General features: G+C 52.2%; 53 protein-coding genes (2 of these 53 running past the window's edge). 26 read left to right on the top strand and 27 right to left on the bottom strand.

Annotation, left to right across the window (positions count from 1 at the left end):
- Nucleotides 1-116 carry the beginning of an outer membrane protein assembly factor BamD gene (locus C4F51_RS04645; protein WP_193907609.1) on the bottom strand. The gene continues 790 nt to the left of window position 1, outside the view, so only the first 116 of its 906 coding nucleotides appear in the window; the start codon lies at nt 114-116; its stop codon lies off the left edge, out of view.
- Nucleotides 117-306: 190 nt separating this feature from the next.
- On the opposite strand from C4F51_RS04645, the gene rluD reads away from it, so the two are divergent.
- The 3 genes from rluD (at nt 307) to ppc (ending at nt 5,180) form a co-directional block, all read left to right on the top strand.
- On the top strand, nt 307-1,269 hold the full coding sequence (gene rluD / locus C4F51_RS04650) for a 23S rRNA pseudouridine(1911/1915/1917) synthase RluD (protein WP_193907611.1): 963 nt from the start codon (nt 307-309) through the stop codon (nt 1,267-1,269).
- A 10-nt stretch (nt 1,270-1,279) separates the two neighbouring features.
- On the top strand, nt 1,280-2,065 hold the full coding sequence (pgeF, locus tag C4F51_RS04655; protein WP_193907613.1) for a peptidoglycan editing factor PgeF: 786 nt from the start codon (nt 1,280-1,282) through the stop codon (nt 2,063-2,065).
- A 499-nt stretch (nt 2,066-2,564) separates the two neighbouring features.
- On the top strand, nt 2,565-5,180 hold the full coding sequence (gene ppc / locus C4F51_RS04660; RefSeq protein WP_193907615.1) for a phosphoenolpyruvate carboxylase: 2,616 nt from the start codon (nt 2,565-2,567) through the stop codon (nt 5,178-5,180).
- A gap of 214 nt (nt 5,181-5,394) precedes the next feature.
- On the opposite strand, the gene C4F51_RS04665 is transcribed toward ppc, so the two are convergent.
- Complete coding sequence (locus C4F51_RS04665; RefSeq protein ID WP_193907617.1) at nt 5,395-8,283, bottom strand: TonB-dependent receptor; 2,889 nt, start codon at nt 8,281-8,283, stop codon at nt 5,395-5,397.
- Between the two features lie 545 nt (nt 8,284-8,828).
- Between C4F51_RS04665 and C4F51_RS18300 the strand changes: the two genes are divergently transcribed.
- From C4F51_RS18300 to C4F51_RS04685, 4 genes are all read left to right on the top strand, one after another.
- A complete protein-coding gene (locus C4F51_RS18300; protein WP_193907619.1) occupies nt 8,829-11,486 on the top strand; it encodes an intermembrane phospholipid transport protein YdbH family protein in 2,658 nt (885 codons plus the stop codon).
- 185 nt (nt 11,487-11,671) lie between these two features.
- Nucleotides 11,672-11,821 carry a YnbE family lipoprotein gene (locus C4F51_RS04675; RefSeq protein ID WP_268905078.1) on the top strand — a complete coding sequence of 50 codons (150 nt, stop codon included), beginning with the start codon at nt 11,672-11,674 and terminating at the stop codon, nt 11,819-11,821.
- Nucleotides 11,822-11,830: 9 nt separating this feature from the next.
- Complete coding sequence (locus C4F51_RS04680; RefSeq protein ID WP_193907623.1) at nt 11,831-12,184, top strand: YdbL family protein; 354 nt, start codon at nt 11,831-11,833, stop codon at nt 12,182-12,184.
- 136 nt (nt 12,185-12,320) lie between these two features.
- Nucleotides 12,321-13,253, top strand: a complete 933-nt coding sequence (locus C4F51_RS04685; protein ID WP_193907625.1) for a hypothetical protein — start codon at nt 12,321-12,323, stop codon at nt 13,251-13,253.
- On the opposite strand, the gene C4F51_RS04690 is transcribed toward C4F51_RS04685, so the two are convergent.
- From C4F51_RS04690 to C4F51_RS04710, 5 genes are read right to left on the bottom strand one after another with little or no spacing between them, the layout of a single operon-like run.
- On the bottom strand, nt 13,240-14,208 hold the full coding sequence (locus tag C4F51_RS04690) for a spore coat protein U domain-containing protein (protein ID WP_193907627.1): 969 nt from the start codon (nt 14,206-14,208) through the stop codon (nt 13,240-13,242). The genes C4F51_RS04685 and C4F51_RS04690 overlap by 14 nt on opposite strands.
- Nucleotides 14,205-16,559, bottom strand: a complete 2,355-nt coding sequence (locus tag C4F51_RS04695; protein ID WP_193907629.1) for a fimbria/pilus outer membrane usher protein — start codon at nt 16,557-16,559, stop codon at nt 14,205-14,207. Before C4F51_RS04695 ends, C4F51_RS04690 begins: the two co-directional genes overlap by 4 nt.
- A complete protein-coding gene (locus tag C4F51_RS04700; RefSeq protein WP_193907631.1) occupies nt 16,540-17,298 on the bottom strand; it encodes a fimbrial biogenesis chaperone in 759 nt (252 codons plus the stop codon). The genes C4F51_RS04695 and C4F51_RS04700 overlap by 20 nt, the downstream gene beginning before the upstream one ends.
- Nucleotides 17,299-17,354: 56 nt before the next feature.
- Nucleotides 17,355-17,909 carry a Csu type fimbrial protein gene (locus tag C4F51_RS04705; RefSeq protein ID WP_193907633.1) on the bottom strand — a complete coding sequence of 185 codons (555 nt, stop codon included), beginning with the start codon at nt 17,907-17,909 and terminating at the stop codon, nt 17,355-17,357.
- Nucleotides 17,910-17,926: 17 nt separating this feature from the next.
- On the bottom strand, nt 17,927-18,472 hold the full coding sequence (locus tag C4F51_RS04710) for a Csu type fimbrial protein (protein ID WP_193907635.1): 546 nt from the start codon (nt 18,470-18,472) through the stop codon (nt 17,927-17,929).
- Nucleotides 18,473-18,887: 415 nt separating this feature from the next.
- Between C4F51_RS04710 and C4F51_RS04715 the strand changes: the two genes are divergently transcribed.
- Nucleotides 18,888-20,003: a transglutaminase domain-containing protein gene (locus C4F51_RS04715; RefSeq protein ID WP_193907637.1), complete on the top strand. Its 1,116-nt coding sequence runs from the start codon at nt 18,888-18,890 to the stop codon at nt 20,001-20,003.
- A 167-nt stretch (nt 20,004-20,170) separates the two neighbouring features.
- On the opposite strand, the gene C4F51_RS04720 is transcribed toward C4F51_RS04715, so the two are convergent.
- Nucleotides 20,171-21,199, bottom strand: a complete 1,029-nt coding sequence (locus C4F51_RS04720) for a LacI family DNA-binding transcriptional regulator (RefSeq protein ID WP_193907639.1) — start codon at nt 21,197-21,199, stop codon at nt 20,171-20,173.
- A 293-nt stretch (nt 21,200-21,492) separates the two neighbouring features.
- On the opposite strand from C4F51_RS04720, the gene C4F51_RS04725 reads away from it, so the two are divergent.
- The 3 genes from C4F51_RS04725 (at nt 21,493) to motB (ending at nt 24,334) form a co-directional block, all read left to right on the top strand.
- Nucleotides 21,493-22,341, top strand: a complete 849-nt coding sequence (locus C4F51_RS04725; RefSeq protein WP_193907641.1) for an SMP-30/gluconolactonase/LRE family protein — start codon at nt 21,493-21,495, stop codon at nt 22,339-22,341.
- A gap of 205 nt (nt 22,342-22,546) precedes the next feature.
- Entirely contained in the window at nt 22,547-23,401 is an 855-nt protein-coding gene (gene motA / locus C4F51_RS04730) for a flagellar motor stator protein MotA (RefSeq protein ID WP_193907643.1), read from the top strand.
- Between the two features lie 12 nt (nt 23,402-23,413).
- Nucleotides 23,414-24,334 (top strand): flagellar motor protein MotB, encoded by a 921-nt coding sequence (gene motB, locus C4F51_RS04735; RefSeq protein ID WP_193907645.1) that lies wholly within the window; start codon nt 23,414-23,416, stop codon nt 24,332-24,334.
- Nucleotides 24,335-24,364: 30 nt separating this feature from the next.
- Here motB and C4F51_RS04740 read toward each other — a convergent pair whose 3' ends face one another.
- The 3 genes from C4F51_RS04740 to C4F51_RS04750 all read right to left on the bottom strand — a co-directional run bounded on the left by C4F51_RS04740 (nt 24,365) and on the right by C4F51_RS04750 (nt 26,675).
- On the bottom strand, nt 24,365-25,342 hold the full coding sequence (locus tag C4F51_RS04740) for a GGDEF domain-containing protein (RefSeq protein WP_193907647.1): 978 nt from the start codon (nt 25,340-25,342) through the stop codon (nt 24,365-24,367).
- Nucleotides 25,343-25,604: 262 nt separating this feature from the next.
- Nucleotides 25,605-26,318 (bottom strand): DUF599 domain-containing protein, encoded by a 714-nt coding sequence (locus C4F51_RS04745; RefSeq protein WP_193907649.1) that lies wholly within the window; start codon nt 26,316-26,318, stop codon nt 25,605-25,607.
- Between the two features lie 150 nt (nt 26,319-26,468).
- On the bottom strand, nt 26,469-26,675 hold the full coding sequence (locus C4F51_RS04750; protein ID WP_193907651.1) for a hypothetical protein: 207 nt from the start codon (nt 26,673-26,675) through the stop codon (nt 26,469-26,471).
- Nucleotides 26,676-26,946: 271 nt separating this feature from the next.
- Here C4F51_RS04750 and C4F51_RS04755 point away from each other — a divergent pair, with 271 nt between their 5' ends.
- Both C4F51_RS04755 and C4F51_RS04760 read left to right on the top strand, forming a co-directional pair.
- Nucleotides 26,947-28,536 carry an enolase C-terminal domain-like protein gene (locus tag C4F51_RS04755; protein WP_193907653.1) on the top strand — a complete coding sequence of 530 codons (1,590 nt, stop codon included), beginning with the start codon at nt 26,947-26,949 and terminating at the stop codon, nt 28,534-28,536.
- Nucleotides 28,537-28,674: 138 nt separating this feature from the next.
- Nucleotides 28,675-29,151, top strand: a complete 477-nt coding sequence (locus C4F51_RS04760) for a DUF421 domain-containing protein (RefSeq protein ID WP_193907655.1) — start codon at nt 28,675-28,677, stop codon at nt 29,149-29,151.
- Between the two features lie 96 nt (nt 29,152-29,247).
- On the opposite strand, the gene C4F51_RS04765 is transcribed toward C4F51_RS04760, so the two are convergent.
- The 4 genes from C4F51_RS04765 to C4F51_RS04780 all read right to left on the bottom strand — a co-directional run bounded on the left by C4F51_RS04765 (nt 29,248) and on the right by C4F51_RS04780 (nt 32,739).
- On the bottom strand, nt 29,248-29,796 hold the full coding sequence (locus C4F51_RS04765; RefSeq protein ID WP_193907657.1) for an NADPH-dependent FMN reductase: 549 nt from the start codon (nt 29,794-29,796) through the stop codon (nt 29,248-29,250).
- A 62-nt stretch (nt 29,797-29,858) separates the two neighbouring features.
- A complete protein-coding gene (locus C4F51_RS04770) occupies nt 29,859-30,260 on the bottom strand; it encodes an OsmC family protein (RefSeq protein WP_193907659.1) in 402 nt (133 codons plus the stop codon).
- A 246-nt stretch (nt 30,261-30,506) separates the two neighbouring features.
- Nucleotides 30,507-31,622, bottom strand: coding sequence for a mechanosensitive ion channel family protein (locus C4F51_RS04775; RefSeq protein ID WP_193907661.1), 1,116 nt, complete (start codon nt 31,620-31,622; stop codon nt 30,507-30,509).
- Nucleotides 31,623-31,731: 109 nt separating this feature from the next.
- Nucleotides 31,732-32,739: an SDR family oxidoreductase gene (locus C4F51_RS04780; protein ID WP_193907663.1), complete on the bottom strand. Its 1,008-nt coding sequence runs from the start codon at nt 32,737-32,739 to the stop codon at nt 31,732-31,734.
- Nucleotides 32,740-33,090: 351 nt separating this feature from the next.
- On the opposite strand from C4F51_RS04780, the gene C4F51_RS04785 reads away from it, so the two are divergent.
- Together C4F51_RS04785 and C4F51_RS04790 are read left to right on the top strand one after the other, a co-directional pair.
- Nucleotides 33,091-33,867 (top strand): TatD family hydrolase, encoded by a 777-nt coding sequence (locus C4F51_RS04785; RefSeq protein WP_193907665.1) that lies wholly within the window; start codon nt 33,091-33,093, stop codon nt 33,865-33,867.
- A 141-nt stretch (nt 33,868-34,008) separates the two neighbouring features.
- Complete coding sequence (locus C4F51_RS04790) at nt 34,009-34,707, top strand: OmpW/AlkL family protein (protein WP_193907667.1); 699 nt, start codon at nt 34,009-34,011, stop codon at nt 34,705-34,707.
- A 172-nt stretch (nt 34,708-34,879) separates the two neighbouring features.
- Here the strand turns inward: C4F51_RS04790 and tcdA are convergent, their stop codons facing one another.
- Complete coding sequence (tcdA, locus tag C4F51_RS04795; RefSeq protein WP_193907669.1) at nt 34,880-35,680, bottom strand: tRNA cyclic N6-threonylcarbamoyladenosine(37) synthase TcdA; 801 nt, start codon at nt 35,678-35,680, stop codon at nt 34,880-34,882.
- Nucleotides 35,681-35,967: 287 nt separating this feature from the next.
- Between tcdA and C4F51_RS04800 the strand changes: the two genes are divergently transcribed.
- From C4F51_RS04800 to C4F51_RS04825, 6 genes are all read left to right on the top strand, one after another.
- Nucleotides 35,968-36,534 (top strand): YfiR family protein, encoded by a 567-nt coding sequence (locus tag C4F51_RS04800; protein WP_202987616.1) that lies wholly within the window; start codon nt 35,968-35,970, stop codon nt 36,532-36,534.
- Between the two features lie 15 nt (nt 36,535-36,549).
- Nucleotides 36,550-37,809 carry a diguanylate cyclase gene (locus C4F51_RS04805; protein WP_193907677.1) on the top strand — a complete coding sequence of 420 codons (1,260 nt, stop codon included), beginning with the start codon at nt 36,550-36,552 and terminating at the stop codon, nt 37,807-37,809.
- Complete coding sequence (locus C4F51_RS04810; RefSeq protein WP_202987617.1) at nt 37,806-38,291, top strand: OmpA family protein; 486 nt, start codon at nt 37,806-37,808, stop codon at nt 38,289-38,291. Before C4F51_RS04805 ends, C4F51_RS04810 begins: the two co-directional genes overlap by 4 nt.
- 404 nt (nt 38,292-38,695) lie before the next feature.
- Complete coding sequence (locus C4F51_RS04815) at nt 38,696-39,058, top strand: DUF883 family protein (RefSeq protein ID WP_193907679.1); 363 nt, start codon at nt 38,696-38,698, stop codon at nt 39,056-39,058.
- 30 nt (nt 39,059-39,088) lie between these two features.
- Nucleotides 39,089-39,535 (top strand): phage holin family protein, encoded by a 447-nt coding sequence (locus C4F51_RS04820; RefSeq protein WP_193907681.1) that lies wholly within the window; start codon nt 39,089-39,091, stop codon nt 39,533-39,535.
- Nucleotides 39,532-39,954: a hypothetical protein gene (locus C4F51_RS04825; RefSeq protein ID WP_193907683.1), complete on the top strand. Its 423-nt coding sequence runs from the start codon at nt 39,532-39,534 to the stop codon at nt 39,952-39,954. Before C4F51_RS04820 ends, C4F51_RS04825 begins: the two co-directional genes overlap by 4 nt.
- Before the next feature lie 101 nt (nt 39,955-40,055).
- Here the strand turns inward: C4F51_RS04825 and C4F51_RS04830 are convergent, their stop codons facing one another.
- Both C4F51_RS04830 and C4F51_RS04835 read right to left on the bottom strand, forming a co-directional pair.
- A complete protein-coding gene (locus C4F51_RS04830) occupies nt 40,056-40,838 on the bottom strand; it encodes a sulfite exporter TauE/SafE family protein (protein ID WP_193907685.1) in 783 nt (260 codons plus the stop codon).
- A gap of 265 nt (nt 40,839-41,103) precedes the next feature.
- Entirely contained in the window at nt 41,104-42,519 is a 1,416-nt protein-coding gene (locus C4F51_RS04835; RefSeq protein ID WP_193907687.1) for a dihydrolipoyl dehydrogenase, read from the bottom strand.
- A 403-nt stretch (nt 42,520-42,922) separates the two neighbouring features.
- Between C4F51_RS04835 and C4F51_RS04840 the strand changes: the two genes are divergently transcribed.
- Nucleotides 42,923-43,924 carry a cytochrome-c peroxidase gene (locus tag C4F51_RS04840; RefSeq protein WP_193907689.1) on the top strand — a complete coding sequence of 334 codons (1,002 nt, stop codon included), beginning with the start codon at nt 42,923-42,925 and terminating at the stop codon, nt 43,922-43,924.
- Nucleotides 43,925-43,963: 39 nt separating this feature from the next.
- Here C4F51_RS04840 and C4F51_RS04845 read toward each other — a convergent pair whose 3' ends face one another.
- The 8 genes from C4F51_RS04845 to C4F51_RS04880 all read right to left on the bottom strand — a co-directional run bounded on the left by C4F51_RS04845 (nt 43,964) and on the right by C4F51_RS04880 (nt 54,530).
- The gene (locus C4F51_RS04845; protein WP_193907691.1) at nt 43,964-44,479 is read right to left on the bottom strand and encodes a DUF892 family protein; all 516 of its coding nucleotides are present in this window, start codon (nt 44,477-44,479) and stop codon (nt 43,964-43,966) included.
- Nucleotides 44,480-44,597: 118 nt separating this feature from the next.
- Nucleotides 44,598-45,188: a DUF4142 domain-containing protein gene (locus C4F51_RS04850; RefSeq protein WP_193907692.1), complete on the bottom strand. Its 591-nt coding sequence runs from the start codon at nt 45,186-45,188 to the stop codon at nt 44,598-44,600.
- A gap of 291 nt (nt 45,189-45,479) precedes the next feature.
- The gene (locus C4F51_RS04855) at nt 45,480-47,885 is read right to left on the bottom strand and encodes a catalase (RefSeq protein WP_202987618.1); all 2,406 of its coding nucleotides are present in this window, start codon (nt 47,883-47,885) and stop codon (nt 45,480-45,482) included.
- A 575-nt stretch (nt 47,886-48,460) separates the two neighbouring features.
- The gene (locus C4F51_RS04860) at nt 48,461-49,651 is read right to left on the bottom strand and encodes an MFS transporter (protein WP_193907694.1); all 1,191 of its coding nucleotides are present in this window, start codon (nt 49,649-49,651) and stop codon (nt 48,461-48,463) included.
- A 207-nt stretch (nt 49,652-49,858) separates the two neighbouring features.
- Nucleotides 49,859-50,758, bottom strand: coding sequence for a response regulator (locus C4F51_RS04865; RefSeq protein ID WP_193907696.1), 900 nt, complete (start codon nt 50,756-50,758; stop codon nt 49,859-49,861).
- The gene (locus C4F51_RS18305; RefSeq protein ID WP_202987619.1) at nt 50,755-51,960 is read right to left on the bottom strand and encodes a sensor histidine kinase; all 1,206 of its coding nucleotides are present in this window, start codon (nt 51,958-51,960) and stop codon (nt 50,755-50,757) included. Before C4F51_RS18305 ends, C4F51_RS04865 begins: the two co-directional genes overlap by 4 nt.
- Before the next feature lie 230 nt (nt 51,961-52,190).
- Nucleotides 52,191-53,246: a zinc-binding metallopeptidase family protein gene (locus C4F51_RS04875; protein ID WP_193907697.1), complete on the bottom strand. Its 1,056-nt coding sequence runs from the start codon at nt 53,244-53,246 to the stop codon at nt 52,191-52,193.
- A gap of 114 nt (nt 53,247-53,360) precedes the next feature.
- Nucleotides 53,361-54,530 (bottom strand): GGDEF domain-containing protein, encoded by a 1,170-nt coding sequence (locus C4F51_RS04880; protein WP_193907699.1) that lies wholly within the window; start codon nt 54,528-54,530, stop codon nt 53,361-53,363.
- Between the two features lie 451 nt (nt 54,531-54,981).
- Here C4F51_RS04880 and C4F51_RS18005 point away from each other — a divergent pair, with 451 nt between their 5' ends.
- From C4F51_RS18005 to C4F51_RS18425, 4 genes are all read left to right on the top strand, one after another.
- Nucleotides 54,982-55,578, top strand: a complete 597-nt coding sequence (locus tag C4F51_RS18005; RefSeq protein ID WP_202987620.1) for a hypothetical protein — start codon at nt 54,982-54,984, stop codon at nt 55,576-55,578.
- The gene (locus C4F51_RS04890; RefSeq protein ID WP_193907701.1) at nt 55,575-56,486 is read left to right on the top strand and encodes a Kiwa anti-phage protein KwaB-like domain-containing protein; all 912 of its coding nucleotides are present in this window, start codon (nt 55,575-55,577) and stop codon (nt 56,484-56,486) included. Before C4F51_RS18005 ends, C4F51_RS04890 begins: the two co-directional genes overlap by 4 nt.
- A gap of 64 nt (nt 56,487-56,550) precedes the next feature.
- Nucleotides 56,551-56,907, top strand: coding sequence for a DUF2834 domain-containing protein (locus tag C4F51_RS04895; RefSeq protein ID WP_193907703.1), 357 nt, complete (start codon nt 56,551-56,553; stop codon nt 56,905-56,907).
- 17 nt (nt 56,908-56,924) lie between these two features.
- The gene (locus C4F51_RS18425) at nt 56,925-57,263 is read left to right on the top strand and encodes an immunity protein Imm33 domain-containing protein (RefSeq protein ID WP_456236945.1); all 339 of its coding nucleotides are present in this window, start codon (nt 56,925-56,927) and stop codon (nt 57,261-57,263) included.
- Between the two features lie 40 nt (nt 57,264-57,303).
- Here C4F51_RS18425 and C4F51_RS04900 read toward each other — a convergent pair whose 3' ends face one another.
- A protein-coding gene (locus C4F51_RS04900; RefSeq protein ID WP_193907705.1) for a tryptophan halogenase family protein crosses the window boundary here: on the bottom strand, nt 57,304-57,671 show its end. It continues 1,144 nt past the right edge of the window; only the last 368 of its 1,512 coding nucleotides appear in the window; its start codon lies beyond the right edge, outside the window; it ends in the stop codon at nt 57,304-57,306.

The following is a 57,671-nucleotide window of genomic DNA, read 5'->3' on the forward strand; positions in this document are numbered from 1 at the left end:
GACTCGGCAGCATGATAAAGATCCGCTTCACTGGTATATTTTGGCTCTTTGTTAGCAGAAGAGCAGCCAACCAGCAGCAACAGAGCGCTGAGAAGTAGTGGGTGCAGGACTCGCATAGGACGCTGGACTCGCAAAAAAGGAAATAATTGATTTGTTTATTCGTTAACGCCGTAACGTAATGGCGCAGTATTTAAACACAGTGAGTGACGTTGCCATAGGGGCAAACGGCTCAAAGCGAACTAATCCGGAGCAAACGCCATTCACGGCGAGGCTCCTATCACGCAAGACAGAGGTTATATCCAGCACATGAAAGAAGTCTTCGAGCTTAGCGCAGAGGTTCCGGTCAGTCTCTATGGCCAGCGTTTCGACCAGGTTGCGTCCGAGTTGTTCCCTGATTTTTCCCGCTCGCGTCTGCAATCCTGGATTCGTGATGGCCAGTTAACCCTGGACGGCCGCATCGCCAAGCCCAAAGACAAAGTCATTGGTGGTGAAATGCTGGAACTGAATGCCGAACTTGAGGCGCAAGGCACCTGGGAGCCGGAGCCGATTCAGCTGAATATCGTCCATGAGGACGATCACCTGATGGTGATTAACAAACCGGCCGGCCTTGTGGTTCACCCGGCGGCGGGCAACCATACCGGGACCCTGTTAAATGCCTTGTTAAACCATGCACCTGACCTGATCAACCTGCCGCGCGCCGGTATTGTGCACCGTCTGGACAAGGAAACGACCGGCTTGATGGTGGTCGCCAAAACCCTGCACGCTCATACCGATCTGGTAGAGCAGCTGGCGGATCGCACCGTTAGCCGCGAGTACGAAGCGGTTGCTGTAGGAGCGATGACGGGCGGCGGCACGGTCGATGCGCCCATGGGGCGTCACCCCACCCAGCGTAAATTGATGGCGGTGCTTAGCCATGGCGGCAAGCGCGCCGTTACCCATTACCGGGTGCAAACCCGCTTCCCGCATCACACCCATATTCGCGTCAAACTCGAAACCGGCAGAACCCACCAGATTCGGGTACACATGGCGCACATCGGCTTTCCGCTGATTGGTGATCCGGTGTACGGTAAGCGTTTTAAAATCCCCAAGGGTGCCAGCGAAAACTTGATAGAAACCCTGAAAAGTTTTCCGCGTCAGGCCTTGCATGCTGCCAACCTGGGGCTTGAACATCCGGAAACCGGTGAGTACACCGAATGGTCTGCACCTGTGCCAGCCGATATGCAGGAATTACTGCGTGCGCTTAAAGAAGGCTATCCTGAGCAGGATTAGGACCAGACTGATGACCCACAACCCGGAAAACACCCTGACTCTTCCTTCATTGATTGTGCCTGACTGGCCGGTATCGGCGCGCGTGCGCAGCTGTATTACCACGCGCGGCGAGCCGCAGCCCGGCGATGCCTACGCCAGCTTTAACCTGGCGCTACATGTGGGTGACAACCCCGAACGGGTAACGCAACGGCGCCACCAGCTCTGCCAGCAACTGGGGCTGGCGCGTGCACCTCAGTGGTTGGAGCAGGTGCATGGTATCCGGGTGGTAGAAGCACAAGATGATGACCTGGTACGCACCGCCGACGGTTGTTTTACCAGCGCCAGCGGGTTGGCTTGCACGGTAATGACCGCCGATTGTTTACCGGTGTTGTTGGTTAACAAAAAAGAAAACCGGGTTGCGGCGGTGCATGCCGGCTGGCGAGGCCTTGCTGATGGTGTGCTGGCCAGTGCCGTCGCCAGTTTTGACGATGCGCCGGGCGATTTGCTGGTGTACCTCGGCCCGGCAATCTCTGCTGCTGCCTTTGAAGTGGGCATCGATGTGCTGGAAACCTTTTTTGAAAACGCCCGTAACACTGACCACAGCGAAAAAATTGCCCGGGCATTCACCCCCGGGGCAAAGCCATTACACTTTTTCGGCGATCTCTATGCCCTGGCCCGTGCCGAATTGGAGAGCCTGGGGGTACAAGACATTTTCGGTGGCGATTTCTGCACCTTTACCGACACCGGGCGTTTTTATTCCTACCGTCGCGACGGCGTAACCGGCCGTATGGCCAGCCTGATCTGGTTACAGGAATAAGCTTTTGCGGCGTCGATATTTGCGCTGCTCACGAATTGAACAATTTCCCGCAAGACCGCTGCCTTAGGGTTGTTGTCCGGTTACCACAGGGTGATTAACAACGTTATCCACAGAAGCTGTGCATAACCGGCGCCGGGTAATGCCCGGCACTATGTCGTGGTAATTAACCCGTGCTTGACGTTATGTCGAAGCAAGGGTTTTGATTTTCGGCCGATGGTGTTTTTCAGGCGCAGGAAGTTACTCTTCGGGCTCTGAAAGGCGGCATTTTTCGCCGCTGCCAGCGTCGGATGGTGTCTTTTTTGCATTACAAGACTTGCCAAACATGGGTGTTTCTGTCGAAAATCGGCGCCCGTTACCTGACAGCATGCCGCTGTTTTTTTTGTCGTCAGATGCAAAATGCGCTCACAGCGACGATTTCATGACGTAGAATAGCCGCCCCGCTGCGCCTGGAGCAGCCGTTTTTCAGCGTTAATTACTTGGATTCACTGGGGGATACCCGATGTCAAAATTGCCAGATACCTTGCGTGATAATGTGCGCTTGCTGGGAGAGCTTCTCGGCGAGACGATTCACGCCCACGAAGGGTCAGAACTTTTCGAAAAGGTTGAGAGCATTCGAAAACTGGGCAAAGCCATTAACAGTGCCGAAAACGCTGACTCTGCGCCATTGGTAAAAATGTTGGGCGATCTGAACGATGCCGATGTTCTGCCAATCGTTCGCGCCTTCAGCCAATTTCTCAATTTGGCCAACATCGCTGACCTGGAATATTTTTCCAGCGCCGAATCCGAGCAGGAAGATGGCTTGAAAGCCATGCTGCTGGAGTTTGCCAGTGTGCACGGTAAGGAGAAACTGGCTCAGGTGATTCGTCAGCTGCGTATCGAACTGGTACTCACCGCGCACCCGACCGAAGTTACCCGCCGCACCCTGATTCGCAAATACGAAAATATTTCCCATGCGTTGTCTGAAGTTAAAAACGACAACCTGCTGACCTTTGAAAAAGACAAGGTTCGCCACCGCATTCACCGTCTGGTAGAAGAAATCTGGACCACTGACGAAATTCGCACCGAGCGCCCGACGGCGCAAGATGAAGCCAAGTGGGGCTTCGCGGTGATTGAAAACAGCCTGTGGCAGGCGGTTCCCGATTTTATTCGTCACCTCGACAACCTTTGCCGTGAACATCTGGGCCAGAGCCTGCCGGTCGATGTACAACCCTTCCGTTTCTATTCGTGGATGGGCGGCGACCGCGATGGCAACCCGAATGTCACCCACAAAGTCACGCGTGAAGTGCTGTTGCTGGGTCGCAAAATGGCGGCTGAGCTGTACGCCTCTGATGCGCTGGAGCTGGCCAACGATTTAAGTATGGCGGACGCCAACGACGAGCTGCGTGCCCGTTTCCCGAACAGCCGTGCCCCTTATCGCGATGCCATGTTTGCCCTGCGCAAGCGCTTGCTGGCAACAGCGGCCTGGGCCGATGCCCGTCTGCAAGGTCGCTTCACCGAAGCCCCGGAAGATTTGATTGTTGTTCGCGATGATATCCTCGAGCTGTTGATGCTCTGTTACAAGTCGCTGCACGATGTCGGTTTGCCGCACATTGCCAGCGGCCCGCTGGTCAACACTATCCGCCGTGTACATTGTTTCGGTATCAACCTGGTGCCACTGGATGTGCGTCAGGACGGTGACCGTCACGTAAAAGCGATGGACGAGCTGACCCAATACCTGGAATTGGGCAGCTACCGCGAATGGTCTGAAGAAGAGCGTCAGGCGTTCCTGCTGGAGCAACTCAGCAGCAAGCGGCCGTTACTGCCAGCGCAGTGGCCAAAGTCTGACGAAACCGCTGAAGTGCTCGACACCTGTAAAGTGGTAGCCAACGAGCCGCGCGAAGTTCTGTCGCACTACATTATTTCCATGGCACAGCAGCCTTCCGATGTATTGGTGGTGGCACTGTTGCTGAAAGAAAGCGGTATGCAGTGGAATATGCCCATTGTGCCCTTGTTTGAAACTCTGGATGACCTGGATCGTGCCCCGATTGTAATGGATCGTCTCTGGCAGTTGCCCTGGTATCAGCAGTATTGCCATAAAACCCAGACCGTGATGATTGGCTACTCCGACTCCGCCAAGGATGCCGGCAAGCTGTCTGCCACCTGGGCGCAATACAAAGCGCAGGAAAAACTGGTAGCGCTGGCCGAAAAATATGCCACGCAACTGGTACTTTTCCATGGCCGTGGCGGCACCATTGGCCGTGGCGGCGGCCCGGTAGAAAAAGCCATGAGCTCGCAGCCTCCGGGGTCGGTAAAAGGCCGTATTCGTGTTACAGAACAGGGCGAGATGATTCGCTACAAGTTCGGCGTACCGCGTCTCGCGTTCTCCAACTTCTCGGCCTACGTGTCCGCAACATTGCGTTCTACCTTGTCTCCGCACGCTGCGCCGGCACAGGAATGGCGTGACATGATGGAGCTGATGGCCTCGCAAAGTGTTGAAGCCTATCGTTCTGTTGTACGCGGTCATCCGTCTTTCGTGCCTTACTTCCGCAGTTTGACGCCGGAGCAGGAACTGGGTCTGCTTGCACTGGGTAGCCGCCCGGCCAAGCGTAAAGTCAGTGGCGGTGTAGAAAGCTTGCGAGCTATCCCGTGGATGTTTGCCTGGACGCAAGTGCGTTTGAACCTGCCGGCCTGGTTGGGCACCCGTCAGGCGCTGGAATACGGTTTGAAAAATCACCCGGCGATTCTGGAAGATATGATTGCCAACTGGCCGTTCTTCTCCAGCTTCCTGGATCTGCTGGAAATGGTTATCGGTAAAGCTGATCGTCAAATTTGCGCTTACTACGAACAGCAACTGGTGCCGGTGGAATACCACGGCCTGGGTGAGCAATTACGTGCTGATCTGGCTGCGCTGGAAGTGTTGATGAATCGCATCAAAAAGCAAACCGAATTGCTGAGCGATGAACCCATTCTGCGTCGCTCTCTGGCAGTACGTAAGCCTTATGTTGATCCGATCAACTATCTGCAAGCCGAACTGATGAAGCGCTACCGCAGTAGCGAAGATATCAGCCCGGATCTGGAGCGCGCCCTGAAAGTTACCATGATGGGTATTGCTGCCGGTATGCGCAATACGGGTTAATTTTCCCGAAATCGCATCAACAAAAACGCCACGCTTTGTCGTGGCGTTTTTGTTGGTGAAGTTCGTTGTTTTAAACTATGCAGTTGGTGCCATTTTGTCCGTTTGTCATCATTTCAGATATTCAGCCAACGTAAAAATAAAAAAGCCCCATCATAAGACGGGGCAAAGGTTACCGCGGGGTTTGCATGCGTCCCCGGGATCGGCCAGAGGAACGCTAGAACTTGCCGCGCAGCCCCAGCATGACGCTGAAGCCCGGGTCGTAGTATTCGTAGGTGGCGTTATCGTGCTGGAAGGTGTTGCGTGAAGATTCTCCGGTCAGGTTGATAACGTTTAAAGTAATTTGTGGTGAAGTCGGCAAGCTTTCCAGTGAATAGCTGGCTGATAAATCCCACTGGCCGCGCGCATCGGTTTTCAACTCGGCATCGGGCACGCTGTTCTGGTTGGGGCCGGAAATGGTTTGTTTATCATTCCAGGTATAAGACAAGCGGATGGACGCGCCGAAGTTTTCCCAGTAGCCGGTAAAGTTCCAGGTGACCGGTGCCACGCCTACTGCTTTCGCAGGTGCGCCACTGCCTTTGCCTTCCTGGCTGATATGCGTGTAGTTGGCGCTAAAGCCCAGGCCTTCCAGCACATTATTTAATGGCTGCACCAGTGTTAATTCCTGCCCGGTTAAATCCAGTTGGCCGCTATTAACCTGTTGCGCAACAGACACCATCGCCGAGCCTGGTCCACCGCGGCTGTTGAGCGCCGACTGTTGAATATCGGTCAGCGTGTCAAAAGGAATGCCCAGCGACTGGAAGGAAACGGTATTGGTGCCCAGTACGGTAAAACCGGTAATTTGTTTTTTAAACAGCGTTAAGCCTATGTAACCCTCTTCACCGGTATACCACTCGCCACCAATATCGAAGTTAGTAGAAAGGTAGGGCGCCAGGTTCGGGTTGCCTTGTACTGCTTCCTGCGCAGACGGGTCGCTGAAGGTGGTGTTTGGCAGCATGTTGCTCGGGTTGGCGCGGGTCATGGTGCGGGATGCCGACATTCTCAGGATGACATCTTCGGAGACATTGTAGGCCGAGTTGAATGACGGCAAAAACGCATCGTAATCAGAAAGAAAACTTTGATAGCTGCGTTCGCCGCCCAAGGTTACCGGGCCGTCAATGCGCTGGTCGGTGGTGACATAACGTACGCCGAAATTGGTGCGCAGAATGCGCTGTGCAATTTCCGATTCGGTATTTAATTCAATGTAAGCGCCGAGCGTTTCTTCCGAAATAAAGCCGGTTTTTGCACCGGTTGCGGCTGTGTCACTTTCCGGAGCATTTCTATTCAGCTCCGCGTAGTTGCTGGCTTTTTTAAGGCGGTCAAAATCGACGGTGATAAAACCGTGCGGGCCTGGTTTCAGGTAAGAACCCAGTTGGCTATCCGGAATGGCGGCCAGCTCGCCACCAACGCAGCCGGGGCGAGGGTCCGGCACGCTGCCATCAGGATTCAAACCGCGACAGGTAATGTCTTCCCAGGCAGGGCTGTTGTCGTATGAGGTAATGCGCCGGGAGATATCGTCAAAGGCGAGGCCGAATTTAATGTTTTGTACATCGTCACCAAAGCGCACATCAAAACGCGCACCTTCGGTTTCTACCACCCGTTTTTCATTGGAAATATTCAGGCGACCACCGTTCCAGCTCCAGCCGGCATCGGGATCATTCAAATCCACATTGGTAGAGACTGAAGGAAAGTTGCCGCCCTTGTTGTTGAAGTCAACGGTGATGCCCTGGCCCATTGGCGTGGCGACCAGAATACTGGGGGATTCGCGGAAAAATTCGCTGCGGCCTTTATTGATTTGCGCATCAATGCGCAGCTGATCGTTGATCGTCCAGGAGACGCCGGGGTTGATGTTGTAAAAATCCAGGTTTTCTTTATATGGGCGAGCTTCGAGAAAAAACTGCGCGTTGGCAAAAGTGCCGCTGGTAACGACGTTGTTGCTGTCCACTTCCATATTCATCGGAATGACCGCGCCGTTGCGACCCACCCAGTTCATCGCGAGGCGGTCAAAATCCCGCTCGGCATCGGCCCAGAGTGTATCCAGATAAAAATTCAAATCGTCGGTGGGGCGAAATTCCAGCGAGACCAGGCCGGAAATACGATCGCGGGTGCCGTCGATGTAGCTGGGGCGATTCAAGCGAGGCGTGAGGCCATTGGCAATCTGGTTAATATCCAGCCCGGGGTTTAACGATTGCAAATAAGCGGCATCAATCGGTGTGCCGGGTACCAGACCATTGCCTACGCCATTGGGAACCGTGTCAGGAATACGGTAGCCGTTACCACCGATCAAATTACAATTTGCAGCGGGGCCACCGCACTGTGCATCGGTCAGGGCCGGTGTGGTCCAGCCAATGGTTTCGTAGCCGGTAATGGTGGATTTGTTGTTAACCGCGGCAACGCCCACCAACACCCCAAAGGTGTCGTCGTCATTGGTCCAGCTGGCGGTGAGTGAGCCGCGCGGGCTTACTTTTTCATTAATTTCGCCGTAGCTGCCTTGCAGCTGGTAATTCACATGAGTGCCCGGATTATCAAACGGGCGAGCACTGCGCATATCCACGGTGCCCGACAGGCCGCCTTCGGACATACTGGCCACCGGCGATTTATTCACATCAAGCCGGGTAAATAATTCGGTGGGAAAAACGTCAAGGTCGACTTCCCGGTTCTGATTTTGTGAGCCGATACGGCCACTCGATGCCACGCCAATTTGTGCGCCGTTCAGGGTGATTTTGGTAAAGTTGGTGCCCAGCCCGCGAATCGCAATGTTCATGCCTTCGCCATTCATATCGCGGATCAATTGAATGCCGGGCATGCGGTTAATGGATTCTGCGATGTTCAAATCGGGAAACTTGCCGATATCTTCAGCAAACACCGATTCACTGACATTCACCGATTGCCGTTTGGCAGAAGCCGCATCGGTCAAACTTTTCCGATAACCGGTAATCAAAACTTCTTCAATATCTGCACGGGGTTGGTCGGTGGAGGATTCCTGTGCAAAAGCCGGCAGTGCCAACGCGTGAATAACAAGGCTCAGCGCGCTGTACTTGAACAACGAATGGCGTGGTTTATCCATGATCAGATTCCTGAATTATTATTAGCGGTTCTGACAAACGGGCGTTTGTCCTGACACCTTGCAAGCGGGCGATATTGTTTTTGTTGTGCACTTGTATACAAGATGGTCGTCCTGACTATATATCTGGTGCACTAGTGTGTCAAATGAGTTTGGCGGTGATTCGATAACATTCACGATTTGTGCAGCCAGTGGCGCATTTATCTTTTCGGTTTGAGCGGCGTGTTACTTATTTGACTCGATCCGGTTTGACTCGACCCGGCGATGGGGTTGGCATTATGAATGTCTGCCAGTGGCGATGCCATGCGGGATACTGCCTTTCAGAGCGCAAACTGCTACGCTTGAAACAGGGTTAATAAATCCCGGCGGCCTTCCGGTTCCAGGGGCGCGCGTCAAGCGGTGAGGTGTGATCAGTTTGTCCGCGGTAAGCCGGTCGGCTGGTTGCGCAGAAAACTCGCCGGGTTACAGCCCGGCCGAAAACCGAGTGAGAGAAACAGATTGAGAACAACCCGATTAAGCAAAAAACCGGTGAGAAAAAGGATCGCGGTGTGAAGGTATCCCTGTTGTGGCGTCGCATTACTATCGGATTATTCATTGCCCTGATGGTGATCATATTAGTGCCTGCCATCCTGCTGTGGCAGTTGCCCCGCATTATGGAGCGCTACGGGGTGTTTGATGCCCGCTGGCAGCTCACGTCATTCAGCCCGCGTCAGCTGGTTATCGAGCATGCGTCTTTTCGTGTGCAGCAACCGGGCTTTGCCGCTTTGGTAGAGATGCGCAATTTCTCGGTGAGTTGGCAGTGGGCGGGTTTGGCTATGCCGAAGATTTTGCAGGTCAATATAGCCGCCGGGCGGTTGCGATGGCTGCCGGTTGCTGACCAGCCGGTTCCCGAGGTGGCGGACGACGCCGGGCCTTTCACGCTGCCGGCGTCCTGGCAATTGCCGCAATGGCTGCCGCAGCAAATTCATGTGGATCACTGGCGTTGGCAGCTTCCCTGCACCCGAGCGGGTGGCTGCGAACTGGCATCCGGGCTGCAAGTGCTGCGTCAGGGGCAAATGCTGGACGCCCGGCTGATGGTACATAACACCCCGGAGCCTCTGGAGCTGAGCCTGCAATGGAACTCGGGTGAAGGCGGCACAAAGTACAGTCTGCCCGCGGCGCAATTCACCCTGGCGGGCGGCCGCTTTATCAATGCCGAATTTATTACCTCACTGGTTGGCGATGCTGCTGGTGATTCGCCCCGCTGGGACGGTAACCTCGGGCTCACGGCTATGGCGCCCGATGCGGCCTGGCTGGAATTTTTAGGCGAGTGGGTTTCCGTTGAGCAATGGCCGTCGCTGGACGCCTTTACCAACCCGGTCACCCTGTCGCTGGTCTGGCAGGCGGACGCGGAACCTCTGCTGGCCGCCAGCGATTCCTCTGACAGCTCTCTGAATTATCAATACTTTCTCAATGAAATCCACCAGCGTTTACACGGCAAGGTGGAATTGTCGGCGTTATTGCTCTCCGCGATACCGGTACCGGCGGTGGGTGATCTGAGCGGGCAAATTCGACTGTCTCTTGCGGCTCGTGATGGTGTGCTGTTGCAACACGCACTGGCGGTAGAAAGTCAGGTAGACGCGTTGGTATTGCCCGACGCGCTGGCAACGCTGGATACCGGCTGGCAATCGTTAACCCTCAAGGCACACTCTGCCTCGGCTGAAACGCCAACGGCGTTGGAGGCTTTGCCGCTGGCACTGGATATAGCCCTGGCCGGCAAGGTAAACACCCGGTTAGTGGTGGCGGCCACCGTTGCCGATGATTTGCAGACGCTGAACATTGAAGATGGCCGGCTTACGCTGGATGCCGCGCAATGGCAGCCTCTGGAAGGCTGGCAATTATCCGCTGTGGCACTGGACAGCCACTTCAGCCTGGCTTGGCAGCAACCGGAGCTGCGTTTCTCGCTCTTGTCTCCGCTCAGCCTGGCGGGCAGCGTGAAAATGGAGGGTTTGGGGGTGCAAGGCGCGCAGCTTGCCTTGTCGCAGCTGGAGCTACAGGGCAACCCGCAATTATGGCAGCAAGTGCAATTGGCGCTGACTGGCGATCTGGCCGTTGCGGCTATCGAGCAGGAGATGTTGCAAGCCCATCCCTGGCGCTGGCAGGGCAGTGTAAAAGCCAATGCGCCTGGTGATACTGTGCCGCTCGCCCACGTCGATGGCTCTCTGGTATTTGATGATCGCCTGACGGTAACCCACAAAGCGATATTGCAGGAAAGCGGCTGGCAGGCTGAGGTAGAAATGCCGGATGTCTTCCTGTTAGCGGGGAACCCTTTCGCCCTGCTAACACCTTTATGGCCGGAATTGCTGACCCTGGCCGCCGGGCGCACCGGCGGCAAAGGCAAGTTTTCCGGGGACTGGCAAATGGAAAAGCTGCGCGGCTCGCTGGCCTGGCGGCTGGCTGATGTAGGCGGTGTGTATGACACCACGGCGTTTCGCCGAGCCACGGGTACACTCAACCTCACTCTGGGTGAGCGGCTATCGCTGGCAACCGACAATCTGGTGGTGGGCGAGGTGGTGCAGGGGTTCACCTTCGCGCCCATCACTATGTCTGCCCGCTACAACGCGCCGCTTGGCGATCTTATGCAAGGGCAGGTGACGCTGGGTAAGGTGGAAGCCGGTCTGCTGGATGGGCTGGTCAGTGTAGTGCCTGCCACGATGGACTTCAGTAAAGCGTCGCAGCCGCTGGAAATTGAACTGACCAACGTCGATCTCGGCCGCTTGCTGGCGGAGCATCCGTCCAGTGATCTGACCGGTACCGGCAAAATTTCCGGCCGTGTGCCGGTGGAACTCACCAAAACCGGCTTTATTGTGCGTGAAGGCCGTCTTGCCGCCCAGCAGCCTGGCGGTCGCTTGCAGTACCGCTCGGCGCGGGTCAACGATATTGCCAAAACCTCCGAAGGCATGAAAGTCATCACTGATGCGCTGGATGACTTTCACTATACTGTGTTGGATAGCGGCGTCAGCTATGATGAAAATGGCAAGCTGATGCTGGCGGTGCGCTTGCAAGGCAGCAATCCGGCTTTGGAAGGCGGGCGGGCGATTAATTTTAATATTACGCTGGAAGAGGATTTGCCTGCTATGATCGCCAGCCTGCAACTCGGCAACCAGCTGGGAGATGACATTAAAAAGCGGGTGCAACAGCGTATTCAACGCCGTTCAACTCCCTGATTTGTTCATCACCGGTTAAGTTTGGCAAACGTATACTGGTGTTAACCGATCAAAGGTAACAGGTGCGGAATTCGGGTTCGGTCATGTCATTGTGGCGCTGGCTTCCGGTTCCGAGTGGCGATACATAAGATTAACCGGGAGAATTGGGTATGCTTCGTCTTCTGTGCATTCCGGCAATGATAGTGATGGTTTCAGCCTGTACACCCACTGTAAAAGTGGCCGTGCCCAGTGAGCCCATTAACATTAATTTGAATGTTAAAATACAACATGAAATTTACATCAGGGTTGATAAACAACTTGATGAACTGTTCAGTGATTCCAGTGGATTATTCTAGGAGCCATGCATGAAACTGTTAGCCCGTATCAAAACATTTGCTCTTCTGGCGTTGTTAACACTGACCTTACCGGTAATGGCTATGAACTTGCAGCAGGCAATGAGTGCGCTGAGCGGTGCCAAAGAGCAGGGCCTTGTGGGTGAACAGCCCAACGGTTACCTCGGCGTGGTATCGGCCAGTGGCGATGCTAACGAAATTGTGAAACTGGTGAACCAGGCGCGCAAGGAGCAGTACCAGAAAATGGCGCAAGACAATGGTATTGCGCTGAAAGATGTTGAAACCATGGCCGGACAAAAGGCTATTGAAAAAACATCCAGAAATCATTTTGTACAAGTAGACGGCAAGTGGGTTAAAAAATCCTGATGCCTGCTCGTTGAAAAACAGCCGCTATTAGCGGCTGTTTTTGTTTGCGGGGCTCGCTCCCGTTTGTGCGGTATGCGAAAATCCGGTCGCTATTGTTTTTCATAATATTGGTGACTGTTTTTTCAGGGAAAGTTGCATGACGCTCACGCACAAAAAATCCATCCTGCTCTATGGCAGGCCTGCCCGGTTTATCCCCCACTTGAAACAACTTGTCGCCATGCTGGTGCTTTGCATGCTGTCTGTCGCCGTGCCGGCAGCCGATGTGATGTTTGCTTTTTCCGATGCGCATTCACGTTCTACCTCATTGGATGCCAATGCCCGAATTCAATTAATCACTGGCCAGCTAAAGCGCATGGATATTCCGCCCGGCATCGTGCTGGTGAAAACGGGCGATATTCAGCGGCGCAATCAACAGGCATTTGGCAACTGGTTGAAAGCCGGTTATTTGCCGGTAAATTACGGCCACCGCTATCACCTGCTGGCTCGTCCGGATGACGCTTATCCGGAGCGTGATTTTTTGCGCGCACACCGTCATCTGCGCAATTTTTCCGAATACCGTCATCATATTTATTTTCCCGCTGCTGATGCCGAAACACCCTGGGTGCAGGCGCGCGGCTGGACGCCGGTGGCCATTGCTTTACGGCTGGAAACCGGCCTGCTGGATTTTCACTACCAACAAAACAGCACCCGCCACCGTCAATTGAATATGCAGCTGTTGCAGGATGAAGTGGCCGCTGCGGTATTGAAGCAGGCGCGCAGTCAGATGCTGGTGCAACAGGGAATAGCGCCAGCCGCACCGCTGGTGATAGAACTTTCTGCCGACGACATCACCGCCTATGTACTGCCCGCTATTGTGGATGCTTTGGTAGACGGCGGTTTTCGTTTTGTTGCGCCGGACACTTCTTTTCTGCCACCTTATGCTCGTGCGGGAACTGGCAACCTTGCTGACTCATCCCGCTATGTCGCAACGCTGTTGCAGTTGCCGGTTAAACAGCCCGGTTATCCGGGATTGGTCAATACTGCCAGCCTGATGTCAGACCCCGCACGTTTCGGTTTCAATACTCGATAACCAGCCGCACGGTATCCTGATAATTACCCATCGCCGGTGTGGTTTGCCCGGCGATTACCCGCACCGGAAATACGATATCTTCCGCCAGGCCGGTGCCGGCTTTATTGTAGCCGTTGGCCTGGGTAAGAATATTGGTGGTAGAGCCGGGGTGATAAATATCGTAAGCAATTTTTTGCACACCGGCGCGATCCATTTGTCGATGGGTGCCATTGTGGTAGGCACCGGCGTTGGCATAAATTTTAAAGGTGTCGCCATGGGTGCATTGCACACGAGCGGTCAGCGTTTGCGGTGCAACCTGATCCATAAACGCAGAGCCGCCAAAGGATACATCCGACGTTACGCTGATAAATTCACAGAGCTTGCTGACTTCCAGTTGAATCGGCATGGTTACGTTGTTACTGAAAGGATAGGTCACGCCAATACAAGCGCTTAACAGACTGACTGTGCAAATTGAGCCGCTGACATGCAAAATCTGATTGCTGTTATAAGTTCCCGAACGTGGCCAGCGGCTTGTCGCACCACTTCTTACATACACAGGAATGCGCATATTTTGCGAGGCCAATAAGGCCAGTGAAAGCAGCGAAAAAGAGCTGCCACCGATGCTGCCACCCTGGGTAGTAATGGTCGGATTGAACGTGGTGTTGGATGCAATTTCGTAAGCAATCTGCTCGCCTGGCACCGTAGAGTGGGTTAAAAGCAGCGGGTTATTAACCGTATAGCTCAAGGTACTGGCACCTCCCAACAGGGCTACCCCCAAGGTAACGGTGCATTGCACCAGAAAGGTTATTTGACCGCTGGTAATACCGCCGGTGCTTACTACCTTGGTGCTGTGGGTTCCCAATAAAACGGATGCCGGCGTCGTTGTGGAGGCAACGGTACAATTGGCATAGGCAGCGTTACAGAAAAAACCGGTAGCCAGCAGGCCGATCAACCGCAGATTAAACAGGCTTGTCATGGTGATGTAACTCCCGGCGAGTTGCTGCGACAGGTATGTGCACCGGCAAATACCAGATTGTCATCGGTGGGTACAGGAATAGTGAAAACACAATTTTCGTCCTCTGCCACCAGTTCCCATTGTCTTTTTACCGGTGACTCGAGATAAACGTCACCGTCCCAACCCACGATGACTTCTTCCAGGGTGTTGCGGTCGCGCAAATAAGTACCGGCGGGCAAAAAATTTCCTGCGTTGTCTTTCAGTTTGGCGCTGATTGCAAAGCGTTGCTCAATAGGAAAACGGATAACCACACCCGCCTGACGAGCCGGAACAACTTCCTGTTCGGTCATGGGAATAAAAGCGGTAGCGGGTAACTCCAGCGGGTTGATGGCGATGCGGTTGTTGGCATAACCCACCAGATCACTGATCAGGAAATAGCCCCGGGGATTGGTTTTTCCAATCGGTTGATAACCAATATAAACCGGCACCCGGCCAATGCCATCGGTATCTACCAGCGCATAGGCATCAGTGACTTCCCGCGCTGCAAACCATTGCCGCTCCATATAGACCAGACTGCCGGAAACTTCGGCAGACCAGGAGCGCTGGTGCTTGTCTCCCCAAATGCCGCTGCGCGCCGCCAGCGTGTCAGAGCGCCAGTCAACAAACGCATGAAGATACGACCGGTCATCGGCTGCCACACTCCAGCCCCAGCCGCCGGCATAAGGTGCTTGTTGCATGGCCTGAAGATAATTACTGGACTCGCCTTGTGCATCGCGCTGTGTGCTGGCATTGGCCTGGGTTCTGCGCCCCAGGGGAAAACTTACCCCCAGATGAAAACCGGCTTCCTCATCGCCGTCCAGTCGCCGGCTCACCGATAACATAGCGGTGATGTCATCAAAGAAACTCTTGCTCCAGGAAATATTAAAAAAGCGCGGGTTGCCCATATCCCTTTGTACCAGCTCAAAATAGCTGGCGCCGATGGTCCCCACCCGACCCGTAAATGAAACACCGGCCTGGGATTCCTGCTGCGGAATTTGATATTGCTCGGGCGCACCGGCGTCACGAAAATATTCAGAGCGGCGAATATGACGGAGGTTAAACCCGTAACGGTTATTGTGGTAACGGTAACCCACCGTGTATTGGTTGCCTTGCAGTGCTTTATAGCGGCTTTCGGCATAGGAAATTTCTGCCGAGCCCCAATAGCCGATGGCGGTAGTCAAACCGATGCCGGCCATATTCAAGTCCCGGGTGCTTTGCGCGAAAACTTCCGGGGTTAAATAAGAAGTAACCCCGTAGCGATAAAGCCCGCTAAATAATAATTCATCATGGTAATTATCCGAGTGCAGGCCAAAGTCTTCACGCAGGTAGCCCAGCGTAACGTCATAGTCGCTGTAACCCGGCTTCAACAATTCATTTACAATGTAGAAATTAATATTTTGTTGTGTTTGTCGGCCCTGAATATCGGTTGTAATAATGGACGCTGTGCCAGCGCCGGTCATCCATGATGGCGAGCTGATAACAAAGGGACCAGGATTGACTTCACTGCTAAAACGTTGCTGTTCATTAATTAACAATTCGACGCTGCCCGGCAGCGCCGCCTGACCTAAAAAATCCGGTACCGGAAAGCGTATCAAATCCGGGTTGAGGGAAAAGTCCCGCGCAAAACGAATGCCACCTACGCGAAAATTTCTGCCCCAGGTGGGCGCCCCGCTAATAGTGTCCCCCAGGGTGAATGTCCATAGATTTTCCGGGTTGTCGTATTGCAGGCGGCTGTCGAGGCGTAAATAGCCATTACGTTCGCTGGTATCTCCCTGGGTATAAAGGCCATCGCTAATCAGGGTTACCAGCGGGGTGGAATAATTCACCGAGTGCGCCAGAGATTGCTGGCTGAGGCTGCCATCACCACCCACGGCATAGAATGAGTAATTGATCAGTAGCCCTGTATCTCTTTGTGCCGCAGTGTGTTGCCCAGGGTAAATACCCTGGCGGAGTTGCTGCGCCGGAAAAAATGCCACAGGTACCTCAATTTCCAGACGTTGGTTGGCTTGATCATAATGCCAGGCGTGCGCACTGTCGGGTGTCAGCAGTAACAGGTCATCATTAATCATCTCTGGCCGTAGTCCGGCGGCAATTAAATCCGCATCTTTAAGTGACCAATTGTTATCCTGTTGTATCACTTCGGCGATAACTCCACTGTTACGGCCATTAATTACCAGCTCAAGAAAAAAAGAAACGGGTTCTGCATGACTGAAGGTGCTGCAACACAATAAAAAAATAACGCCCCACCGGCCGAAGGTTTTTCCGGTGCGTATTATCAATACCAGACCGCCGCAAAAAAAATCGGCTTTTTGATCACGGCGCAACCTTCGCAATGTAAATCTCCGTCTGTTCCTGGGTAAATTGAATCTGTGCATCGGTGCCGTGAATAAAACGGGCTTGTTGATCACTCAGCTCCCAGCGCATTTGCTGGCCGGGTAATACATAGCCGAGCAAGCCATCACTTAGCATCAAGGTTTCCCCGGAGGGGCGAATCGCTTTTACCTGGCTCAGGCGGGCGTGAAAACCGGTTTTATTATCGACTTCCAGATATTTTTCTTCGTCGCCGGTAATGCGGTAAGTCAATTGCGGCGTGTTGCTTTTCAAAAATTTGGGAATGTTTCTTCCTTTGTTGCCAACGCCACTGAACAAGGGTAACGAGTAGCGCATTTGCAGTTTCAAACTGGCATCTTCGCTACCTTCCAGGCGGCTGTCGGGTACTTCATCAACAAAAATACGGTGGCTGCGCTCGGTGGTGTTTTCGGGAATATTGCCGTGGCGGTGCACAATGCGAATCATCTGTTGCTCACCCGGGTTTACCCTCACCATGGGCGGGCTGGCAATCACACTCTGCTGCTCCAGGGTTTCGTCCTGGCCGTTATTCTGGTGCCAATCCATCACGCGAATTTGCAGCATGACGGGGCGGCGATCGTTATTTTTAATCCAGATGGCCGTGGCACTTTCATTAACATCAATTCTTGGATTGATCGGCCAAATGCCCAGGCTGGCAGCGTTAACCGGCATGGCGTTGAGCAGCAGGGTTAACATTAAAATGGCGGATAATTTGGATTTCACGTTCATCTCCATTGAATAAAATTTTTATCGTAGGGTAACTGTCTGGTAAAACGGCGCTACCAGGTAATAGTCACCGTTACTGTGTCTGTGTAAGTACCCGGTAAAACGCCGCTTTGTGGTGGCAGGCGTCCATAAACGGTCATGGTTTGCAGGGTGTCATTGCTAAACGCCAGCGAGCGCCCGGTGGTTGCGTCCCAAATTACGTTGCGGTTGGCGGTGGTGTACAGCTGGTAGGAGAGGTAGTTGGTGGTGTTGGTATGGCGCATACGGCGGTTGTTTACCGTTGCGCTATATAAACCGGCGTTCATCGTTACCCGGGCGGTGACGCCGGGCGTACAACGAAATTGAATGGAACCCTGACCGGGAGCACTGTTGGCTTCTACCGGCCCTCCGGCGTGATAAACCGATCCAAAATTCATGGTGCCAATCATTGCTGTCGAATTTTGCACGGGCGCATTGCTGAACTCGCAGCCACCCACAATGCTCATGCGAATCGTCGTGGTGGTAGGTGCATTAAGCACCACCGCTAACGATGAAGCAGGAAAGATAAAGGCGATAATTAAAAAAAGTTTCATCACGGTGCAGTGATGAAACTTTTGCAACCTCTCCATGGTGACCTTCTGTCACGCTACCAGTTTACGACAACAGCAACCTGGTCGGTGTAGGTGCCGGGCTGCACACTGCCTTGTCCTCCGGGGATTCGTCCATACACGTGATGTACGGTGGGTGCGGTTGATGCAGCGGTAAATGGAATAGCGCTATTGGGCGTCCATTCCAATTGTCGTTGCGGGTCCTGAAACAGCCCGTAGTTTAGCAAGGTGGCACCGCCGGATGACATGGCTCGGGTAGCGCTTTGAAAGTGCTGGCCTGGCCCAAGCATAATGTTGTAGCTGGTGCCAGCGGAGCATTCCACGGTGATAGAACCCTGGTTGGCGCCGGTGGTTTCTGCATCCACATGCTGCGCGCCCAGCGAATAAATGGAACCGAAGTTCAGGGTGCCGTAATTGATGGCGCCGTTAGTAACATTGGTGGCATTTACCTGACAACCTGAACCAACTACGGCTTGCACGTTAAGAATACCGTTGACGGTAGCGGCGGAGGCGAAGGAGGGGAGTAGTGCCGCGGTGAGGATCGAAAAACCCAATAATGAAAAAATATTTTTGCGCATGTTCATGAAGTAACTCCTTGCTGTAGCGATATCCGATAGGCGTTAAAAAAACCGCTTTCGAGCTAACGCTAGATGAGGAGAAATTTAAAGTCAAAGGGGTGGCGCAGGAATACTCCGCTTTTGGCGGTTTCAAAAAAATTATTCTGGATGGTGAATTTTTTATTTCTTTTTTATCTGTTCTATAGCTCGGAAAGGCGGGTTTCCGGATCAGATTATGATGCAATGTTATATAACTTTTTGATCATAGGACTAAATAAAAGGTTCTATACTGAACGGGTCAGCGAACCAGTTTCGGCTGACCGGGTTCGGGTTGCGCCTCTCTCGCATCGTCGCTAAAGCGCTTTGATTTTATTATCTATTCACCGCGATTCGTTATGGCGCTTCATGAAGAGTACTTCTGAAACACTGACAGGAGGCTCCAATGATCAGATGGCTATTTATCTTATCGCTGGCTTTTATTTCTCTCGCCGGTTGCTCTCACCAACCGGTGGCAAACATTGATGCGGCAGATCCTGACAAACTGAAACGGGCGTTGTCTGGCGAAGCTATGGCCTTGCAGTGGACGGCCAGCAGTTTGCCCGATTACGACCTTTTTTCACTGACACCGGAAATGAAAACCTTTGCCGAGCAAGCGGTTAAAAGCCAGCGTACGCCTTACTTGCGCGCGCAGGCATTGCACGCCGCTTTATTGAAGCCCAAGGCACGAGGCGGTGCCGGTTTGCGCTATCAGGGTTATGTGACCGGCACGCCGGTAGAGGCGTTTGCCAGCGGCGATGTGAATTGCGTAAGTTTTACCTTGTTATACGTGGCCATGGCGCGCCATGTGGGTATCAACGCCGCGGTTAATGAAGTGGATTTGCCGATGAGTTGGGATATGCGCAATAACAACACCTTTTTATTGTTGCGTCATGTCAACGCCAAGGTGCGTTTGGGCCGTGATGATGCGCTGGTGGTGGATCTGGATATGGCGCGCTACAACCCCACTTACCCGCAACGCACTATTTCCGACGATCTCGCCGCGGCGCAGTTTTACAACAACCGCGCCATGGAACAGGTAACCCGTGAGGACCTGGCTGATGGCTTTTTCCATCTCCGCAAAGCCCTGTTGCTCGAAGAAGACCAGAGTTATATCTGGAATAACTTTGGCACCTTGTTGCGTCGCGCCAATCTGCTGGATGAGGCCGAAGCAGCCTACCTGCATGGGTTGGCATTAAATTCCCGCGACATGACCATCATTAACAATCTGATGATTTTGTACCGCTATACCGGTGTGCCGGAAAAGGCCGAACAATATGTTCGTCTGGCGGAAAATTATCATCGCAACAATCCCTTTTACCGCTATAGCATGGCGATGGAGTCGATGGAGAATGGCGATTTAAGCAGCGCCCGCTCCCGGATTCTTGAAGCGATCAATATGCGTAAAAATGAACCGATGTTTTACGATCTGGCAGCGGCCATTTACCTGGCGCTGGATGATGCGGACGAGGCTGATCGCATGCAGGCGAAAAGCCGTCACTTTAAAAATAGCGGAGTATAGTTTTTAGAAGCCATCTCAAAAATCAGCCGGCGAGATTCCGGCAAGGTAAAAAGCTGATGAGGAGCGGAGTTTACTCAAGTAAATGAGCACCGGAGTCGGCTTTTTTACCAAAAGTAGGTGCCTTAGGCACGCAGCATCAAGCCGTTGGATGATTTTTGAGGTGATTTCTACTTGCGCCCAGGCGCCGGGCAAGTAGAGTCGCGCACAATCAATTGCGGATAAAAACCTTCGCTATCAATTTTTTGTGCGGGGTTGCGAATCGATTCAACCAACAGCTCGGTAGCGCGGCTGGCAATGGTGGCATTGGGCTGCTGGGCAGTGGTCAGGTTGGGCCAGGCCTGGCGGGAGAAAGGGCTGTCTTCAAAGCCGACGATAGATAATTGTTGTGGCACATCAATACCCAGAATGCGCGCAGCGAAAAGCGTACCGGCAGCAATTTCATCGTTACAGGCAAAGATTGCTGTGGGTGTGCCGCTCATGGAAAGCAACTGCCGGGTTCTTTTCACCCCGGACTCAAATGAATACTCGCCGTTTACCACCAGCTTGCGATCCAGGGTAATTTTATTTTCCTTGAGTGCGGCTTTGTAACCTTCGTAACGTTCGCCGCTGGATTTATGCGCCTCTTCACCACCAAGAAATGCGATAGCGCGATGTCCCAGATCAATCAGATATTGGGTAATGCGAAAAGCGGCGGTGCGGTCATCAATATAAACGCAGGGTGATTTTTCGTCAGGCGGTTGTACGCCGGAAAGAATCCTTACAAAACGGATTTTTCGTTTACTCAGCGCAGCCAGCACTTCCGGTGTTTCTGACATGGGCGGGGTTAAAATCAAACCGCCGACGCGACTGCGATCTACCATCCCGACAATTTCTTCAATCAGGTTATCTGCCCGCGAATCGCACGGGTGAATCACCAGCTCATAGCCCTGGCGGCGACACTCACCGAGAATACCTTTTTGCATCTCGATCACGTAGTTGCTGTTGGGGTTATCGTAGATAAATCCGATAGAGGACGCGGCACCCCGCAACAGGCGAGCCGATAAGTTGGGCTGATAATTTAATTCCTTGACCGCCTTCCAGACTTTGTCCTGCAACTCCTGGCCAACCGTCGCTTCCTTATTAATGACGCGTGAAACGGTTTTGAAAGAAACACCGGCCAGTTTGGCCACATCTTTAATAGTTGGTTTTGCTGCCACGAGGGTTGAGTCCGTTACTGGAAATGAAAGGCCAGCCAGGCGCCGGGGGCACCGGTTGGTGATCACTGAGGATGCCGTTAAACGCGCCACAGCATCGTCAAGGGCGTCGGGTATTATCGTCTCGCGCCGGTGGGATAGATTAGAGATTCCGGCCATTAACCGCAATCTATAATGCGAGCCTGCTACAATCCGGTTGCCTCTGCTACAAGAGACGGGACCGGATATCCGGTCAACTGATAACTGTGTTGAATCATGACAGGCCGCCAGGGCCTGACGGGACAGGAGAAACGATAATGAAAAAGTGGTTATCCGGCATTGCGCTGATGACAGCAATATCTGCTCACGCTGCAACGGAAGCTTCACATCAACTGGAACAGGTCTGGTTTACCGAAGGTCTGCGCACACCGGAATCGGTGCTGGTGCATGGCAGCGGTGATGCCAAAATACTGTTTGTCTCTGAAATTGAAGGACAGGGCGCTGACGCGGACGGTAAAGGCGGCGTGGCCAAAATGAGCCCGGACGGAAAAATCCTTAATCAGGATTGGGTTCGCGGGCTGAATGCGCCTAAAGGTCTGGGTATTTTCAACGATAAACTCTATGTGGCCGATTTAACCGAAGTGGTAGAAATCGCACTGGATTCCGGCAAAATTCTGCGCAAGATTGCGGTGGCTGATTCGGTATTTCTGAATGACATCGCGATCAGCACCCAGGGCGAAGTTTTTGTTTCTGACACCCGCACCAATAAGGTTCATCGCATTGTTGATGGCAAGGCAGAGTTGTGGCTCGACAATGTCACCTCCGCTAACGGCCTTAAAGTGATTGATGACCAATTGATCATCGGTGCCGGTGAGCAATTGTTGAGCGTTGACCGTGAAAAAAATATCACTGTGCTGGCGAAAGGTTTTGCCTCGGGCATTGATGGTGTTGAACCGGTAGCCGACGGTGAATTCGTGGTGACCTGCTGGGTGGGGCTGGTGTATTACGTCCATGCTGATGGCCGCCTTGAACAGTTGATTGACAGCCGCGAGGAAAAAATCAACACCGCGGATCTCGGTTACGATCCCGACACCGGTATTGTTTACATCCCGAATTTCTTCAAGGATTCGGTAACCGCCTACCGCCTGGTAAAATCCGGCTCATAAAAAATGCATGGCATCCGGGTGCGATCTGCAGGTGATGATTGATCATGAGCAGATTGTCACCCCAGGCGTCACAGTGGTATTGTGACGCCTATCGCTTGCCGGCTTCTAACGCTGGCGCCGGCATCAGCGCCGCTTCCGGCCTCAAGCCAATCCTTCGCAAACACAGGGCAGAGTTCCCCCACCGGTTTCAAACGGAGAAGAACGAGTGAATATTCTTATTGGTATTGTGGTGGTGATTGCCTCGATTGTGGTCGGCTATTTATGGCACGGCGGCAATCTGCTGGCGCTGTACCAGCCGGCTGAAGTGGTGATTATTTGTGGTGCGGCTTTTGGTGCCATGATCATTTCCAACCCGCTTTCTGTAACCGGCGGCGTTTTCAAATCTGCCGGCGCACTGCTCACCGGCTCCCGCTACGACAAAGGCTACTATCTCGAACTGCTCAGCATGATTTACGACATCTTCAACAAAGCCCGCCGCGAAGGCATGATGGCCATTGAAGGTGATATTGAAGAGCCTGAGAGCAGCCCCATTTTCAGTAACTATCCGGAAATGTTGAAAGACAAACACCTGATGGATTTTCTCTGTGATTATCTGCGGATGATGATCATGGGCAGCATGGCACCCCACGAACTGGATGCGCTGATTGATCAGGAGCTGGAAGCCCACCACGAAGAATCCCATCTGGTGCCATCTGCCATTGGTAAAGTAGCCGACGGTTTGCCCGGCTTTGGTATCGTGGCTGCGGTACTGGGTATTGTTATCACCATGGGCAAACTCGGTGGCCCAGCGGAAGAATTGGGTGTATCTGTAGCAGCTGCGCTGGTAGGAACCTTGTTGGGTATTCTGCTCGCCTACGGGTTTGTTGGCCCTTTCTCTGCTTACCTTGAACACAAAAACCGCGGTGAAGCTCACTGCTACACCTGCATCAAAGCCTGCATCATGGCCGCTGCCAACGGCATGCCACCGCAAGTCGCGGTGGAATGTGGTCGTAAAGTCTTGTACCACAGTGTTCGCCCTGGCTTCCGCGAGTTGGAAGAACAATACCGGACCAAGAAATAAAGGCGCATCATCATGGAAAAGGGCGCGCGTCAGGTCGTTATTATCAACCGCAAAAAGAAGGGCGGCCATGGTCATCATGGCGGTTCCTGGAAGGTCGCCTTTGCGGATTTTATGACCGCGATGATGGCCTTCTTTCTGTTGATGTGGGTGCTGGAAACCACCACTAAAGATCAGCAAAAAGCGATTGCCGGTTACTTTACCGACCCGGGCAGCCGCTACGTCATTGGCCCTGGCGGCTCCAATCCTACTGTGATTCAAATGAATCCGGCCCCGTCTCCCAACCCCAGTACCGACGATGCGCCGGTTCAGGTTGACCCGACCATGACGCCGTCATTGGCGGCTGCCGAAGAAGCCATTCGCCGTCAGGAGCTGGAGCAATTGGAAGATTTGCGCCAGCAGCTGCTGGACGAAATGGCGCGGATTGATTCGGCACTCAATGTGTTGAAAGACCAGATTCTGATCGATTTCACTGCGCTCGGGTTGCGCATTCAGATTGTGGATTCCGAAGGGCGGCCGATGTTTGATGTGGGCAGCACCCATTTGAAATCCTACTCTGCCGATGTGCTGAGGGTGCTGGGCGGTATTCTCAACAAAGTACCGAACAAAATCAGCGTGACCGGCCATACCGATTCTACCCCTTACAGCGCCGGTGCGGCCTACGGTAACTGGGAGCTTTCCAGCGATCGGGCGAATAGTGCTCGCCGTGCCTTGCAGGTGGGTGGTTATCCGGAAGAGAAAGTAGCAACAGTACAGGGAATGGGCGCTGTGGCGCCGTTAAAAGCGGATGACCCGGCAGCACCGATTAACCGCCGTATTGCCATTATCGTACTGAAAAAAGCCGTGGCCGATGCTCTGGCAACGGGTGATGGTGGTGTGCCGAGTAGCGACATTCTCGGCAATCCGGATCAGGTTCTGCCGCAGCTCGACCCCTGATATCTCCCAAACAAATTGCCTATGGCCGGTTTAGTAACCGGCCACTTCCACACGATTTTTCCCCTGTTTCTTCGCTACATACATCGCCTGGTCGGCGCGGTCGAACCAGTTGCGTGCAGTTTCGTTGGTTTGCAATTGGGCGCAACCGAAAGATGCGGTAATTTCCTGGTCATTATGGTGCAGGTGCGCAGCGATCTGTTCACGCAACTCTTCTGCTACTTTTCGGGCGCCATCCAGTGTGGTGCTGCGGGCAATAATCACAAACTCCTCACCGCCAAAGCGAAAAATACGGTCGGTCTTGCGGGTTCGTGCAGACAGCACCCGGGAGATATTAATCAACAACTCATCGCCGTGCTGGTGCCCCCACAGATCGTTTACCGTCTTGAAGTTATCAATATCCAGCACGATAACCGATGCCGGTACACCGCTGCGGTTAAAGTCCTGAATACAGCGGCGCATTTCGATATCCAGCATGCGACGGTTGGCGAGGCCGGTTAAGGCATCTTCCGAGGCAAAGCGCTCCAGCAAGGCTTGCTGCTTTTCGGTAAGGCGGGCAAAAACATAGGTCATGCAACCGGCGAAGGTTGCCGAAACAATCATGCCGGCGCCGGCAATACTGTCGTCCAGCCGCATCGCCAGCGGAAGGCTCGCCACAATCAGCAGCGCATTCACGGCAATAGCCGGGCCTGCGCGCAGCAGAAAAAAGTTGGCGCTGATGGCGGGAAAAAGCCAGAAGAAGTACATCGGCGAATTAAGGTAAAGCACCGCCAATGTGCCACCACTGTAGAGAATGGCGGCAAAAAATGAGGCTTCTGCAATACGGTGCGTGCGCCAGGCAAAAAAGGCATTCATGGCTGCGGCACATACAATCAGCACATCAATAACTGCCTTCAGGTACTCGCCATCGAGGTAGCGCAAAATGGCAAAAGGCAAAACGCCGAAGGTGGCCATGGCGGCAAACAAATACACCAGTCGCGTTTGAAAACGTTGTTTTGAACCATCAAGCATGGGCCGGTATCTCCTTCCCGTTACGGGTAATCGTGCCCCTGGTAAAGCTATTACCGAGCATAGCGGCAATTGGATGATTTCGACGAATTATTTCAGGAAAAGCCAAGACAAATATGTACTGGAAGAGTAGTCGATTAATCGTTTTTCATTCTAATCCGGGTTGCTTTTTGCTTGCGATGTGCAAGAGTTCAAGCTAATTTTTTTATGGATAAAAAATTGTTGTTATATCAATTCGCCAGTAGTTTCCAACGGGGTTTGGACGCTATTCCTGGCGGTTCATTTCGATGTCGCGAATCAGGGTGCGTAAGGTACCTGAGAAAAACTCCCGGCGATAGAGCACCACCACGACGAAACTGGCAGTAAACATAAATAACCAGGTATTAAAAAACCACGGCAATATCGACATCGAAAAATAATAGGCGCGCAAACCATAGTTGTAACTGTGACCGGCATGGTCAATCACTTTGGCGGTGCTGTAGGCGTAGCGTTCACGCTGAGCGTTATTGATGCTGGCATCGTTATGCAGGGGAGCTGCGCCCAGTAACAGGGCGGCGAAACCGTACTGGCGAATAGCCCAGGTCAGCGTGAAAAAAGCATACACATAAACCGACAACAAGAGAAAAATTTTGAACTGCAGTTGTAACGCGGTCATGTCGGTATTAACAAATGGTAGCGTTGTCAGTGTCTGATGCACCTTGTCGGTGGACGCCATAATAGTGACCAGACCGGCGATCACAAAAATGGTGGTGGATGCTAAAAAAGTAGTCTGGCGTTCCAGCCCGGCAATCAGGGCGGTGTCGCTGATGCGGTTTTCGCGGCGCATCATATTGAGCATCCAGTTCTTGCGGTAAATCTGTAAAACCGAGGACAGGCTATAGCGGGATTTTGCCTTGCGGCGGGCAAAGCTGGCGTAACCGATCCAGCAAACGAAAAACCATACCGCAGCACCAATATTGATTAAAACCTGAGCGTCCAAAAAAGACTCCGTAAGCTGAAAGCGTGCCCACGGGCACGAGAAAAAATCACCGGACGTTATTAGCGACCGGTTGGGTAGCGGTGCTCTGCAATTTTCATTCTGTTTTTAACAAGGGTCAATCGCCAGACGGCAAAGACCGGTAATTTACGGTCATAACGCCTGATTAACCGTCCGATTCGTGGCTTCACCACGGGTTATGGCTTGCAACTGCACAGTTTTCAGGCTGTCACTTTTGAAGATGCCCTGTGCAGCGGCGCTGTTTGAGTGCATTTGCCGGGCAGGCGGCTGGCTATGGTGCAGCTTTTCCGGGAATGAATAAAAGCAGGTGCGTTGCCCGCCGGCTACTCTCGCCAGCATAGTTTCTTTTCTTGTCCGACCATCCCTTGATTATTGCATCTCCGTAACCCGGCCTTCCTGGCTCATTTTGTTGTTATTGCCCATCGCTGTGAATTTGCGGTAGCTGGCAGTCTTTTTGGTATTTTGCGTTTACACTGGATCGGTAAAACAATAATAACCCTTCCATCAACCCGTGGTTAAACAACGGAAATACACCCGTCGCCTGTGTAGCCGATGCCGTTCGTGGCAGACCGCTATGGCACAGGTTTTATGCTAAATCCGAGGTTTTGTTATGACACGTATTGTTGACATTAATGTCTTCCCGGTTGCCGCCCCGCCAACCGGTTTTGGTGGTGATGCCCGTAATATCGCCCAGGGCGGCCCCACCTACGCCAATGTAGTCCTCGAAGTCATTACCGACCAGCCCGGCCTTAAAGGTACCGCCGTCATTTTTACCAACGGCCACGGGCTGCTGGAATCCTGCGACTTTACCCGCAGTGTTGCCCGTCGCTATCTGCTGGATCGGCAGAAACCCTTGCAGGTTGATGAACTGCATCGCGATGGCAACCTCGGCAAGCTGGCGAAAACGTTTTTACTGGATTCCGACTACAGCTGGCTGGGTAGCGTTGGTGTATCGCGCATGGCGATTGGTGCGGTAATCAATGCCTTGTGGGATCTTACTGCGAAACTACAGGGCGTTCCGGCATGGCAATTGATTGCTGATATGTCACCGGAAGAACTGCTGGCGTTTATCGACTTTGAACAAATTGGCGATGTGGTGTCGCAGCAAGAGGCGCTGGACATTTTCCGCCAGGCACAGCACGGCAAACAGGCGCGCATTGAAGCCATTTATGAAAAAGGTTTACTCGCCTACAACACCGCTGGCTGGAGCGGTATCAGCCTTGAAGGGTTGGTCGATCAAACGATCAAAATGATTCACGCCGGTTGGCCGCAAATTAAAATCAAAGTTGGCGCAAGCTGGTCCGGCATGCGCGTCAAAGCCGATGAAGAAGGCCGCATTCTGTCGCGGGATGATCTGGATCGCATGGCATTGCAAGCGGCCAATGACGATGCGGAACGTATGATTCTGGTGTACAAAACCATTGATCAGCATGACACACGAAACCGCAAAATGACCGTGGCGGTAGACAGCAATCAGGTGTTTGATCCGCGCTCGGCATTTATTTTTATGAAGTCGCTGGCTGAGCAAATTTATGCCAACAACCCGGCGCACACCATTCAATGGTTTGAAGAACCCACCAACCAACACAGCGCGATCGGCCACGTGTGGATTCAGCAGCAATTGGATAACGCCTTCCGTGATTACAACCCGCCGCTGCATGTGCCTATTTCTACCGGGGAGCAAGGTGCATCGCCGGTGACCTTCAAGGACTTGATGCACGCGCCGGTTTTCGGCAGCGACGGTGAAAAGCGTTCCATTGATGTTATTCAAATGGACTACGCCCGCGTTGCCGGTATTGGCGATAACCTCGCTATTTTATTGCTGGCTAAAAAAGCGCGCCTTGAAGGTCGCGACGTGCGCATTTGTCCGCATACCGGTGGTATCGGTTTGTGCGAAGGCATGCGTAATGTGCAAGCCATCAAACAGGCTTTGTTTGGCAGCACCAATAATGCCGGGGTGGAAGATATTCTGGAGTTTGTCGCCGAAGAAGTGCGCAGTGTGCACGAAGGGGTTTTTATCAACCCGGCCATTGTCATCGACGGTTATTATCAAATGAGTCGCACGCCGGGTGTGGGTGTAGATTATACCGATGAGGGCATTCTTAATTATCGGCTGCCGGATGGAAAAGCTTGGCAGGCGACTGAAAAATTTCGGGAACTGGCCGAGCGCTTTACGCTCTCGGAAAATTTCTATAGCTGAATTTATACTATTCTGAAGCGGCGGTTGTTGACTCGGGTCGGCAGCCGCTGTTTTTTTGCGACAGGTGTAACAATTTTTTAAAAATCCATAGAAAATTGAATTTTTCATTAACCGTATGTTGTGTGTGGAGGATATTTCATGCAGGACATGTTTGCGCTGACACATTCCATTCCTGTTACGATTTTGCGGTCTACCATTGTTTATCTGATTTTGCTGGTAATTATCCGTTATCTGCCAAAACGCAATATTGGTAGTATTGCACCTCACGATATTTTAATTCTGGTTGTTATTGGCGGACTGGCCAATGATGGTATCCTGGGTGGCGCCGATTCTGTGGGCGATTTCCTGTTAATGACCTCTGTTATCATCGGCTGGGCGCTGGTGGTGGACTGGCTGGATTACCGATTCTCAATTCTCGGCTGGCTTTTTAAAGCCAAACAAACACCGCTGATTGATCATGGGCGGATACTTCGTAAAAACCTTCATGAAGAAATGATTACCGAAGACGAATTGTGGGCTGCGCTGCGTAAACACGGTGTGGATAATCTTGAAGCCGTCAAATCTGCTTACGTGGAGGCAGACGGTAGAATCAGCGTGATTCAGCACGAGAAGTGAACGGATAGAATGTTGTCTGTCGTATAACCGCGAAAAGGCAGACGTGTCTCCCGAAAAAAATCCTCCACTGCTGCGGAGGATTTTTCCTTGGGTATTTTATTGCAAAGACTGTGAAAAACCGGCGAGAAATTTCTGCAAACGGTTTTCAATAGCCGCGTCGGTTAATTTACCTTGTGCATCAAAAACCTCATGCGCTTTTGGTACCAATAATGAACCACCGGTCCAAAGATGGGTGCCGAGTGTTTTCAACACCGGCAGCCAGGCGGTTTGTGACAGCAGCGTCCCAAACGCGCCCGGTGATGCGCCTGCCAAGGCAAAGGGTTTGCCACCGAATACACCGGGTATGTCGCTGGCAGGGCGAGACAGCCAATCAATCGCATTTTTTACCACGCCGGGAATACTGTTGTTGTATTCCGGTGTGGCAATAATCACCCCGTCAGCCTTGCGCAATTTTTCTTTCAGCGTTGCTACCGCTGCGGGAATGCCTTCTTTGGCTTCCAGGTCGCCGTCATACAGCGGAATGCCATGCAGCGTAGCAATCTCCAGTGTTGTGCCTTCGGGCAGCAGATTTTTTGCGGCGTGCAATAACGCGGTATTAAATGATTGCTGGCGCAGACTTCCGGAAATGCCGAGGATATGCGTCATGGTGCGCTCCTGTGTGGGTAGAAAGTGATCCTGACAGTATGGCTCATCGCAGACGCTGCTGCTTAACCCGCGAGCGCAGAATGAATACGCACGTCACCGCTCAACAATTTGTGTATCGGGCAGGCGTTGGCAATTTGTAGCAAACGCTCTTTCTGGTCGTCATTCAATGCACCGTGCAGTGTCAAACGGCGTTGAATATCGGTGCCCGACGTTGGCTTGCCATCCGGGTTCAGGATCAATTCTATATCCACTTTTTCCAGCGGCCATTCCTTGCGGTTGGCGTACATTTTCAGCGTAATGGCAGTGCAAGCACCCAGGCTGGAAAGTAATAATTGGCCGGGGGTAGGGCCGGCGTTGGCACCACCGAGATCAGCAGGCTCGTCGGCCAGCCATTGATGTTCGCCACCGAGCAAGGTAACGGTGTAGGGCAGGTTATCAATGGCAGCGTGTACGGTGGTAGGCATCAACAGAACTCCGGGTGTTTAAATACGGCAGTATCTGTGGCTTTGGCACATCTGACAAGCGGCCAAAGGCATCCGCAACGTGGGCCGCCCTGGTGTGCTGGGCGGCCCGGGAGCCTTACAGTTTTGCACAGGTTAACCAACCGTAAACTCCCCATTCTGTCGTCGAGTAACAATGGCACCGCCAGGGCGGGGATCGGTCCGGGCAGAGCACCGGCGCTTGCTGAATAAAGCCGCGCCGGTGCAGGCTTATACCGGCGGTTGCCGTTCGGTGGTGTGGATTTCCGGGGTAGCATCAAAGTCTTTCGCTTCCGCCTCGGAGCTGAATTCAGTGCGCAATTTGGGCAAGGCATCCGGGTAGTTTCTACCGAGGAAAGCGACCATGTTCTCGCGCAGGTAGCAGCGCAAGTCGAAGCTTTTGGAGGAGTCGCCGGAGCTTGCGAGAATACGGATTTGCAGGCATCTGTCGGTCGCATCTGTTACCTGCAGCACTTTCACCCGGCCGTCCCATAGCGAGGGCGGAGCTTCCTCCAGTAAACGATCCAGTTCTTTGCGCAAGGCGTCGGCAGGAACCTGATAATCGACCCAGAAGAAAACGGAACCCAGAATACTTGAGGTGCGACGCGTCCAGTTTTGAAAGGGATTTTCAATAAACCATTGCAGCGGCACAATCAAACGGCGTTCATCCCAAATACGCACCACCACGTAGGTGCCGGTAATTTCTTCAACGCGCCCCCATTCCCCTTCAACAATCACCACGTCGTCAAGGCGGATCGGTTGGGTGAGCGCGATTTGCAAACCGGCGATAATATTGCCGAGCACCGGTTTTGCGGCAAAACCTACCGCCAGGCCGGCCAGACCGGCGGATGCCAGCAAGCTGGTACCAAATTGCCGCGCGCCCGGAAAGGTCATCAGCATCGCCGATAAGCCAAATAAAATGACAAAAACGCTCAGCGTTTGTACCAGCACCCGCGTTTGAGTTTGTACGCGCCGCGCCGACAGATTGTCGGCGGTGTTCATGGGGTGCTGCCGCGCAATAATGGTTTGAATGGAGCCCGCCACTCGCAAGCCCAGCCAGGTGAACACACCAATCATGGCCAGCGTATTAAGGTGGCGCAGGGCAGAGATCATAAAAATATCGTCTGCGGCATTTGCCCACACGGTTTGCAAACCGATTAACGGCACCAGGTATTGCAACGGGGTACGCGTGCAATTCAGCACATCGCGTATAAACGGGAAGGGTTTCGACAAACGATACAGCAGCTTCCACACCAGCCGGGCGACCACAAAAAGAATCGCCGCCACCACCGCAGCGACAGACAATAAAACCAGCTCCGGCAAAATACTATTCCAGTCGATATTCATCAGGCCGACTCCTCACCACATTAATACTTTTTATAAAACCTGCGCCGATAATTGTTAAAGGCGCTGACTAACGTGTCAGCACCTTTAACCGCGCACAACACTGCTGAAATTAATTGCGTTTGCGGGCGCAGGCAAAAAGGGCGCCTGCCGCCAGTAGCCCCACCCCCAGAGAGATTGCTGGGTGGAGTCTGGCTTGTGTATAAGGGCTCACCGGAATTCCCTGACGTTTTCCTTCAAAATACACTTCACCATCTTTCACCGGTGCAAAGAGATTATCGTGGGGTAATTTCGGCTTACCGCTCGATTGGGCTTTAGGCAAGGTGCGGCTGATAACATGATCCATAACGGTAGGCAGCAGGCTCCATGCCAGCATCGACAAGCGACCTGTTTCGCCTACGGTGATGTTTCTCACGGGGCGTATCGCTGCTTTTAAAATGGTTGAGGCTACCAATTCAACGTCGTACATCGGTGGCAGTACTTTGCCCTGATCTTTCATGTGACTGCGGGCGTGTTCTGAAATCGGTGTGGAGATGCCTGATGGCATAACGATTGAAACTTTTACGGGGGCTTTTTCATTCATCAGCTCCATTCGCAATACTTCCGAAAAAGCTTTTACTGCCGCTTTACTCGCTGAGTAAGCCCCGAGGATGGGAACCGGCATCTCGGAGTTGATGGAGGCAACGTTAATCAAGGTGCCACCCCCGATCCGCTGTTTGAAATGCTCCACTGCAACTCGTGAACCATGCACTACGCCCCAGTAATTGGTTTGGAACAAACGTTGATGTTCGTCCACCGGCAGATCTTTCAATTCGGAAAATACCACGACCCCGGCATTGTTAACCCAGGTATCGAAACCGCCATAAGTTTTTACCGCCGTGTCGGCTATACGTTGCATATCGGCCTGGTCGCCTACATCGGCGACGACGTAGACGACTTCTCCACCGGATTTTCTCAAATCCTTACAAATATCCCTCAGTGCCTCTTCATGGCGTGATGCAAGCACCACCCTGGCGCCTGCCCTGACAGCGCGGCGGGCGGTAGCCAGCCCAATGCCGGATGACGCGCCGGTGATGACGATGACTTGCTGTTTCAAGGGTTTGAAGTCATGTTTATTCATAGTGGTCTCCTGTTCTCTGTCGATAAAAGGATTCCAAACTGCCACCCCGAGCAGGGTGCACAGTGATAAAATCCAGGCAGCATTATTTAATCAATCATTTTGAGTCTGGTCGTGGCTTTGCAGTATGGTCAAATAAGAGATCCCGCTTTTCGGGACTTCTTCAAAGTTTTGGGCTTTTATTTCAGCATCGAGCCGCTGTGGCCATCGTGGTGTTTATTTGGATGCCGTTCTATGTAATGAGTCACCGCTAATGGTTTTCGCCGGGGATTTGAGCCAATAGACGTCGTGCAGTGGCGTGTGAATCTATAAGAGATGATGTTTTATCAATGCGGTTAAGCGGATTTTATCAGTATGTTATTTTTTACAGATTCTCATTGCCATCTGGATTTTTCTGCATTTGACGCGGACCGCACAGCGCTTTGGGAATATTGCAATCAGCAGGGCATTCATCGTCTTATTATCCCTGGTATACACCCTGAGCAGTGGCAAAAACTGCCAACATTAAGCCAGCAATATCAAGGCATTTTTTATGCGGCGGGCTTGCACCCCTGGTGGATTGCTGACGCGCTGCCGCTGGATGAACAAACGTTTAAAGCCACTCTTGCCGCGCATTACAACAACGACGCCTGCATTGCTATGGGTGAGTGCGGGCTGGATAAAAATATTGCCTTGCCGCTTGATGAGCAATTAAAAATTTTTCACTGGCATTGTCAAATTGCTGAAGCGTTGAATGCACCATTAATGATGCATTGCCTGAAATTTCATGGCGAGCTTCTTTCCGTTTTAAAACATTATAAAGTGCGCGGTGTGATACATGCTTTCAGTGGCAGCCGTGAACTCGCCAGGCAATATACCGATAAAGGTCTTTTGCTCGGCGTGGGCGGAGTCATCACCTGGGCGCGCGCGGCCAAAACCCGCGATGCCATTCACCACACGCCGCTGGAATTTTTATTGTTGGAGACGGACGCACCGGATATGCCGCTGGCCGGCCAACAGGGGCAACGCAATTCCCCCTTGCACATTATTGAGGTGGCCACACAGCTGGCGCAATTGAAAGACATATCATTGCAGGCAGTGGCTGAGCAGTGTGAGCGCAATCTCGATCGGCTGTTTTTTCAGAAAGAGTGAACGCGGGCGGGCTGAATAACCGCATCGTACAAAATTCAGGCAGCGCAGGCTTTTTTCAATTTATGGCAATTGCTTGATATAGATTAACTTTCGCTTTTGTCGCGAAAATATAATGACAGCAGGTTGTTGAAGGAGACCTGCATGAAAACGTCTTTATCTGTAGTAGCCCTGGTTGTCTCATTGGCCGCAGTTCCTGCCAGTGCAGATTTTGCAGTAAATATTGGTGCTATTGGTGTCATCCCGAATGACAGTAGCAGTTCATTATCGACGATTGAACAGGTGGCCGGTTTACCCACCGGATCAACCAGCGTAGCGGTTGACAATAACGTTCAGCTGGGCATCACACTGGATTACATTATCAACAAAAACTGGACGGTTGAATTGATCGCCGCCACGCCCTTTTCGCACGATATTTCGGTGAAAGGTTCCGCCATTAACGGGTTGGATATCGGTAAAACCAAACAATTACCACCGACCTTGTTACTGCAATATCACTTCGATACCGGCAACGATGCCATCTCCCCCTTCCTCGGATTGGGCGTTAACTACACGCGCTTTTTTAACACCGAAGTTTCCGGTGAGTTAAACGATGCGCTGGGTGCGTTGAATGTGATTACCGCACAGGATAAAACCCGGCTGGACCTTACCGACTCCTGGGGCGTTGCCCTGCAGGCCGGTATCAATATCGACTTTAATGACCGTTTCGGTTTGCACGCCATGGTGAGCAAGATGGATATCGACACCACCGGTCGCGTAAAAGTTAACGGCAATACCATCCAGAAAGTTGATGTAAAAATTGATCCGCTGGTGGCCATGGTTGGTCTGCGCATCAAACTGTAAATAGTGATGGGTGTGGTAGCGGGCGCTGACGATTGGCACCGTGAAATACCGACAAAGAAAATTTATAGCAGGGACGTATAAAAGCAGGGATAACAACAAAATATCGGGAAACGATGACGGGATACTCCACTGGCCATAGGCCGGATCATGGATATCCCGTATTTTTTGTGGGTCAATCGCGAGATTTTTCCAGGTAGCGTTCTATAGCGCGGGTGGCCGCAAGAAAACCGAAGCTGCCGGTCACCATCACTGATGAACCAAAGCCACCGGCACAGTCAAGCTTGATGCCGGATTGCAAAATTTGCTTTTCCTGACACACAGAACCATCCGGTTTCGGGTACACCATTTGCTCGGTAGAATACACCGCATCGACGCGAAATTTTCTGCCCGGGTCCTGGGAAAAATTATGGTGACGAAATAAATGATTACGCACTTTTGCCAGCATCGGGTCGGCGATGGTTCTACCCAGGTCGGATACTGCCAGCAGGCGCGGGTCGGTTTTTCCGCCTGATGAACCAACGGTAATCAACCGCACTTTTATCGCCAGGCAGTAAGCAATCAGGGCTGCTTTCACATGTGCCGAGTCCATCGCATCAATCACCACATGGTGCTGTTTACCAATTAGCGCGGTGAGGTTTTTTCGGTCCAGAAAATCTTCTACGGTGTGAACCACCATCTCCGGATTAATGTCCCGGAGGCGGTCGCTGATCACCTGGTTTTTTGACTTGCCAATGGTCGATTGGGTGGCGTGCAGCTGCCGGTTGGTGTTGGTAACACAGACCTCGTCCAGCTCGATCAGGGTCAGCTCACCTACGCCTGTGCGCGCCAGCGCTTCTGCCGCCCAGGTGCCAACGCCGCCCAAACCTATGACGACAAAGTGGGCATTGGCCAGCAGGGCCACCGCATCGGCGCCGTACAAGCGCGCGGTGCCGCCAAAGCGGTCGAGCCAGGCCTGGGAGAGAGGTGAGGGCATGAATAAATCTCCGGGAGCAGTGAATGCGGCCGCGTTTTATCCTGATTAAGCCGCAGATGCAAGCTTTCTGTGGTCAGAACACCGTGTTGTAACCGGTTTGACCGCTCTCGCTGTGAGCACGAAGGTATTCAGCAGATGTGATAGATAACGTCAGATGAGGTTGGGCAATGGATCAAATGGGGGCACCGTCCATCGGGTTTACTGCGGTTTTTTTGCGAATCACATCACAGAGTGCTATAAATCGCCTTATTCGATTCGGCGCAATCGTCCCTGAAAGGAATTCGCGTGTGAGGTCTGCCTGGTTTTTAAGCGTTTATCGCGTCAAGGTTTACAGATACCTGCTGACGGTGTGGCTTTTGGCGCTTTCCGGCCTGTCGGCTGCCGTCGAAAGCGATATTGCGCAGCAGCGACTGGAAAATGTCACCCAGGTCACCCTCGGCATCCTCAGTTACACCCGCTGGCCCGATCATCCCGAACAATTACAGCTGTGCATCACCGGCCCCACCGAATACGCCGATCATTTGCTGATGCAACCCATGGCCATCGCCAATCGCCCGGTAGTTACCCGCCGTGTGCCTTTGGACGACAAGGCGCTGGAGGATGAATGCCATGCGGTGTATATCGGATTTATTCCCGACGCCGAAAACAAAGCCTTGTTTGCCCGCCTGAAAGATAAAGCCATCCTCAGTATTGCCGAGCAAAATGATTCCTGTTCTACAGGCAGTATGTTCTGTCTGCAATTTGGCCGTAATGGCGAAGTTACTTTTCTGGTTAATCTGGATTCCATTGCGCGCAGCGCGGTACGGGTTCATCCCAATGTATTGTTGCTGGGTAAAAGGCGCAATGAAGGTTAATTGAGGTTCAGTTCTTTGTTGAAATCCTTGTCGAAAAATTCTCTGGCTGCTGTGTTTGACCGGATGAATCTCACCATTGCGCTACTGGCAACTGCTCTGGTCGCCAGTTTTGTTACCACGCTGGGTGTATCCACCCTGCGTATCTACGCGGAAGATAACCTGCTGCTGATTGCCCGCTCCACCAGCTATGCAGTAGAGGCGGCGGTATTTTTTCGGGACAGCGAAGCGACCCGCGAAGGCCTTGCCGTCATTATGCAAAGTGAGCAGGTGGCTATAGCTACTATTACCGATATCGACGGCAAGCTGCTGGCGCAATGGGAAAAGCCGGCCAACCATAGGTTGGACAATTTCAAACGCTACCTCTCGACATTTTTACAGGGCTCGGTAGAACAACCGATTGAAAGCCAGGGGCGCGTTATCGGTTATTTAAGCCTGCGAGCCGACGGTGAAAAACTCTTCAGTTTTATCCTGCGCGGTTTGCTGGGCACGCTGGGTTGTTTATTAATTGTGGTAGCAGGCACTCTGTATCTATCCCGCCGGGTGCAGCGCCGGGTTTCGCTGCCGCTGGACGCGCTGGGACTGGTCGCTCGCTCCGCCTTGCGCGACAGGGATTTTTCGGTGCGTTTGCCGCCGTCCAGCATCCAGGAACTGGACGAGCTGGGGCAAAACTTTAATGGCCTGCTCGATGAAATGCAGACCTGGCATGCGAGCATTCAGAATGAAAATTTGCAATTAAGCCAAAAAGCCAGTCACGACGGTCTGACCGGATTGTTGAATCGCAGCGCTTTTGAAGCCTGTTTGCAGCAGGCTTGTATTGATGCCGCGCAGCAGAATTACCGGTTCGCGGTTTTCTTTATCGACAGCGATGGTTTCAAACACATTAATGACCACCACGGTCACGCCGCCGGTGATCAGGTGTTACAAATTATTGCTCGCCGCATTCGCGCCCAGGTGCGCGAGTCGGATGTTTCCAGCCGATTGGGGGGCGATGAATTTGCCGTGCTGATTTCGCCGCTCAATGAAACTGGCGATTCCATTGTGGTAGCGGAAAAAATTATCGCTGCCATGCAACAACCTGTTTTATTGGAAGAGGGAGAGGTATTACATACATCGCTCAGTATCGGGATTGCCATTTTCCCGGAGCACGGATGCACAGCAGCAGAGCTGTTAATGCATGCAGATACTGCCATGTATGAAGTGAAAAAAAATGGTAAGGAAGGGTGGCAACTTGCCGGTAGCCATCAAAGCGATTTACAAACAGGATCAAACACATGATGACACAAAAAATTATCTCTCTTTTTGTCACTTGTCTTCTGGCATTAACGCTGGTTGCCTGCCAAAGCGTACCAGGCGCCTTGACCAAACAACAAATTCGCGTGCTTCAGGCAGAGGGTTTTGAATACACCGAGGACGGCTGGGCCTTCAACTTGTCGGGCAAGGTTCTCTTTCAATTTGACGAAGACAGCTTAAGTGATGACAGCCGCACATTGATTGATCATCTGTCGCACACGCTGAAAGAAATCGGCATTTACAAAATTCGTATTGAAGGGCATACAGACGCGTTAGGTTCGGAAAGTTACAACAAAGCGCTTTCATTGCGCAGAGCGGAAGAAGCCGCTGCCGAATTTATTAAAGCGGGTATGCTGGAGCACAACCTGGTGGTTATTGCACACGGGTCTTCCCGGCCGGTCGCTGATAACGCAACAGAGGACGGCCGGCAACAAAACCGCCGGGTAGCGATTATTGTTATCCCCTGAGCTTGAGGGTTTTGGCCTGGAAAAGAACGCCCGGGATGGCGGTTTTTTATTCAGTCTGCACGGCTAGTCGCCGACCGTCGAAATGCAGCACAAGAATCACTTAAGTCAAGAAAAGGGCCGCTTCTTTTCAGAAAATTTTCCCAATCCGTGTACCGATCAAACTTTCTTAACATGATTCCCCCTTCAGGTTGACTAAACCCCGACTATGGCAAATGCTTAAGGAGAACGAAATCTGCTGCCACGTCAAAACCAAAGCCGCCTGACAAGGCGTTTCGATGAAGACCGGCAACAGTTTCTCTCTTGAGCCATACATTATCGGTATCACCTGTTATTTGCATAATGCGGTAAACGGATAATCTGGCAGTTAATCAGGAATTTTTCTTAAGTAAACAAAGGGGCTGTATATGAGTACCACTGCTAAAGTTGAAGCTGGTGTTAATTCTGCTAAAAAAGCTACACGTAATGTTGTGGATGACACATCCTCTGTTGTGTCCCGCGAGTACCACAACTTCGTTGCTGACATTGAAGACCTGATCAAGTCGAGCACCACCCTGACCGGCGAAGAGTTGGAAAAGGCGCGTGAAAAAATTGGTGCGCGCATTGCCGAGGCAAAAGAGTCTTTGACCGAAGCTGGCGAAACTATTGTGGAACGCGCTCGCAAAACCGCAGAAGTAACCGACCAATATGTCCACGAGCAGCCATGGTCTGCAGTGGGTGCCGGTGCCGCGTTAGGTCTGCTGGTAGGTTTTCTGATTGCGCGCCGTTAAGGCGCCTCATGATAGAAAAAGGATTGTCTTATGCTCCTGAAGCTTCTTACTGAAGCCTGGCGCACCTTCGGTGCGTCCAACCAATCGAACGAGGATTCGCTCAGCGCGTTGGATGCATTGCGGATATTACGTTCTGCCGGCAACACTATGGTGTTGCAGGCGAACCTCTATTCGCAGCTGGCAAAATTGGAGTGGGCACAGGAAAAAGAGCGGCTGACCCGTATGGCTTTGGCTATTGTGGTGGCGCTGGTCTGTTTCGTCGGGACGTTGTTGTTTGCCGGGGTTTTGTTACTGGCGGTAGTTTGGGATACCGAATACCGCATTCCGACGCTGGTCGGTCTGGTGGTAGCTTATGCTTCGGGTGTGGCGATAGCACTATGGCGACTGAAAGTTCTTGCACAGCAAGGGGCCAATGCCTTTAAAGCACTGCGCCTGGAATTGGCAGCTGATATCGCGATAATCAAGAGTCAATTATGAATCCAGCAGAAAATCTTTCTCCGGAAGAGCAAAAGGAGGCCTTGCGCCTTCGCTTGCAAGCCCAGCGCAAGCGGCTGGTGCGTCAGCTCACTCCGACCGATGAGTCGTCCCATCACCACCACGCTTACCCGCGTAGTATGACCATGCGCTTTTTAACCCGCGGGCAGGGCGCACAGTGGATGGCGACCGCAGCGGCAAGTCTGTTTGGCAAAAACGCCTCCAAAACCCTGACCACAGCATTGGTGGTTTCAAAGGCGGTGAGTACCATGCTGGCCGGACAGCGCAATCGGCGCACACGGGCGGCAGCCATTGATGAGTTGAGTGCATTGTTCACCTCAACCATTTTTACGGACAAATCGGCTCCGAAAGATGTGACGGTAACGCTGGAGCGGCCACCTTCAGAGACGCGCAAGCCCTGAGGTTTTACCCAGGCGATATGCAGGCAGAAAGGTGATCTGCACGATGCAAAAAGGCTTCCCGAGGGAAGCCTTTTTATTATCTGTATCCACACCGTTTGGCTTTAGAACAGCAACTTGCAACCTACCAGCAACAACATGAATGCCAGTGCCGGGCGCAGGTAGTTGTCAGCCACTTTGTGGGCGAGGCTGCTGCCGATGTAGATGCCTGGCATGGAGCCGATCAGCAGGTTTGCCAGCAATCCCCAATCGACATTGCCCAATCCCGCGTGCCCCATACCGGCCACCAGCGTTAAAGGGACGGCGTGAGCAATCTCGGTACCGATCAAACGGACGGTGGGCAGCAGCGGATAGAGTAAAAACAACGCCACTGTACCAATAGCACCGGCACCAATCGAGGTGATGGTGACGACCGCACCCAGCAACCAGCCCACCAGCATAGTGGCGATAATTTGCTGGCGACCTTCAAGACGGGTTAACCAGCCATTGTTGCGCTGGCTGTAATCCATCAACTGGCCTTTAAAAAGAATGGCCAGCGAGGTGAGTATCAGCGCTACGCCGAGCGCAGTTTTGATAAAGCTGTCGATAAGGTGAGTATCAAAGCCGCCGTATTGCAACACCGCCAGGGTTACCAGGGCGGCCGGTACGCTGCCCGCTGCCAGCCAACCGGTAATACGCCAGTCAATATTGCCTCTGCGGTGGTGCACGTGAATGCCGCCCGCTTTGGTGATGGCGGCGTAGAGCAAATCAGTGCCGACTGCACTGGAAGGAGAGATGCCGAAGTGAAGCAGAATAGGCGTCATTAACGAGCCGCCACCTACACCGGTCATACCTACAATAAAGCCCACTGCCAGACCGGCAACTACATAAATCAGTTGGAAATCCATAAACGCCTTGTCGTGTTGTCACGTAGAAGGAAAAACGTGCGCAGCCTAACAGCGTCTTTTCGGGGTCAGAAATAACCAATAGTTGTTAGTTTATTCCTAAAAAGAATAATGAGCGGTGGCGCTGTTTTTCGCGGCTGCTGGCTATAGGCAGCAATATATTTTTAACAACAGCGCAGAAAGAGAAGGAAGAAAACGCAGGGATAGGGAGAAACAGCAGCAGCAAGAGGGCGCTTCGCAGGGAAGCGCCCGGGTAAGCCCGTCAGTATTATTCCAAGGCGGGGATATCAAGACCGGAGCAATCAGCAAGCTCGGAAACCTTGCCATGGGGAACCTTGGCGACAATCTCCCGCAAGGCGGTGCGCAAACCTTCTTCAAGTACCGGGTGATAAAACGGCAGGCGCAGCAGCTCATGGGCGGTAAGCCGTTGTTCAATGGCGAGCGCTATCAAATGGGCCATGTGTTCTCCCGCCGGTGCGCACATCTCTGCCCCCAGCAGCAGGCCGTTGTGGCTATCGGCGTAAAGTGTCAGCCGACCCCGGTTCCTGTCGGCGGTGCGCGCGCGTCCCTGTTTGCTGTAATCCACGCTGCCATACACGATGGTCGATGCATCCAGTTTTGCCATGGCCTGGCCCACCACTGCAATATTCGGGTCGCTGAACACAATGGCCAGCGGCACCCGCCGTTTGAAGGTGGTACCGCCGGGCGTTACGGCATTAATACCGGCGATATGACCCTCGTCGCTGGCTTCATGCAACAAGGCGCGCTCACCGTTGGCATCACCGGTAAGAAAGAGGGGCAAGTCTGCTACTTGCAGCGTCTCGGGGTTTACCGGGGGCAGGCCTCGTTTATCCAGGGTGATACCCAAGGTTTCCAAACCGAGATCTTTAACATTGGGGCGGCGGCCAGTCGCGGCAAGCACTTTATCCACTTGCAGGGACGTATCGCCCCAGCTGATGGTGACTCCGGCGTCGCTGGCCGAGAAGCTGAGTTTTTCGCCGGTGATAACAGGAAATTCCTGCTCCAGTAATTCACGCAGATCGGCGTTGATCTTCGGATCGGAAAGGCCGCCCAACAACGGCTTTGAACCAAAGGCGTGTACTTCAATGCCCAATCGTGAAAGCGCTTGGGCCAGCTCCAGGCCAATGGCTCCCAGGCCAACTACCGCGATGCGGCCCGGCAGATCGGTTTGCTCGAAAAGGTTGTCGCTGGTGAGCAAGCGGTCGGCGGGTAAATTCCAATCGTCCGGAATATAAGGCGAAGAACCCGGTGCCAGAATAATTTTGTGCGCTTCGTAATGCTGTCCGTTTACCTCCAGGCTGTTGGGGCCGGTCAGGCGAGCCTGGCCGGCAATGTGTTTGTCTCCCAGGTCATTGGTGGCCTTCAACGTGCCGGATACAAAAAAATCCCGCAGGCTTCGCACCCGGTTTAAGACTGCGGGAATATCAATGGTCAAGGCGTCTTCGCCGCGTATACCGAAGATATTGAAACTGTGACGTCGGTGAAAGGCGTTGGCTGCCTCAATCAACGCTTTCGATGGCATGCAACCGGTGCGGGCACAAGTGGTACCCAAAGGGCCTTCATTGATGATCAGAAAATTGGCCGTATTTTTTTCAACTTCCCGTAATGCGGCCAATCCGGCAGAGCCTGCGCCCACAATAATGACATCCAGCACCTTGCTCATGGCGTACTCCTATGACAACAAAAATAGTTAGGGCTAAAAAGCCCTGATTAAAAACGCTGACGCTGTATCACAAAAAAAATCAGTAGCCGATGAACGACTCACTGGGCTGTCAATTTAACTCGCAATTTAACTCGCAATTTAACTCGCAATTTAACGGGCAATTGAACTGGCAATTTCTTTACCTGCTGATTGTTTTGGCCTGAAGCCACTCAAAAAGTGCCCGTAAAATATTTTGTCGCTATCACATATTGGTGCATTGGCTAAAACACGTTGAACCTTGGACTGCCTCTGCCGCAGATAGGCGCTTTTGTCGTTCTTTGGTTGATTTGTGTCAATGCACCTGAAACCTCTGCGTTTAGGGTAAGGGTAGAAGAAAATCATACCCACCGTGGAAGGAGATGTTATGAAAAGACTTAATAGCGCCGGAATACTCATCGCTCTAACGATAGCATCCGCAAGCGTTAATGCGATGACCGAACGGCAACAATGGATTCAACCTTTGCAGCCGGCAGAGATAAAAAATCCTGAAAAAGTGGAACTGGGCAAGCAATTATTTTTCGATCCACGTTTGTCCATGTCCGGCATTATTTCCTGTAACACCTGCCACAACTTATCGCTGGGCGGGGTCGATAATGTCAAAACCTCTATCGGGCATAAATGGCAGGCCGGGCCGGTTAATGCACCCACGGTATTTAACTCCAGCCTCGCCATCGCGCAATTTTGGGATGGCCGCGCCGAAGATTTGAAAGCCCAGGCAGCTGGCCCTATTGAAGCAGCGGTAGAAATGGCCATGCCACACACTCTGGCAGTTGACGTAATTCAATCCATTCCCGGTTATGTAGAGCAGTTCAAACGTATCTACGGTAATGACAAAGTGGATATGGACAAAATTACCGATACCATTGCCGAGTTTGAAAATACCCTGGTAACGCCCGGTTCGCGGTTTGATTTATGGTTGCAAGGTGATGACAACGCGCTCACAGCCGACGAGCGCGAAGGCTACGACATTTTTGCCAGCAGTGGTTGTGTGGCTTGTCATAACGGCCCGGCAGTGGGCGGTACTTCTTTTCAAAAAATGGGCGTGCTGGAACCTTATGTATCATCATCGCCCGCGGAAGGGCGGTTTGCCGTCACCGGTAAAGACGCTGAACGTTTTATGTTTAAAGTACCTACGCTGCGAAACGTCGAACTGACCTACCCCTATTTTCATGATGGCGAGGCGGCAACACTGGAAGAGGCGGTGGATATCATGGGGCGGTTACAGCTGGGCAGGCAATACAGTGAAGACGAGCTGGGAAAAATTGTTGCCTTTCTTAAAACCCTGACCGGCGAGCGGCCAGCGATGGCATTGCCCTTATTGCCAGCATCCGGGGATAAAACACCGCGCCCTGAACCTTTCCGCTAACTGTCAAAACCGTTGTTTTTTTTACCGTTAGTCAGCAGGCTATCGGTTAGCCGTATCAGGGTTTGCGGTGGAACGGGAGAGAAAGGCAAAGGTAATTTGCGGGGTGTGGTCGAGCAGCCAATTGGCCATCGCCACCTCCTGCTTCAAAATCAATTCTGCAATGCCCAGCGTGTCGTGGTCGCCAATGGTTTTTGCCGCTTCAATAATAATGATGTAGCGCACAATTTCCTGTTGCTCAAAAGTATAGCTATCAGCCAGGTCGCGGATAATTTCATCATCTGCGCCATCTTCAGCAAAGCGGTGGGATAAGGCAGACAGTTTCGCTGAAAAGTTTTCCAGGGTTGACGGGCCGCTTTGTAAACGGTCAAGACAGCCGGCAATCAGTTTTTTCTGTCCGTCGGTTTCTTCAATATGCTGAGCGAGTTTGGCCTTCAGATCATGGTAGTTTTTTACGCGCTCATGAATATGAATCAGTAGTTGCAACGATTCTTCTTCCATCGCATAAGCGGCTTGTAACCAATAGATCAGGCGTTCTGTGGCAGCAATTGAGGACATGGTATTTTCCGAAGGCGGCGGGGCAGAAGTTAAAAGGCTTTACGCAATGACTGCGTAAAGCCCTGGTGGAATCTGAAACTCAATTTCCGAAGAAATTGTGTTTCATTAAAGCCAATGATTAACGTGGAGCAGGTTGTGAACCTGGAGCAACCGGGTCGCGATCAGTCGTAGGTACTACGTCACGGAAGTCAGGGCTATCACGATACTGACGTTCGGTTACGGCAGCCAGCTTGCGCGCTTCGGTCAAATGCTTTTGCAAATGTGGCAGCTTTTTCTCGGCATAAGATTTCAGTTCCGGATCACTCAGGCGAGTACCTTTCTCAAATACTTCAATGGTTTGCTCGTGAGTGGTTACCTGGTTCTGGGTGTAGGATGAATCGAAAGATGCATCGGTACGTACACGCAGCATGGAAGATTTTACGCGGTTCAGTAGCTCCGCATTATCAGCCACTTCGAGGTTTTTCTTGGCGGCTATTTCTGCGAGCTTTTGATTGGCTTTGGTGTGGTCGTTAATCAATTCCTGAGCAAATTTTCTTACGTCAGAATTGTTGGACTTTTCCAGTGCCAGTTTCCCGGTTTCAATAATAGAGATGCTTTTAGCAGATGCTTCCTCAACAAAATCCGTTGCATCATCGGCGTGCGCATAAACGGTCATTGCACCGGCAAGGAAAAAAGCTGAACTACCAATAATTTTGGATAATGTATTCATCGTTGTGTTCTCCTGATAACTCGGTTTGAGTAATAAAGATAAGCCATGAATTGCCATGCTGCCGAACCAGTCGGTAAAGTTGCAAAGCGGTTGGCATTTATTGGTGGTTACCTTTTTAATGCGGCGTGCAAGACGTTTTAGCGGGAAATTTTTATTAGCAATCGCGATATGAATGAAAAATGGCAAGGAGATGGAAGTCGCAAAATGCATAGTAAGCTGGCTTAAAAAAAGTGAGCCCCAATTAAGGGGCTCACTTTTTTGTTACTGAACAACTCAACTGCCGCTAACGCATTAAGCAGTTTGATCCGCCGGGTTATCTGCCCGATCAAAATGACGATCTTTGGCGACAGCACTTACGAAGCTGTTTAAGGTGGCGGCATCAAAGGTATCTGAAATTAACACCCCTGGCGTTTTCTTCTCGGCGAGGCCAATGGCATTTTTTTGCAGTACAAATTTTGCCGCGCCCAGGGCAAGAATGGCCTTCTTGTGGCGATACTGCTCGCGGATAAAATCATCCACCATAACATTGCTGGCCAATTGAGTGAGTTCATCGGTGCCATCGGCAATAACCATCGCATCAAACAAAAAGCCCGGGCTGTTTTCCAGCGAGGCATCGGCATCCAGCGATATTTCTCCAGGATTATTTTGCAAGCCGATATGTGGGGCGACCAGCCGCACAACAGCTCCCTGTTGCATGAGCTTCTCGCTGATTTCAATGACCTGACCAACATGACTTTGCTGACTGACCAGAATAGCAATCTTACGGGTTTTGATGCCTTCTTCACCTTTAAAAGCACACAGCGAGAGTTTTTCTGACTGCGCCACTTCCGGCTGGGGCGGGTTGGGCATGGCTGACGGCATAATATCCGGCAAGGGCATGCCGAGGCCTTGCGCAATCGGGCCGGCCAATTTATCAGACACATTACGCAGCAGCGAGATAGTACGTCGGCGCACCGCAGGCACGGTAACCTTGCTCAATTCAAACACAAAGGCATCAATAATGTGTTGCTGTTCAACGCTGGATTGGCTATCAAAAAACAATCTCGCCTGAAGAAAATGCTCGGCAAATTTTTCCGGTTTGATGCGATGCTCCGGCCCTTCGATCTGCTCCGGAAAGGAAATAAAACCGCCCTGGCCTGCCTGGAAGGGACAGCCGCCGCCGAGTGAATTGGGTTCGTAGGAAACGCGCCCGCGATGAATCGTCTGCCGGTGCATACCGTCGCGCTGATTATTATGCGCCGGGTTTAACGGCCGGTTGACCGGAATCTCGTGGAAGTTGGGGCCACCCAGCCGCGAGATTTGCGTGTCAACGTAGGAGTGAATGCGCCCGGCCAACAAGGGGTCATTGGTAAAATCAATGCCGGGTATGATGTGCGCAGCGCAAAACGCCACCTGTTCGGTTTCAGCAAAAAAATTATCCGGGTTGCGATTAAGAACCAGCTTGCCCACCGGCACCACCGGTACCAGTTCTTCGGGAACAATTTTGGTGGGGTCCAGTACATCAAAACTGAAATTATCGGCTTGTTCCTGGGTAAAGACTTGCAAGCCCAACTCCCACTCCGGGTATTCGCCGGATTCAATAGTTTCCCACAGATCGCGGCGGTGAAAGTCCGGGTCGGCACCGGAAATTTTTACCGCTTCATCCCACAGCAACGAGTGAACGCCTGCTTTCGGTGTCCAGTGAAACTTCACAAATACCGACTCGCCGCCGCGATTGACGAAGCGAAAGGTGTGCACGCCAAAGCCCTGCATCATGCGATAACTGCGCGGGATGGCACGGTCAGACATTTGCCACAACAACATGTGCGTTGATTCCGGCATCAGCGATACGAAATCCCAAAAGGTGTCATGGGCAGACGCAGCTTGCGGCATGGCATGATGCGGCTCGGGTTTTACCGCGTGCACCAGATCCGGAAATTTCATGGCATCCTGAATAAAGAACACCGGAATGTTATTGCCCACCAGATCCCAGTTGCCCTGGTCGGAATAAAATTTAACGGCAAAACCGCGTACATCGCGGGCGGTATCTTTGGAACCCCGTTCACCGGCCACGGTAGAAAAACGGGTAAAAACCGGGGTGCGCTTGCCGACCTCGGAAAACACCGTTGCGCAGGTAATATCAGCCAGGGCGCGGGTACATTCAAAATAGCCGTGAGCACCCGACCCGCGTGCATGCACGATGCGCTCGGGAATTCGCTCATGGTCAAAATGGGTGATTTTTTCCCGCAGAATAAAATCTTTCAGCAATGCAGGCCCGCCATAACCCGCGGTCAGGGAGTTCTGGTTATCGGCGATAGGAACGCCCTGATTGGTGGTCATCACCTGTTCGCTGTCATTTTGCTGAACACTGCTCAGCTGGCCATAAAGCGCTTTGCCGGGCAGCGCGCTTTCCCCGGTTTTCCCGTTGTTGTTTTTTTCTGACAAGGTGCTGCCGGTGGCCAATTGTGCCGGTTGGTCAATACGGGCGCCGGCCATCGGGCACTGCGCTTTTTCCGCATCGTATTCGCTGCCTTTATTCACGTTGTAAGGCATCGCCGCGGCGATGGCTTCGGTTTCATAACGTTGCTGCAATATATAGTCGTTATCTATTTGCTCCGGCTGGCAGGTTGGGCCGCTATCTGTGCCACCCATCGCGCTGCGTACGCGGTAGGTTTTTGTGGTGGTGCATGAAGGCGAGTTTTTGTCCTTGTTGGTCATAACGTGCTCCGGAATTTTGCAGACAGGAAACGAAATATCAAGCCGAACAGCTCCCTGTTTGGCTTGGTGCGGATGCATCAGTGCCGGTGATTGGTCTGGCTTCGCTTTGTTTTTGCAGCTTTCTCCCGGCATTTGAGAGGAAGCGGCCAGCCGATGATTGTTTTATAAATTTCGGTGCCAATCACGTTGGTTTTTATCGCCTGATACGCCACGTTTTATTCGCATGACTTTTACTTTTTCCACGCGTCATTTTTTCCTGTCTCCACGGTTAAAGGAAACGGGTTGGGCGGAGTAATAAACTTCGCTGAAGACTGAGTATAGTTACCCGGCCTTAACGGGACGGCGGATGAGGTAATTCATGTCGCGGCTGATGAAAAACGGGACGTGCATCTGCTTTCAGAGGCCATTCGACCAGGAAAAGCGGCCAGAGGAAATAAATAACGCAGAGGTAGTGGCGAGAAAGGTTGGCGCGCAGCAGAGCAATATGAGTGATTGTGGCTGACCTCCCTGTCAGCGGATCAAGGCCGCTTCGCTGCTGGCAAAATCGGCTGTGTAAAAAGGGAATGGTGATCGCCTTAACGATCCGGAATCTGTAATGCCCGGCCAGCTAACAAGCCAAACGTTGCGATTGTTACCGTGAGGAACGCGCAAATCGTCAAGGTCGATTGCCAGCTGCCGCTGATATCGTGCAGCCAGCCCATCAGGGATGGCCCAAAGGCGGCCAATAAATAGCCGAAACATTGAGCGAGGCCGGATAGCGATGCCGCCTGGGTGGCATTTACCGTACGCAAACCGATAAACGACAGCGCAAGAATAAAGGTGGCGCCATTACCAAAACCGAATACCAGGCTCCAAACCAGCGCTTGCGATGGAAAAAACAGCAGGCCGAGAATTCCCACCAGTTCGGTAAAGCAGGCAATCAGCACCAGGCCGCGTTGATCTTTCAAGCGGTGTAATACGGCCATTAAGATAATGCCCGGGAAAGCCGAGCTTAATTGCATCAACCCGTGAATTTCACCGGCACGCTCAGCCGCGTAACCGGCGTGTTGCAAAATAGCGGGCAACCAGCTGATAAAAATGTAATAAACAAATGAGTTCAGCCCCATAAAAAAAGTCACTTGCCAGGCGAGCGGGTGGCGCCATACCGGCTTGCTACCCGTGGCTGGCGCGAGTGACTTTTCCGCGGTATTTTTGCCGAACACTCGCGGTAGCCAAACAACAACCGCCAGCAGCGTAAACACACCGGCACTGAGCAGCGCAAAGCGCCAACCCGCCTCAAAAAAACGCGAGAGGGGAATCGCCATCGCCGACATAATGGCCGCAGCAATACCCATGGTGAGCGCGTAGCCGGAGGTGATAACCGCGAGCTTTTTCGGAAAATCGCGCTTTACCAGACCGGGCAATAACACATTACCGATGGCAATACCGACACCGATTAACGCCGTGCCGGTAAATAGCGCCGACAAGGTGCCGAACGAGCGGGTTGCAACCCCGGCGAGAATTAATAGCAGGCCTGCCATCAATACCCGTTCAAGGCCGAAGCGAAATGCAACGCTGGCACACAGCGGCGAAATAATCGCCAGCACCAGCAGCGGTAATGACGTCATCATCCCCGAGCCGGCGCTGCTCAAGGAAAAATATTGCTGAATATCATCCAGCAGTGGCGCCACCGCGGTCATGGGGCCACGCAAGTTGGCGGCAATTAATAAAATGCCGAGCACGATCCAGAAGCGGGAAAATCCGTGAGAGGAAGCAGCTGTTGTCATAAGAAACCGGTGATTATCGTGCGCAGGCAGATGTTTCTGTCGCTGCAAACGTTACAACAAAGAAGGTGTTTTCGACGGCTGACAAGCCTCTTCCTAGCAGAATGCAGGATATAAATTGTCTTGCACCGAAACGATGCAGTGTAGCAGTTGCAGGGAGGGTGATCCAGGCGGTGGCCTGGAGCAAGTCATTATTGTTGTGCGGGGTGATTACTCCATAACGGCCGTTTTGCCGGAGAAATAACGTTTAACGCGGGTTAACAATCCGTTCATCGGCAGGTCGCCCTGGTTATGCACCTGATGGCGTTTGCGCAGCGTAGGGTTGTGCAACAACAGCGCCTGGTGGCGCACGGCAGAGTCGAGACTGGATAACAACATATTGCGGCTTAGCGGAATCGGCAGCACCCGGTACACCTGCACGCGATTGATCAGGCGCGTTAATTCCTGTGTATCGGAAAAACGGGTAAGAATCACCATCACCAATTCCGGGCGATGTTGTTTTAATAGCGATAGCGCGTCGCCAATGTCGCCTTCCGGCAAATGCAAATCGGTCAGCAGCATCGCCTCCGGGTGTTCATCCAGCAGCGCCAGCGCCTGGTCAAAATCTGCCGCGGCCCAGGTTTGTACCTGCGGGCGTTTTTCGGTAATAAAGTCTGCCAGTGCCGGTGAGCGGTGCAATACCACCATTGAGGCACGGCCACTAACCGCAGCCGCTTGCGGTAAATCGGCGGTTTGCTGGCCAACGCTGACGGCACTGGCAATAGCATCGCGAAAATCCTGCAGGTGCCAGGGTTTTTGAATGTAACGAAAAATTTCGCCTTCGTTGATTGAGCCAACCACGCCGGACAACTCTGAATAACCGGTTAACAAAATACGAATCGCATCCGGGCGTAACTGGCGCGCTTCACGCAAAAATTCCACGCCGGTCATGCGCGGCATTTTCTGGTCGCTGATAATCACATCAACTTTTTCCCGCTCCAGTAATGACAAGGCGGCTTGCCCGTCGTTGGCGGTAAGCACCCGGTAGCGATGGCGAAACGCCATATCGAGACTGCGTAAAATACGCTCTTCGTCATCAACGAATAACAGGGTTGCCTGGGACTGACTCATGCCGCTGTTTCCTCTGGTTGTTCGTTAGCCTGATGGCGGGGCAAGCGAATGACAAATACCGTGCCTTTGCCCTCAACCGAGCGCACTTTAATAATGCCGCGGTGTTGGCGAATAATTTGCCAGGAAATGGACAGCCCCAAACCTGTGCCTTCTCCCACCGGTTTGGTGGTGTAAAACGGATCAAAAATACGGCTGCGCACGTCTTCGGGCATACCTTTGCCGGTATCGCGGATGTACACATCCACGTAATCTTCACTGCCTTTGGTGGTGATGGTAATTTCACCAAAGTGATCGATGGCCTGGGCGGCATTGGTTAATAAATTCAACAACACCTGATTAATTTGCGACGGCACACAGCGCAGTAATGTGTCGCTGTCATAATTTTTTATCACTTCTGCTTTCGGTCGTACCACGTTGCGGGCGATGGTCAGCGCGCTATCAATACATTCATTGAGGCTGACTTCATCCTGACGCGACTGATCAAGACGGCTGAACGAACGCAGCCCGGTAATCAGTTCGCCCATCTGGCGCAAACCGTAAACGCTGTCGTTCAGCAGCGAATCCATATCTTTAAACAGCGCTGCATTTTGTACTTCGGCAGCGGCGGCTTGGCTGTCCTGAATTTGTTTGGAAAAATCGCTGATCAATTCCAGGTTGGAGCTGACGTAACCCAACGGCGTATTCATCTCATGCGCAATACCGGCCACCATTTGCCCCAGTGATGCCATTTTTTCGGATTGCACCAGCTGGGTTTGCGACGCTTTTAATTGGTGGTTGGCGGTGACCAGGCTGCGGGTGCGCTGGCTGGCGCGTTGCTCCATCAACTCCAGTAACGACAGCACCACGCCCATGCCGCGATATTCCCCGTTTTCAACGATGACAAAATCTTCGGTAATCGGGTGCTGAATTTTTTCGCGAATAATCCGGCTGGCTTTTTCAATATCTTCGTTGCTTTCTACCAGCAGCGGCGTGCGATTGATAAAGTCGGTAACCGGGCGCGTGCCGAATACTTCGCGGCCAAATTTCTGCACAAAAATGCGCATGATGGCGTAACGGGAAATCGTGCCAATGACCTGATTATTTTCTACCACCGGCAAGCACAGCAAATGACGCCATGCATCAGTAAGAAAGCCGTCGGCTACGTCCTTGATCTGGGTGTCAGGTGAAACACCGGCAATGGGTAATAACAGGTCGCTTATCACAGCAGAAATCCTGAATAAATACAGACGAGGCCAGGAAAGCCTGCACACAACCCTTACCGGTGTTTTTCATGACTCGCAAATCAGCGCGGCAAAGGCCGCAGCAAAGGTGCTGTCCGGTTTAATTCGCTATGGTGTTTCCAGCGGAAGGGGTGTGAACAGGTTCCCGGTTTTCCGGGGATGCAGTTTGGCGCGCCAATATGACAGGTTGATGAAATTCTGATGACAATCGGTCAGCGCGCTGGCGCTGACCGAACGATTTGATGAATCAATTCCAGCTTTTTGATCGCCGCCTGTGGCAACACAAAAGGGTAAACCGGCTCGTGCCCCATGCTGCGGTTCAGGCTGTTGAGGCAATAGGTGAGCGGCAGCCAGTGTTCGATAATGCTGCCAATGTCGGCTTCATGGTAAGGGTTGAAGTTCACCGAGGTTTTCAGACCGGGGCCGGATTGCCGACGCGGATCAACCTGCAATCCGAATTCGTGGGCGGTTTCCATGGTGTCGATAATATGCAGGTAGTGCGCCCAGGTTTCTGCCCAATCTTCCCAGGGGTGGGAGCTGGCATAAGCGCTGACATAGCGGGTTTGCCAGTCTGGCGGTGGCCCTTCCTGGTAATAGCGGTGCAATGCCTGGCCGTAATCCGGGCGGTCATCGCCAAAGGTGTGGCGAAAGCTTTCCAGCCGTGAGCTGTTTTCTACCAGCAGCTGCCAGTAATAATGGCCGGACTCATGACGAAAATGCCCCAGCAAGGTGCGATAGGGTTCTTCCATTTGTGAGCGGGTCAGCTCGCGGTGAGCGCCATCGGCCTCGGCGATGTTAAGCGTAATCAGGCCGTCTTTATGGCCGGTATACACGGGTTCGACATCGTCAGCGAGAAAATCAAAGGCCAGCGCAACACCGCCATGCTGGTTGGAAACCGGTAGCCCGAGTCGCAGCAGGCTGTAAATCAATCGCCTTTTTTCACCTTCAATACGCCGCCAGCGATCGGCATTACCGAATACCGACAAGTCCGGAATAGTGCGGTTGAGCCGACAGGAAATACAGAAGGGCGATGGGTCGTCGTGGGCCACTGCCCAGTTACAGCTGTAGTGCTGCTCGCGGTTGGCACAGTGCCGAAAGCGTCGGCCGCTGACATCACCGATGGGTTTGAGAAACCCTTCTGCATCGCTTTCAACCGCCGCGAGTGTCAGGTTGTCCGGGGTAAAGGCCAGTATCGCTCCGCAGCGGGTACAGCTGGTGTTCTCGAAATAGGTCAGCTGTGAACATTGCTGACAGGTATAAATGCGCATTACAACACCTCAACAGAGTTCGCTCCGAATAGCCGCCTCAAGTATTGGCGTTATCGGCGCTATCAGCAAGGTTTACCGGCCAGCCAATCGCTGAAACGCGATATTGCCGCGCTGTTAAACCGCTTGCACGCTGCCCCATTCAACCCGATTACGCCCCGCCGTCTTGCCCCGGTAAAGCGCAACATCTGCCCATTGTAACGACTCGTCAAACGCCTGCGCGCTGGTAAAGTCATCCGAAACGCCGATGGTCACCGTGCAGCGGATTGACTGATGCGGTTGTATGCCGGGCACCTCACTACTTTCGATGACCGCACGAATGCGTTCGGCAAGTTGCATAACGCCGCCCTTGTCTGTGCTGTGGGCGATGATCACGAACTCCTCACCGCCCAATCGGCACACCAGGTCGCCCTGGCGAACGGTAGCCTTGAGCGTTTCCGCCACATGGCCCAGAACCTGATCGCCGACCTGGTGGCCGTGGTTGTCGTTGATCTGTTTGAAATGGTCGATGTCCACAATCAGCAGATAGGCTGGCGCAGCGGTGCGGGAGCGAAAGTGCGCTTCAAGGGCATCCGTCAGCCCGCGACGGTTCAGCACCTGGGTGAGCGGGTCATGTGCGGCCAGGTTGCGCAATTCGTCGGTGAGGCGACGCAGCACCAGCCAGATCATGCAAGGCGGCAATACGGTCGCAAGGAATGACATGTAAAGGTAAAAGACTTTCTGGAAGCGCCTACTCATATCCAGGGCTGCCATTCCTTCGTCGAGAATCATTGCAAACTTGATTGCGTTCAACACGCAGATACCGGCGATCAGCACCGCGAACACCACCATTTCTACCCGCAGATCCTTGGCGAGCGTTTGTCGAATACGCAGTGCGGTAACGCTCATGGCAAAAAAGAGCAGCGCGCACAAACCCGCCAGCAAGGCATGGCGAACCTCGCTCCCGAGTGTTGTCTGTATCAGTAGTTGCAACAAGGTGTAGGCACCGGCCAGTAAAAGCAACGGGCGCAGCACGGCGGTTGGTATATCGAAGAAGCGCATTGCGCCCAGAGCGTAAGCGGTGGGGGCGCACAGCGTAAGCGTGTGGTTGACGATGCTCATCGCCCCGTCATTATCGGAGCCGCCCACCAATTGCAATATATAGGCAAGCCCCAGCAAAAGATTGCCCAGCGCGAAAACGTCCATGCCCATCTTCTTGCCATGCAGCCGCGTGCTGATCAGCAGGAACATCACGCAGAAACACAGCAGGTGCAGGCAGAGCATGCCGAGGATAACGGTGGTGACCATGGATTGGCGGTGGCCTGATTAGGTAGGTTAAAGGGGCACGCTGGCCTTGCGCATAATGTGAATAAATTTATTCACTCCTATCCCGTCAATTCTCTATGAAAAGAGCAGGGCAGGCAATATCAGCTATCAGCGAACTGGCTGTAATAGACTGTTATATGGCCGCTCGTTTATCCTCCCCAGCAGTGTACATTATCCGCTTTGCCTTTTTAAAAAGCCGTTTTATCGTCTGCCACTAACCTGTTCTGATCAGAAGGATAATGGGGGGAGAAGCTGGGCATAATAAAGTGCATGTGTTATTTCAGCAGGCTTGAGGTTAGGTGCGAAGTCAAGACCTTGCTGTTGCTCATGTTGTGCAGGGTTGGCAAGGTGTGAGTCGTGGCCTTGTATTTTTGGTGATAACAGTTAATCCGAAAAACCTCAACTCACAAACTGTTGTTGAGGATAGCGTTAGATGGAGGATGAAGCCATGCAGTTCCGATTTGTGCCCGCTTTATTCGTGTTCCTGGGATCTTATTTTCCATTGGCGCTTATTCTTGCCTTCCAGGATATAAGTAATTCAAGTTGGTCGTCAGGCATCTGTACCAGCTGGACGTTGTGTCAGTTTCCAACTTTCGATCATCCTTGGATATCTATTTCGATTCTAATTGTAACATTGCTGTGTCTTAGCTTGACCTTGATGATACTTGCCAAAATTCGATACAAATATCCAGTACATGTCGTTGAGACAAAGCCAATTCCGAGTGAAATTATCAGTTATAGCTTTCCGTATATCGTATCTTTTATGGGAGTTGATTATGGCTCGCTCGGCAAAGTCGCAGGGCTTTCATTATTTTTGACATGGTTATTTTTTATAACTTTTAGGTCGGGACAAATTATTCTTAATCCAATATTGTTGGTTTTCGGATGGAATCTTTACGAGGCCAAGGTGCTGGTTAATGGGCATCCACGTACTGTCCGAGTATTAAGTAAGTCCAGGCTCATTCCTGGCGAATATCATTGCGAGATGATTCAAGAGAATTACATAACAAAAGGGAGTGCTGCGGAATGACAGACTTTTTAGATTGGAGAGGCTTCAACTATCAAGAGGCTAATGTGCAACTGTGGGTATTTAAAAAGAGTGCAACTGATGCGAGGTTTCGAGCTTGGCATGTTCGTACAGATGAAATAATTGAAACACTATTTCGCCAGACAATTATGGAAAGTATTGTTAAAACCACTGAAGCAATCGGTTATAGCCCAATTTCTCAGAATAATGAAAGCAGCTGCTTGACACACTCTTTGGCTGAGAGCGATGGCCTTACTGCTCTGCTGGGTGCAGTGGATGCGCCAGAGACAGAAAATACCGATGCCCAACTTAAACATATAAAGGGAGCGGCGGGTTATTTAGTGAAATTTCAATACGGAAATAACACCGTGTATGCCGTCCGAAAAACTGCGCCAAGTTGGCGTCCCAAAGTAAGAAGCTCGCTAATTAACGCCGTATTCCAAAATGGAGCTCTGTCTGCAACACCCGAAGAGAGTTTTTATTTTGATTCCTATTTTGATTTCTACTGCATAAATGAAACGGTTTTTGTTAAATCAAAGCGGGCTTACGAAAGTACTATGTCAGAAAAAAAGATCTATCAGAAAAATTTTGAGGATTTGGTGGTGGATCCAGACTTTAACTCCATTTTTTCTGATATTCAGCCATTGAAGGAATATGTTGGAACCAACGCTATACATCTGCGGCGGATAACTGTCATACAGAGTAAAGCTCTATATCTTCGACCGAACTTTCCACAAAGGCTGCAACATGTTAACCAATCTAGAGGTTTCGGGCTTAACTTCGATGACAGTGGGAAACTAGTTGTATGTGAAAATACTGCGAAGACAGTCATGCAAGTGCTTCTGGATCATCGCCTTTTGAGTGAAATAACAGAAATAATTTATGATGTTCCGGATGCTGAAGCTGTTTAGCTGAGCACCTAACAACTTTAAGCAAGGTCGTGCGTGTTGACGACGTTAGGCTTCAAAGGAAAATATGCAAATCATCTATATCCTTCTCTCAATTGTCGGCACGGTATTGCCTATTTCCCAGTTTGTTCCGTGGCTTTCCGTACACGGCCTCAATATTCCTCTTCTATTGCAACAAGCAACTTCCAGTAACATCGCTGCATTTGCCTGGGCGGATGTGTTGGTTTCGGGCATTGTGGTTATTGTTTTCATCGTTGCTGAGGGACGCAGGCTCGGAATGTGCCGTTTGTGGTTGCCACTGTCTTGTATTGTTGTTGGCCCTTCGCTGGCTTTGCCGTTCTTCCTTTTTCTGCGCGAGCGTCATCTTGCGGTAGTGGGATCTAATAATTTATTGAGGCCAGCATCGCCTGGCGGTGCGGCTTAATTCGGGACTCAGAATCCATGAAAAATCCCGAGTCGCAAGTAGAAGTATGCAAACAGTTTGGCTCGTTGTTTAGCCCTCCAGATGAGAATCAGCGTTTAGGTATTGCGCTTCACACTCTTTCGCTCCTTCCTCTCAATGCTTTGCGCCATCAGGCTGATAATGGGACATGTGGATGGTATGTTTGGGGTGGCGAGTTATCCGAAGAACCAGAGTTCTTTCAACCACTCCATGTCCACCATCTCGTTGCTCATGTACCAATGCTGGTGCCGTTTCTAGCGCTGTCTCCCGGTTGGCGAGTGCTTCTGGCTCCGGAGCAAACTGAGGTCTGGTATGACCCGGCACTCTTGTCTGTATAGCATGCGAGTCCACTATTTCATTAAAACCGAAACGGTTTTTCTAACGACTTCTAATCGCCTTTAACAGCGCTCGCGTATCCGGCGAAATTGAAGCCAGGTGCGCTTTTATTTTTTCGTTTTCCATGGCCTGCCGTAAAAATGCAGCTTGTTCGCTCGGGCTGTGCGGGTATTGGGTTTGGGTTTTGAAGCCCATGCCGTAAAGAATGTACTGGTAGCTGGCTACCGGGAACATTTCTTCTTTTTGTAAAAAGTCTCTTTTGTAAGGCACATGGTATTGCCAGAGTGCCAGCGCTTCTTTCAGTGAATCGGAAAAAGTATCCGGGTTGCGGTTGTCTGCCCAGAAATCGGACGTTCTTTCGCTGAGCACGTAATGCAGTTTCAGGAAATCGACAATACGTTCCCAGCGGT

The sequence above is a fragment of the Cellvibrio polysaccharolyticus genome, assembly GCF_015182315.1.
GTDB classification, from domain to species: Bacteria; Pseudomonadota; Gammaproteobacteria; order Pseudomonadales; family Cellvibrionaceae; genus Cellvibrio; species Cellvibrio polysaccharolyticus.

Coding starts and splice junctions, on each gene's coding strand:
- rluD (WP_193907611.1), top strand. CDS start 307: ATGAAAGAAGTCTTCGAGCTTAGCGCAGAGGTTCCGGTCAGTCTCTAT.
- pgeF (WP_193907613.1), top strand. CDS start 1,280: ATGACCCACAACCCGGAAAACACCCTGACTCTTCCTTCATTGATTGTG.
- ppc (WP_193907615.1), top strand. CDS start 2,565: ATGTCAAAATTGCCAGATACCTTGCGTGATAATGTGCGCTTGCTGGGA.
- C4F51_RS04665 (WP_193907617.1), bottom strand. CDS start 8,283: ATGGATAAACCACGCCATTCGTTGTTCAAGTACAGCGCGCTGAGCCTT.
- C4F51_RS04675 (WP_268905078.1), top strand. CDS start 11,672: ATGGTTTCAGCCTGTACACCCACTGTAAAAGTGGCCGTGCCCAGTGAG.
- C4F51_RS04680 (WP_193907623.1), top strand. CDS start 11,831: ATGAAACTGTTAGCCCGTATCAAAACATTTGCTCTTCTGGCGTTGTTA.
- C4F51_RS04685 (WP_193907625.1), top strand. CDS start 12,321: ATGACGCTCACGCACAAAAAATCCATCCTGCTCTATGGCAGGCCTGCC.
- C4F51_RS04690 (WP_193907627.1), bottom strand. CDS start 14,208: ATGACAAGCCTGTTTAATCTGCGGTTGATCGGCCTGCTGGCTACCGGT.
- C4F51_RS04705 (WP_193907633.1), bottom strand. CDS start 17,909: ATGGAGAGGTTGCAAAAGTTTCATCACTGCACCGTGATGAAACTTTTT.
- C4F51_RS04710 (WP_193907635.1), bottom strand. CDS start 18,472: ATGAACATGCGCAAAAATATTTTTTCATTATTGGGTTTTTCGATCCTC.
- C4F51_RS04715 (WP_193907637.1), top strand. CDS start 18,888: ATGATCAGATGGCTATTTATCTTATCGCTGGCTTTTATTTCTCTCGCC.
- C4F51_RS04725 (WP_193907641.1), top strand. CDS start 21,493: ATGAAAAAGTGGTTATCCGGCATTGCGCTGATGACAGCAATATCTGCT.
- motB (WP_193907645.1), top strand. CDS start 23,414: ATGGAAAAGGGCGCGCGTCAGGTCGTTATTATCAACCGCAAAAAGAAG.
- C4F51_RS04740 (WP_193907647.1), bottom strand. CDS start 25,342: ATGCTTGATGGTTCAAAACAACGTTTTCAAACGCGACTGGTGTATTTG.
- C4F51_RS04750 (WP_193907651.1), bottom strand. CDS start 26,675: ATGCTGGCGAGAGTAGCCGGCGGGCAACGCACCTGCTTTTATTCATTC.
- C4F51_RS04755 (WP_193907653.1), top strand. CDS start 26,947: ATGACACGTATTGTTGACATTAATGTCTTCCCGGTTGCCGCCCCGCCA.
- C4F51_RS04760 (WP_193907655.1), top strand. CDS start 28,675: ATGCAGGACATGTTTGCGCTGACACATTCCATTCCTGTTACGATTTTG.
- C4F51_RS04765 (WP_193907657.1), bottom strand. CDS start 29,796: ATGACGCATATCCTCGGCATTTCCGGAAGTCTGCGCCAGCAATCATTT.
- C4F51_RS04770 (WP_193907659.1), bottom strand. CDS start 30,260: ATGCCTACCACCGTACACGCTGCCATTGATAACCTGCCCTACACCGTT.
- C4F51_RS04775 (WP_193907661.1), bottom strand. CDS start 31,622: ATGAATATCGACTGGAATAGTATTTTGCCGGAGCTGGTTTTATTGTCT.
- C4F51_RS04780 (WP_193907663.1), bottom strand. CDS start 32,739: ATGAATAAACATGACTTCAAACCCTTGAAACAGCAAGTCATCGTCATC.
- C4F51_RS04785 (WP_193907665.1), top strand. CDS start 33,091: ATGTTATTTTTTACAGATTCTCATTGCCATCTGGATTTTTCTGCATTT.
- C4F51_RS04790 (WP_193907667.1), top strand. CDS start 34,009: ATGAAAACGTCTTTATCTGTAGTAGCCCTGGTTGTCTCATTGGCCGCA.
- tcdA (WP_193907669.1), bottom strand. CDS start 35,680: ATGCCCTCACCTCTCTCCCAGGCCTGGCTCGACCGCTTTGGCGGCACC.
- C4F51_RS04810 (WP_202987617.1), top strand. CDS start 37,806: ATGATGACACAAAAAATTATCTCTCTTTTTGTCACTTGTCTTCTGGCA.
- C4F51_RS04815 (WP_193907679.1), top strand. CDS start 38,696: ATGAGTACCACTGCTAAAGTTGAAGCTGGTGTTAATTCTGCTAAAAAA.
- C4F51_RS04820 (WP_193907681.1), top strand. CDS start 39,089: ATGCTCCTGAAGCTTCTTACTGAAGCCTGGCGCACCTTCGGTGCGTCC.
- C4F51_RS04825 (WP_193907683.1), top strand. CDS start 39,532: ATGAATCCAGCAGAAAATCTTTCTCCGGAAGAGCAAAAGGAGGCCTTG.
- C4F51_RS04830 (WP_193907685.1), bottom strand. CDS start 40,838: ATGGATTTCCAACTGATTTATGTAGTTGCCGGTCTGGCAGTGGGCTTT.
- C4F51_RS04835 (WP_193907687.1), bottom strand. CDS start 42,519: ATGAGCAAGGTGCTGGATGTCATTATTGTGGGCGCAGGCTCTGCCGGA.
- C4F51_RS04840 (WP_193907689.1), top strand. CDS start 42,923: ATGAAAAGACTTAATAGCGCCGGAATACTCATCGCTCTAACGATAGCA.
- C4F51_RS04845 (WP_193907691.1), bottom strand. CDS start 44,479: ATGTCCTCAATTGCTGCCACAGAACGCCTGATCTATTGGTTACAAGCC.
- C4F51_RS04850 (WP_193907692.1), bottom strand. CDS start 45,188: ATGAATACATTATCCAAAATTATTGGTAGTTCAGCTTTTTTCCTTGCC.
- C4F51_RS04855 (WP_202987618.1), bottom strand. CDS start 47,885: ATGACCAACAAGGACAAAAACTCGCCTTCATGCACCACCACAAAAACC.
- C4F51_RS04860 (WP_193907694.1), bottom strand. CDS start 49,651: ATGACAACAGCTGCTTCCTCTCACGGATTTTCCCGCTTCTGGATCGTG.
- C4F51_RS04865 (WP_193907696.1), bottom strand. CDS start 50,758: ATGAGTCAGTCCCAGGCAACCCTGTTATTCGTTGATGACGAAGAGCGT.
- C4F51_RS04875 (WP_193907697.1), bottom strand. CDS start 53,246: ATGCGCATTTATACCTGTCAGCAATGTTCACAGCTGACCTATTTCGAG.
- C4F51_RS04880 (WP_193907699.1), bottom strand. CDS start 54,530: ATGGTCACCACCGTTATCCTCGGCATGCTCTGCCTGCACCTGCTGTGT.
- C4F51_RS18005 (WP_202987620.1), top strand. CDS start 54,982: ATGGAGGATGAAGCCATGCAGTTCCGATTTGTGCCCGCTTTATTCGTG.
- C4F51_RS04890 (WP_193907701.1), top strand. CDS start 55,575: ATGACAGACTTTTTAGATTGGAGAGGCTTCAACTATCAAGAGGCTAAT.
- C4F51_RS04895 (WP_193907703.1), top strand. CDS start 56,551: ATGCAAATCATCTATATCCTTCTCTCAATTGTCGGCACGGTATTGCCT.
- C4F51_RS18425 (WP_456236945.1), top strand. CDS start 56,925: ATGAAAAATCCCGAGTCGCAAGTAGAAGTATGCAAACAGTTTGGCTCG.